64 protein-coding genes (1 of these 64 cut by a window edge) are annotated in these 53,545 nt (G+C 63.6%); 38 read left to right on the top strand and 26 right to left on the bottom strand.

All coding sequences use genetic code 11. The features are described 5' to 3' along the window. The 8 genes from AC3WWH_RS26585 to AC3WWH_RS26550 form a co-directional block, all read left to right on the top strand. Positions 1–30, top strand: partial view of a DMT family transporter gene (locus tag AC3WWH_RS26585; RefSeq protein WP_058322405.1) — the final stretch only. The gene continues 891 nt to the left of window position 1, outside the view; only the last 30 of its 921 coding nucleotides appear in the window; its start codon lies off the left edge, out of view; it ends in the stop codon at positions 28–30. 66 nt (positions 31–96) lie between these two features. Then, a complete protein-coding gene (locus AC3WWH_RS26580; RefSeq protein ID WP_058322404.1) occupies positions 97–828 on the top strand; it encodes a hypothetical protein in 732 nt (243 codons plus the stop codon). 31 nt (positions 829–859) lie between these two features. Next, entirely contained in the window at positions 860–1,156 is a 297-nt protein-coding gene (locus tag AC3WWH_RS26575; RefSeq protein ID WP_082640820.1) for a MafI2 family immunity protein, read from the top strand. 125 nt (positions 1,157–1,281) lie between these two features. Then, on the top strand, positions 1,282–1,716 hold the full coding sequence (locus AC3WWH_RS26570; RefSeq protein ID WP_058322403.1) for an Rrf2 family transcriptional regulator: 435 nt from the start codon (positions 1,282–1,284) through the stop codon (positions 1,714–1,716). 172 nt (positions 1,717–1,888) lie between these two features. Then, positions 1,889–2,773 (top strand): NAD(P)/FAD-dependent oxidoreductase, encoded by an 885-nt coding sequence (locus AC3WWH_RS26565; protein ID WP_058322402.1) that lies wholly within the window; start codon positions 1,889–1,891, stop codon positions 2,771–2,773. 129 nt (positions 2,774–2,902) lie between these two features. Further along, positions 2,903–3,721: an arginase family protein gene (locus AC3WWH_RS26560; protein ID WP_058322401.1), complete on the top strand. Its 819-nt coding sequence runs from the start codon at positions 2,903–2,905 to the stop codon at positions 3,719–3,721. A gap of 92 nt (positions 3,722–3,813) precedes the next feature. Further along, complete coding sequence (locus AC3WWH_RS26555; RefSeq protein ID WP_058322435.1) at positions 3,814–4,608, top strand: DUF1194 domain-containing protein; 795 nt, start codon at positions 3,814–3,816, stop codon at positions 4,606–4,608. Between the two features lie 381 nt (positions 4,609–4,989). Further along, positions 4,990–5,331, top strand: coding sequence for a DUF6616 family protein (locus AC3WWH_RS26550; RefSeq protein WP_065376314.1), 342 nt, complete (start codon positions 4,990–4,992; stop codon positions 5,329–5,331). A gap of 138 nt (positions 5,332–5,469) precedes the next feature. On the opposite strand, the gene AC3WWH_RS26545 is transcribed toward AC3WWH_RS26550, so the two are convergent. Then, the gene (locus tag AC3WWH_RS26545) at positions 5,470–5,901 is read right to left on the bottom strand and encodes a GNAT family N-acetyltransferase (protein WP_058322399.1); all 432 of its coding nucleotides are present in this window, start codon (positions 5,899–5,901) and stop codon (positions 5,470–5,472) included. 337 nt (positions 5,902–6,238) lie between these two features. Here AC3WWH_RS26545 and AC3WWH_RS26540 point away from each other — a divergent pair, with 337 nt between their 5' ends. Beyond that, positions 6,239–6,748, top strand: coding sequence for an NUDIX hydrolase (locus AC3WWH_RS26540; protein WP_058322398.1), 510 nt, complete (start codon positions 6,239–6,241; stop codon positions 6,746–6,748). A gap of 151 nt (positions 6,749–6,899) precedes the next feature. Then, a complete protein-coding gene (locus AC3WWH_RS26535) occupies positions 6,900–7,367 on the top strand; it encodes a group III truncated hemoglobin (protein WP_058322397.1) in 468 nt (155 codons plus the stop codon). Between the two features lie 21 nt (positions 7,368–7,388). On the opposite strand, the gene recX is transcribed toward AC3WWH_RS26535, so the two are convergent. From recX to AC3WWH_RS26520, 3 genes are all read right to left on the bottom strand, one after another. Continuing rightward, entirely contained in the window at positions 7,389–7,949 is a 561-nt protein-coding gene (recX, locus tag AC3WWH_RS26530; RefSeq protein WP_256436637.1) for a recombination regulator RecX, read from the bottom strand. Between the two features lie 263 nt (positions 7,950–8,212). Then, on the bottom strand, positions 8,213–8,983 hold the full coding sequence (locus tag AC3WWH_RS26525) for a siderophore-interacting protein (protein WP_058322396.1): 771 nt from the start codon (positions 8,981–8,983) through the stop codon (positions 8,213–8,215). Between the two features lie 270 nt (positions 8,984–9,253). Further along, complete coding sequence (locus AC3WWH_RS26520) at positions 9,254–10,483, bottom strand: aminotransferase-like domain-containing protein (RefSeq protein ID WP_058322395.1); 1,230 nt, start codon at positions 10,481–10,483, stop codon at positions 9,254–9,256. 552 nt (positions 10,484–11,035) lie between these two features. On the opposite strand from AC3WWH_RS26520, the gene AC3WWH_RS26515 reads away from it, so the two are divergent. From AC3WWH_RS26515 to AC3WWH_RS26505, 3 genes are all read left to right on the top strand, one after another. Then, positions 11,036–12,673, top strand: a complete 1,638-nt coding sequence (locus tag AC3WWH_RS26515) for an arylsulfatase (protein ID WP_082616045.1) — start codon at positions 11,036–11,038, stop codon at positions 12,671–12,673. A 162-nt stretch (positions 12,674–12,835) separates the two neighbouring features. Beyond that, on the top strand, positions 12,836–13,282 hold the full coding sequence (locus AC3WWH_RS26510) for a hypothetical protein (RefSeq protein ID WP_058322394.1): 447 nt from the start codon (positions 12,836–12,838) through the stop codon (positions 13,280–13,282). A gap of 291 nt (positions 13,283–13,573) precedes the next feature. Then, complete coding sequence (locus AC3WWH_RS26505; protein ID WP_058322434.1) at positions 13,574–14,170, top strand: class I SAM-dependent methyltransferase; 597 nt, start codon at positions 13,574–13,576, stop codon at positions 14,168–14,170. Between the two features lie 170 nt (positions 14,171–14,340). Here the strand turns inward: AC3WWH_RS26505 and AC3WWH_RS26500 are convergent, their stop codons facing one another. After that, on the bottom strand, positions 14,341–15,558 hold the full coding sequence (locus tag AC3WWH_RS26500; RefSeq protein WP_058322393.1) for an RDD family protein: 1,218 nt from the start codon (positions 15,556–15,558) through the stop codon (positions 14,341–14,343). Positions 15,559–15,626: 68 nt separating this feature from the next. Here AC3WWH_RS26500 and AC3WWH_RS26495 point away from each other — a divergent pair, with 68 nt between their 5' ends. Then, positions 15,627–15,764 (top strand): hypothetical protein, encoded by a 138-nt coding sequence (locus AC3WWH_RS26495; RefSeq protein ID WP_156433094.1) that lies wholly within the window; start codon positions 15,627–15,629, stop codon positions 15,762–15,764. A gap of 508 nt (positions 15,765–16,272) precedes the next feature. Further along, positions 16,273–17,787 carry an arylsulfatase B gene (locus AC3WWH_RS26490; protein WP_058322392.1) on the top strand — a complete coding sequence of 505 codons (1,515 nt, stop codon included), beginning with the start codon at positions 16,273–16,275 and terminating at the stop codon, positions 17,785–17,787. Between the two features lie 39 nt (positions 17,788–17,826). Here AC3WWH_RS26490 and AC3WWH_RS26485 read toward each other — a convergent pair whose 3' ends face one another. From AC3WWH_RS26485 to pdxR, 12 genes are all read right to left on the bottom strand, one after another. Further along, the gene (locus tag AC3WWH_RS26485; RefSeq protein ID WP_244495711.1) at positions 17,827–18,129 is read right to left on the bottom strand and encodes a hypothetical protein; all 303 of its coding nucleotides are present in this window, start codon (positions 18,127–18,129) and stop codon (positions 17,827–17,829) included. A 123-nt stretch (positions 18,130–18,252) separates the two neighbouring features. Beyond that, positions 18,253–18,960 carry a L,D-transpeptidase gene (locus AC3WWH_RS26480; RefSeq protein WP_058322391.1) on the bottom strand — a complete coding sequence of 236 codons (708 nt, stop codon included), beginning with the start codon at positions 18,958–18,960 and terminating at the stop codon, positions 18,253–18,255. Further along, positions 18,957–19,871 (bottom strand): ABC transporter substrate-binding protein, encoded by a 915-nt coding sequence (locus AC3WWH_RS26475; protein WP_112994469.1) that lies wholly within the window; start codon positions 19,869–19,871, stop codon positions 18,957–18,959. The genes AC3WWH_RS26480 and AC3WWH_RS26475 overlap by 4 nt, the downstream gene beginning before the upstream one ends. Positions 19,872–20,299: 428 nt before the next feature. Beyond that, complete coding sequence (locus tag AC3WWH_RS26470) at positions 20,300–20,851, bottom strand: metal-dependent hydrolase (RefSeq protein WP_063891479.1); 552 nt, start codon at positions 20,849–20,851, stop codon at positions 20,300–20,302. 137 nt (positions 20,852–20,988) lie between these two features. After that, the gene (locus tag AC3WWH_RS26465; protein ID WP_058322390.1) at positions 20,989–21,204 is read right to left on the bottom strand and encodes a hypothetical protein; all 216 of its coding nucleotides are present in this window, start codon (positions 21,202–21,204) and stop codon (positions 20,989–20,991) included. Between the two features lie 68 nt (positions 21,205–21,272). Beyond that, positions 21,273–22,322 (bottom strand): MBL fold metallo-hydrolase, encoded by a 1,050-nt coding sequence (locus AC3WWH_RS26460; protein ID WP_057253752.1) that lies wholly within the window; start codon positions 22,320–22,322, stop codon positions 21,273–21,275. A gap of 149 nt (positions 22,323–22,471) precedes the next feature. Beyond that, positions 22,472–23,134, bottom strand: coding sequence for a peroxiredoxin (locus tag AC3WWH_RS26455; RefSeq protein ID WP_057253750.1), 663 nt, complete (start codon positions 23,132–23,134; stop codon positions 22,472–22,474). Positions 23,135–23,652: 518 nt separating this feature from the next. After that, positions 23,653–24,123 carry a c-type cytochrome gene (locus tag AC3WWH_RS26450; protein WP_306341293.1) on the bottom strand — a complete coding sequence of 157 codons (471 nt, stop codon included), beginning with the start codon at positions 24,121–24,123 and terminating at the stop codon, positions 23,653–23,655. A gap of 139 nt (positions 24,124–24,262) precedes the next feature. After that, positions 24,263–25,246, bottom strand: a complete 984-nt coding sequence (locus AC3WWH_RS26445; protein WP_058322388.1) for a threo-3-hydroxy-L-aspartate ammonia-lyase — start codon at positions 25,244–25,246, stop codon at positions 24,263–24,265. 71 nt (positions 25,247–25,317) lie between these two features. Continuing rightward, the gene (locus tag AC3WWH_RS26440; RefSeq protein ID WP_058322387.1) at positions 25,318–25,878 is read right to left on the bottom strand and encodes a hypothetical protein; all 561 of its coding nucleotides are present in this window, start codon (positions 25,876–25,878) and stop codon (positions 25,318–25,320) included. Positions 25,879–26,021: 143 nt separating this feature from the next. Further along, the gene (locus AC3WWH_RS26435; RefSeq protein ID WP_058322386.1) at positions 26,022–26,705 is read right to left on the bottom strand and encodes a redoxin domain-containing protein; all 684 of its coding nucleotides are present in this window, start codon (positions 26,703–26,705) and stop codon (positions 26,022–26,024) included. Positions 26,706–26,875: 170 nt separating this feature from the next. Continuing rightward, the gene (gene pdxR / locus AC3WWH_RS26430) at positions 26,876–28,360 is read right to left on the bottom strand and encodes a MocR-like pyridoxine biosynthesis transcription factor PdxR (protein ID WP_245299137.1); all 1,485 of its coding nucleotides are present in this window, start codon (positions 28,358–28,360) and stop codon (positions 26,876–26,878) included. Positions 28,361–28,447: 87 nt separating this feature from the next. Here pdxR and AC3WWH_RS26425 point away from each other — a divergent pair, with 87 nt between their 5' ends. From AC3WWH_RS26425 to AC3WWH_RS26365, 13 genes are all read left to right on the top strand, one after another. Next, positions 28,448–29,071, top strand: coding sequence for an FMN-binding negative transcriptional regulator (locus AC3WWH_RS26425; RefSeq protein WP_058322384.1), 624 nt, complete (start codon positions 28,448–28,450; stop codon positions 29,069–29,071). Positions 29,072–29,187: 116 nt separating this feature from the next. Further along, positions 29,188–29,820, top strand: a complete 633-nt coding sequence (locus AC3WWH_RS26420) for a LysE family translocator (RefSeq protein ID WP_058322383.1) — start codon at positions 29,188–29,190, stop codon at positions 29,818–29,820. 96 nt (positions 29,821–29,916) lie between these two features. Then, positions 29,917–31,503, top strand: a complete 1,587-nt coding sequence (locus tag AC3WWH_RS26415) for an acetolactate synthase large subunit (protein WP_058322382.1) — start codon at positions 29,917–29,919, stop codon at positions 31,501–31,503. A 282-nt stretch (positions 31,504–31,785) separates the two neighbouring features. Beyond that, positions 31,786–32,028 (top strand): helix-turn-helix domain-containing protein, encoded by a 243-nt coding sequence (locus tag AC3WWH_RS26410; RefSeq protein WP_058322381.1) that lies wholly within the window; start codon positions 31,786–31,788, stop codon positions 32,026–32,028. A gap of 501 nt (positions 32,029–32,529) precedes the next feature. Continuing rightward, on the top strand, positions 32,530–32,739 hold the full coding sequence (locus AC3WWH_RS26405) for a cold-shock protein (protein WP_057253733.1): 210 nt from the start codon (positions 32,530–32,532) through the stop codon (positions 32,737–32,739). 119 nt (positions 32,740–32,858) lie between these two features. Beyond that, entirely contained in the window at positions 32,859–33,131 is a 273-nt protein-coding gene (locus tag AC3WWH_RS26400; protein ID WP_057253730.1) for a hypothetical protein, read from the top strand. A 45-nt stretch (positions 33,132–33,176) separates the two neighbouring features. Then, entirely contained in the window at positions 33,177–33,416 is a 240-nt protein-coding gene (gene rpsU, locus AC3WWH_RS26395) for a 30S ribosomal protein S21 (RefSeq protein WP_057253728.1), read from the top strand. 43 nt (positions 33,417–33,459) lie between these two features. Continuing rightward, on the top strand, positions 33,460–33,681 hold the full coding sequence (locus AC3WWH_RS26390; RefSeq protein ID WP_057253726.1) for a hypothetical protein: 222 nt from the start codon (positions 33,460–33,462) through the stop codon (positions 33,679–33,681). Positions 33,682–33,937: 256 nt separating this feature from the next. Continuing rightward, a complete protein-coding gene (locus tag AC3WWH_RS26385; protein ID WP_156433093.1) occupies positions 33,938–34,321 on the top strand; it encodes a hypothetical protein in 384 nt (127 codons plus the stop codon). Between the two features lie 359 nt (positions 34,322–34,680). Then, complete coding sequence (locus tag AC3WWH_RS26380; RefSeq protein WP_255571031.1) at positions 34,681–34,803, top strand: hypothetical protein; 123 nt, start codon at positions 34,681–34,683, stop codon at positions 34,801–34,803. Between the two features lie 168 nt (positions 34,804–34,971). Further along, a complete protein-coding gene (locus AC3WWH_RS26375) occupies positions 34,972–35,886 on the top strand; it encodes a pyridoxal-phosphate dependent enzyme (protein WP_058322379.1) in 915 nt (304 codons plus the stop codon). Positions 35,887–36,033: 147 nt separating this feature from the next. Then, the gene (locus AC3WWH_RS26370) at positions 36,034–36,807 is read left to right on the top strand and encodes a TIGR01458 family HAD-type hydrolase (RefSeq protein WP_058322378.1); all 774 of its coding nucleotides are present in this window, start codon (positions 36,034–36,036) and stop codon (positions 36,805–36,807) included. Positions 36,808–37,022: 215 nt separating this feature from the next. Beyond that, positions 37,023–37,247, top strand: a complete 225-nt coding sequence (locus tag AC3WWH_RS26365) for a hypothetical protein (RefSeq protein WP_058322377.1) — start codon at positions 37,023–37,025, stop codon at positions 37,245–37,247. A gap of 374 nt (positions 37,248–37,621) precedes the next feature. Here the strand turns inward: AC3WWH_RS26365 and ilvC are convergent, their stop codons facing one another. Together ilvC and AC3WWH_RS26355 are read right to left on the bottom strand one after the other, a co-directional pair. Continuing rightward, positions 37,622–38,641, bottom strand: coding sequence for a ketol-acid reductoisomerase (gene ilvC, locus AC3WWH_RS26360; RefSeq protein WP_058322376.1), 1,020 nt, complete (start codon positions 38,639–38,641; stop codon positions 37,622–37,624). Positions 38,642–38,698: 57 nt separating this feature from the next. Continuing rightward, positions 38,699–39,340, bottom strand: coding sequence for a TetR/AcrR family transcriptional regulator C-terminal domain-containing protein (locus AC3WWH_RS26355; RefSeq protein ID WP_373419870.1), 642 nt, complete (start codon positions 39,338–39,340; stop codon positions 38,699–38,701). Positions 39,341–39,568: 228 nt separating this feature from the next. On the opposite strand from AC3WWH_RS26355, the gene AC3WWH_RS26350 reads away from it, so the two are divergent. Next, positions 39,569–40,147, top strand: a complete 579-nt coding sequence (locus tag AC3WWH_RS26350; protein ID WP_058322374.1) for an AAA family ATPase — start codon at positions 39,569–39,571, stop codon at positions 40,145–40,147. Between the two features lie 146 nt (positions 40,148–40,293). Here the strand turns inward: AC3WWH_RS26350 and AC3WWH_RS26345 are convergent, their stop codons facing one another. Together AC3WWH_RS26345 and AC3WWH_RS26340 are read right to left on the bottom strand one after the other, a co-directional pair. Continuing rightward, positions 40,294–40,707: a hypothetical protein gene (locus AC3WWH_RS26345; protein WP_058322373.1), complete on the bottom strand. Its 414-nt coding sequence runs from the start codon at positions 40,705–40,707 to the stop codon at positions 40,294–40,296. A gap of 141 nt (positions 40,708–40,848) precedes the next feature. Then, complete coding sequence (locus AC3WWH_RS26340) at positions 40,849–41,697, bottom strand: LysR family transcriptional regulator (protein WP_058322372.1); 849 nt, start codon at positions 41,695–41,697, stop codon at positions 40,849–40,851. A gap of 127 nt (positions 41,698–41,824) precedes the next feature. Here AC3WWH_RS26340 and AC3WWH_RS26335 point away from each other — a divergent pair, with 127 nt between their 5' ends. The 6 genes from AC3WWH_RS26335 to AC3WWH_RS26310 all read left to right on the top strand — a co-directional run bounded on the left by AC3WWH_RS26335 (position 41,825) and on the right by AC3WWH_RS26310 (position 47,945). Further along, the gene (locus tag AC3WWH_RS26335; protein ID WP_058322371.1) at positions 41,825–42,448 is read left to right on the top strand and encodes a cysteine hydrolase family protein; all 624 of its coding nucleotides are present in this window, start codon (positions 41,825–41,827) and stop codon (positions 42,446–42,448) included. Between the two features lie 178 nt (positions 42,449–42,626). Beyond that, positions 42,627–43,976, top strand: a complete 1,350-nt coding sequence (locus AC3WWH_RS26330; protein WP_058322370.1) for an efflux RND transporter periplasmic adaptor subunit — start codon at positions 42,627–42,629, stop codon at positions 43,974–43,976. Positions 43,977–43,984: 8 nt separating this feature from the next. Then, complete coding sequence (locus tag AC3WWH_RS26325; protein WP_058322369.1) at positions 43,985–45,928, top strand: MacB family efflux pump subunit; 1,944 nt, start codon at positions 43,985–43,987, stop codon at positions 45,926–45,928. 481 nt (positions 45,929–46,409) lie between these two features. Then, the gene (locus AC3WWH_RS26320; protein ID WP_156433092.1) at positions 46,410–46,556 is read left to right on the top strand and encodes a hypothetical protein; all 147 of its coding nucleotides are present in this window, start codon (positions 46,410–46,412) and stop codon (positions 46,554–46,556) included. 77 nt (positions 46,557–46,633) lie between these two features. Next, on the top strand, positions 46,634–47,332 hold the full coding sequence (locus tag AC3WWH_RS26315; RefSeq protein ID WP_058322367.1) for a Type 1 glutamine amidotransferase-like domain-containing protein: 699 nt from the start codon (positions 46,634–46,636) through the stop codon (positions 47,330–47,332). Positions 47,333–47,375: 43 nt separating this feature from the next. Then, complete coding sequence (locus AC3WWH_RS26310) at positions 47,376–47,945, top strand: nucleotidyltransferase family protein (protein ID WP_058322366.1); 570 nt, start codon at positions 47,376–47,378, stop codon at positions 47,943–47,945. Positions 47,946–48,036: 91 nt separating this feature from the next. Here AC3WWH_RS26310 and AC3WWH_RS26305 read toward each other — a convergent pair whose 3' ends face one another. Continuing rightward, complete coding sequence (locus tag AC3WWH_RS26305) at positions 48,037–48,282, bottom strand: hypothetical protein (RefSeq protein WP_197417332.1); 246 nt, start codon at positions 48,280–48,282, stop codon at positions 48,037–48,039. Positions 48,283–48,356: 74 nt separating this feature from the next. Here AC3WWH_RS26305 and AC3WWH_RS26300 point away from each other — a divergent pair, with 74 nt between their 5' ends. Next, entirely contained in the window at positions 48,357–49,250 is an 894-nt protein-coding gene (locus AC3WWH_RS26300) for a LysR family transcriptional regulator (RefSeq protein ID WP_058322364.1), read from the top strand. On the opposite strand, the gene AC3WWH_RS26295 is transcribed toward AC3WWH_RS26300, so the two are convergent. Both AC3WWH_RS26295 and AC3WWH_RS26290 read right to left on the bottom strand, forming a co-directional pair. Continuing rightward, positions 49,247–49,855: a hypothetical protein gene (locus AC3WWH_RS26295; RefSeq protein ID WP_058322363.1), complete on the bottom strand. Its 609-nt coding sequence runs from the start codon at positions 49,853–49,855 to the stop codon at positions 49,247–49,249. The genes AC3WWH_RS26300 and AC3WWH_RS26295 overlap by 4 nt on opposite strands. 15 nt (positions 49,856–49,870) lie before the next feature. Beyond that, positions 49,871–50,278: a GFA family protein gene (locus AC3WWH_RS26290; RefSeq protein WP_058322362.1), complete on the bottom strand. Its 408-nt coding sequence runs from the start codon at positions 50,276–50,278 to the stop codon at positions 49,871–49,873. A gap of 169 nt (positions 50,279–50,447) precedes the next feature. On the opposite strand from AC3WWH_RS26290, the gene AC3WWH_RS26285 reads away from it, so the two are divergent. Then, positions 50,448–51,197: an SDR family oxidoreductase gene (locus tag AC3WWH_RS26285; RefSeq protein ID WP_058322361.1), complete on the top strand. Its 750-nt coding sequence runs from the start codon at positions 50,448–50,450 to the stop codon at positions 51,195–51,197. A gap of 83 nt (positions 51,198–51,280) precedes the next feature. Here AC3WWH_RS26285 and AC3WWH_RS26280 read toward each other — a convergent pair whose 3' ends face one another. Continuing rightward, the gene (locus tag AC3WWH_RS26280; RefSeq protein WP_058322360.1) at positions 51,281–51,736 is read right to left on the bottom strand and encodes an Lrp/AsnC family transcriptional regulator; all 456 of its coding nucleotides are present in this window, start codon (positions 51,734–51,736) and stop codon (positions 51,281–51,283) included. 116 nt (positions 51,737–51,852) lie between these two features. On the opposite strand from AC3WWH_RS26280, the gene AC3WWH_RS26275 reads away from it, so the two are divergent. Beyond that, complete coding sequence (locus tag AC3WWH_RS26275; protein WP_113399114.1) at positions 51,853–52,836, top strand: nucleoside recognition domain-containing protein; 984 nt, start codon at positions 51,853–51,855, stop codon at positions 52,834–52,836. Between the two features lie 21 nt (positions 52,837–52,857). Here the strand turns inward: AC3WWH_RS26275 and AC3WWH_RS26270 are convergent, their stop codons facing one another. Beyond that, positions 52,858–53,490: a helix-turn-helix domain-containing protein gene (locus AC3WWH_RS26270; protein ID WP_492377327.1), complete on the bottom strand. Its 633-nt coding sequence runs from the start codon at positions 53,488–53,490 to the stop codon at positions 52,858–52,860. Positions 53,491–53,545 lie beyond the last annotated feature (55 nt).

Genomic DNA, 53,545 nt, shown 5'->3' with positions numbered 1-53,545 from the left:
GCACGGGCGCAACGGCCGGTTCACGGCTGACGGCACGGCTTGCATCTTGCGGTGGTCCTTGCGAAAGCTCTCCACCAAACAATCAGGGCAGCGGCCATGAGCTTTTCCGAAGTCAAACCACGTCACGTGCTCTGCCTGCTCGGCGGAGAGCGGCCCTTCTCCGAGCTGTGCGGCATGATCCAGTCGGCGATCGACAGTTTCGCCCCCGGCTTCGAGATCGACTATACGTTTTCCGAGGACGCGCCGGATGACCGCATGCCGATGTCCTTCGAGGTCTGCTGGGATCGCGTGCAGAAGGGTGCGTGGACTAAAGACGACGAAGAGGCTGTCGGCGACCACCGCTCAGTGATCTATGTGCTCGGCCCTGCGATGACGGCCGAGGATGCCGTGGAGACCTCCGGCACGGCGCTTCGGCTGGTCGTCCATGCACTGGAAAATGGCATCGTTGCCGCCAAGGGCGAGAGCGCCGGCGTCGCACACGGCGTTGCCAGGTGGAAGCAGCTTGCCCGCGACGCGGAGGGCCAGACGGGCGCTTCCCTCGCCCGTCCCTGCCGCCTCGCCTTCGGCAAGCGGCCGATCGGCACGGCCGAATACCTCTACAGCATCGGCTTCCATCTGGTCGGAATACCCGACGTCTACGCGCCAAGAAGCCTTTCTGACGACGAACTGGCGCTGAGCGCGATCATCGACAGCGTTGCCGAGGAGGTCTTCGCCGAGGGTGTCGAAAAGGTCGTGGCGCGCCGCGGCGCCAAGTTGCTGCCCGTCGACGCCTACGACGAGGACGAGTTCAAGTACAATCCCTATGGCGCCATCCATCTTGCGCCTTAGGTACTAAGTCGCCCGAGGACCGGAGATTCTGATGCCAGCACCAGATCGCGAAAAAAGACTGCTCCTCAGTGTGCAACGCGCATTGCTGGAAACAGTCTCGCCGACGATAGCGGCCGTAACGTGTGGCTGGAGCGGCGACAATATCGTCCTCGAATTTCTGGTAGACACAGCTTTCAACGACGAAGATCGAGAATGTTGTGAAGTGGTCGCAACTGAGGTTGTCGCGGATTTCAGCCATGAAACGATAACGACGGTCTTCACGTCACCACCCTGCGATGGGCCGAAGGTCCCAGTCGCAAAGCGATGGTGGGCATACCGGCGATCTTAGCCGAATGCCCTCGCAACTGGAGTGGCCCCTCGTCAGGCAAATACCAGCCTCTGTCGATTGGCACTTTAGAAGTGAGTTAGCCGTAGCACTTGCATCGCACCTCGATTCGTAATAATTGAAGTTACATGAAAAAAGACAGCCGCCTTTCCTCCGTCCTGCACGCGCTCCTGCACATGGCCGAGCGCGGCGAACCTTTGACCTCGGACGAGCTTGCGCTCTGCATGCGCACCAATCCGGTCGTCGTCCGCCGCACCATGGGCTTCCTGCGCGATGCCGGCATCGTTTCCTCCGCCCGCGGGCACGCGGGCGGCTGGGCGATCACCGCCGATCTCAAGACCGTGACGCTCCGGCAATTGCACGAGACGCTTGGCGAGCCCGCGATCTTTGCCATCGGCAACCGGCAGGAAATGCCGGAATGCCTCGTCGAGCAAGCGGTCAATGCCGCCCTCGACACCGCCTTCGCGGAAGCGGAAGCGCTGCTGCTCGACCGCTTCGCCCATGTGACGCTCGCCGATCTCGCCGAGGATTTCGCAAGGCGGCACCGGCTTCGATCGCAATGAAACCAGCCGATCGATCCACGTCATGACGTGATCGATCCCGATACATCCGCCCATTACGGAACCGCTTAGAACGCGGTTTTCCGGCCGGAATTCTATTGCCCAAAGCTCGGGTCGAGACACTGGTTCCGTGAACCGGTGGGCTGACCTGTGCGCAACCGAAAGGACTTGAACGATGCAACAGGACGTCATCATCATCGGCGGCAGCTATGCCGGCATGGCCGCCGCCCTCCAGCTTCTGCGCGCCCGCCGGCGCGTGGCTATCATCGACGAGGGCATTCGCCGCAACCGGTTTGCCAGCCACTCCCATGGCTTCCTCGGCCAGGACGGCGTCGCGCCCGGCGAGATCGCCGCAACCGCGCGGGCGCAGCTCTCCGCCTATCCGACGCTCACCTGGATCGAGGGCCGCGCCGTGACCGCCAGCGGCAAGCAGGACGCCTTCGTCGTCACCACCGCCGACGGTGCGTCCTTCGAGGGCCGACGCCTGCTCTTTGCAACCGGCGTCAAGGACGGCCTGCCTGACATCGAGGGGCTGGCCGAGCGCTGGGGCAGAAGCGCCTTCCATTGCCCCTATTGCCACGGCTACGAGCTCAACGAGGGCGAGATCGCGGTCATCGCGGCAAGCCCGATGTCGATCCACCAGGCGCAGCTCATTCCCGAATGGGGCAAGGTGACCTTCTTCACCAATGGCGCCATCGCGCTCGACAAGGAGGGCCGCGCCGACCTCGTCAAACGCGGTGTCACCATCGACGAAACCCCGATCGTCAGGCTCGAAGGCCTCGCGGAAGTGGTGCTGACAGACGGCCGCCGCCTGCCCTTCTCCGGCCTCTTCGTCGCCACCCGCACGACGCCCGCCAGCGACATCGCCGAACGCTTCGGCTGCGAGATCGAGGAAACACCGATGGGGCTGCAAATCCGGGCCACGGCCGCCAAGGAAACGACCATTCCCGGCGCCTATGCCTGCGGCGACGTCGGCCGCGTTCCCCACTCCGTCTCGCTCGCCGTCGGCGACGGCGCCTGGGCAGGGGCGCAACTGCACCGCTCGCTGGTTTTCGGATAGAGAGCAGCCACCGCAGGGCCTGCGGTGGAAGCCGAACGGACACATCCGCCCTGCGTCGTTCGGCTTCCAGCCTTGTCAAATCGACTGCCCCTGTGCTTCGTTCGGTCCGAACGTAAGTTGGAGTGATCGATGGCAATAGCCCTCACCTGCTTCCAGGGTCGCGCCGGCGACCACAATGACCTGGCCATTCCGGGCGCCCGATCGATCGCCTCCCATCTCGCTCGAAGGCTCGGTCTTGAAACCGTCGTGATCGGAGAGCCGGAACCGGCGCTGAACGGCCATTGGACGGTCGAGCTCGAAGCCGCGATGCCGGCACTCCGGCGCATGCAGGATCGCTTCGACGCGGTTTACGCCGAAGGATCGTTCTCGCTGGCGGCGACGAGCCGTTGCGCGGTGTCGCTAGCAACCCTGCCTGCCGTCGCCAGGCACCATGACGATGCCGTCGTCGTCTGGTTCGACGCGCATGGCGATCTGAACACACCTGATACCAGCAGCACCGGCTATCTCGGCGGGCTGGCGCTTTCGGGGCCGTGCGGCCTCTGGAAATCCGGCCTTGGGCACGGTGTCTCCGTTCGCAATGTCGTCCTGGTCGGGCAGCGCGACCTCGATCTGTTCGAAGTTAGCCTCATCGCTGTGGGGCACATCCCGCATATCCGCCCCGGCGCCGACCTTGCGCAGAAGCTTGCCGAGGCCGTCGCCGGCAGGCCTGTCTATATCCATCTCGACTGCGACGTGCTGAACCCTGGCATCGTCCCGACCGATTATCAGCATGACGACGGGCTGTCGCTCGACGACTTGCGCGCGACCTGCGAAGTCCTTGCCAAGAGCAAAGTCGTCGGCTTGGAGATCGCAGAGTTTCAGAACGCCTGGTCGGAGGGCGGCGAACCGGTGACGCCTGAACCGTTGATCGAGGCACTGGAACCGCTTCTGCAAAAGCTGCGCCGCTGACCTCGCCCTCGGCAGGCTGCCAACGCTCCTCATTGCGAACAGCCGGTTTGGGCGTAGCATGATCCTCCTGCTTGCGTTCGGTGTCGGCTGCAATGACGCTCAGATCGGTCCTTCTTGCCTGCGCCTGCCTGCTCGGCGGAAGCATCTCCGCCAAGCCGCTATCGGTCGATCTCGAACTGGTGCTCGCCGTCGACGTCTCCTACTCCATGGACCTCGACGAGCAGCGGCTGCAGCGGCAGGGTTATGTCGCCGCCTTTCTCGAGCCCGAATTGATCGAGGCCATCGAGAACGGCCCGCTCGGCCGCATCGCCGTCACCTATGTCGAGTGGGGCGGCGCGGCGGTGCAGGTCACGCCCTGGACGCTGATCGACGGTCGTGGCACGGCGGCGCAATATTCCGAGCTCCTGCGTCGGCAACCGATCCGGCGGATCGCCTTCACCTCGATCTCCAACACCCTTGCCTTCACCCGACGGCTGTTCGATTACAACCCCTTCCAGGGCAGCCGCCGCGTCATCGATATCTCCGGCGACGGCCCCAACAATTCCGGCGTCCCGGCGCCGGTCGCGCGCAATTCCACCGTCGCCCGCGGCATCGTCATCGATGGCCTGCCGATCATGTTGAAAACGCACGCAGCCTCGGACTCCGCCTCCATCCCCGACCTCGACGCCTATTACCGCGAATGCGTGATCGGCGGCGACGGCGCGTTTCTGATGAAGGTGTCCGATAGCGGCGAGTTCGCCAGCGCCATCTTGCGCAAGCTGATCACCGAGATCTCCGGCCTGGAGGTAAGTCGCATGGAGCCGGCCACCGTGCGGCCGGTTCAGGCCGGCAGCGGCTACAATTGCTTCATCGGCGAGGAGATGCAGGAGCGGATGATCGGACGGTAGACACAATCTTGCTGCCCTGTTGCCGTGGAGCGTCCTTCTGCCCCCAAGTGATGCGGCTTGGAGGCAGGATGCTCTAGTCCGCCACATCCCCACCCGTCATCCTCGGGCTCGACCCGAGGATCCATGCGCGCAACGTAAAACACTCAGGCCACGGCTCTGGATGCTCGGGTCAAGCCCGAGCATGACGGAGGCAGAGGGACGCCAGAGGCACGCGGCGCTGCGCCGTCTCGGCCGCGTTGCAGACGCGCCGCTTCTGCCAATGACCTTGATCTTCATCCACAGCCATCGACAGGCAACGTGTTGACTTGGAGATTGCGGGGGCATGAAACGCTTCATCGCCCGGTGCGCAATAAACCAAAAACACGGACACGAAAGCAGACGATGCCTCACTACCTGACCGAACTTTACAGCGCCAAGCCGGCGTGGCTCGCCCTTTCAAGGCAGGGCCGCCAGCAGTTCTTCACCGCGATCGGCTCCGCCATGCCGGCGCTATCGGCGCTCGGCGTGGAACTGATCACCTTCGGCAAGGTCGACCAGTCCAAGCTGCACGCGGCCTCGCAGACCTTCTTCGCGGTGTGGCGCTGCCCGGATGCGACGGCGCTGGAAGCGCTCGTTTCAGGTATCGCGCAATCCGGCTGGCATGAGTATTTCGACACGATCAACGCCGGCGGCAAAGGCACCGATTTCGCCGGCCACCTTACGCAGCTCGGCGAAGCCGCATAGGTCTTGCCTGTGTCCCGCTTCTTTGCAGCGCCGCGCGTCATATCAGACGCGCAAAGGTCGCTGTAGCGCTTTGATTTTCTGCATGTCTTTGTCCTTAAATCGAGTCGATTTAAGGAGACATGCAGTAGCCCCTTCGCTTCAACTCGCGATCGGCTTGAGGGGGCTGTAGAACACGATCTCCGGGTCGTTCTCGTCCAGATTGTCGATATAGCCGCTCGGCCGAAACCCGGCCCTGACAAGCAGATCCTGCATGACGCGGTTGGACATGTTGGTCGAGGTAAAGAGTTTTGAGCCGGCGCACATCGCCTGGAAATGCCCGATCAACGCCGCGCCGAGACCACGCCGGCGATGGGAGGCTCCGACCATCAGCATCTCGATAAAGGCGTGGCCAAAGAAGTGCCGGGTCAGCACGCCATAAGCCGCAACCTCGCCATCGATCTGGACCAGATGGCAGCAGCCATTTTCCAGCCAGCCGGCGATATCAGCGCATCGTGTTGGGTCGCCCGCCGCAACGGTGTCGATCGCACAGAGCGCCGGATGGTCATCCTTGACCGCAGGTCGAATTCGCATGGCCCGGTTCCGCAATTTTCGCGGGAACCTACGGCGATTGATCGATCCACGCAATGACGATGGAATGCGGGCCCCAAAAGGGCGCCATCCCCGCCGCCAGCGGTCGCCGGCGGTGGGGATGGCGCCTTAGCGCGGCGACAGTTGTACGTAACGGTTACGAAGTGGGACGCTTGGCGCGCGCAGTTGCGCGCCTCGCGGCGGCAAATATTCGGTGGATGAAGCACGCCCGATCATCGGATTGCCATCCGCCACCGCTTCCGCGTAACAAGCGGTTGCCATTAATATCTCGCCGCGAAACTGCCGGCGCTTGCACAAGGGCGCGACAGAAAAGGGACGCATGAAATCGACCAAGAAGGACAGCGGGCAAAAGACCGGCAAGGCCGGAACGCTCTTGCAACAACTTGCAAGATCGCCCGAGAAGCTGTTTTCAGGGTCGTTTCGCCAGCAAATCGCCGCACTTTGCTTCCGCCCAGCGAAAGCTGGCAGCGGCATCGAAATCCTGGTGGTCACTTCGCGTGAGAGCGGTCGCTGGGTCATTCCCAAGGGATGGCCGATGAAGCGCAAGAAGCCATACGAGGCGGCGGAAATCGAGGCCTGGCAAGAAGCCGGCGTACGCGGCAAGGTCCGGAAAAAGCCGGTCGGCAGTTACACCTATCTGAAATCGCTCGATGACGGCGACGTCGTGCCCTGCGTGGTCGATATCTTCCAGATCGAAGTCGATGAAATGGCGGATGATTTCAAGGAACGCGGCGAGCGCGTTCTCGCCTGGGTCAGTCCCGACGAAGCAGCGCGCCGTGTCCGCGAAATCGAACTGAAGTCACTGCTGGTCGAATTCGTGCCGCGCTGAACGATAGCATCCTGCGGTCCCGTCCAAACCGCAAACACTCGCCCCCGCATTGACGACAGATTGCCGCAATCGGCGGTTCGGCCTTTGGCGCCGGCGCCAACAGCGCCTATATGAGGCCGGCAAAGCCGAGGGCCGAAGCCGGGGTAATAAGATGAACGATGAACTGCAGGGCCGCGCCGTCCATGTCGCGGCGATCCGCGAACGGGCGGAAACCGAGATGAAGGCGATCGACGTCGACGAGACTTTCATCGGTCATCTGGTCGATACGTTCTACGCGCGCGTGCTCGCCCATCCGGAGCTTGGGCCCGTCTTCGACGCCAGGCTTTCGGGCCGCTGGCCGGAGCATATGGAAAAGATGAAGAGCTTCTGGTCGGCCGTCGCCTTCCGCAACGGCGCCTATGGCGGCAAGCCGGTGCAGGCCCATGTCGGCGTCGCCAACATGACGCCGGATCTCTTCCCGAAATGGCTGGAACTTTTCTCCACCACCCTCGATGACATCGCGCCCAACCATGAAGCCAAGGCCTGGTTCATGGCAACGGCCGAGCGCATTGCCCGCAGCCTGACGCTCTCACTGTTCTACAATCCCGCCCTCGACGACCCCGCGCTGAAGCGCGGGTGACGACCGGGCCTTGCCCTGCCGTCAGAGCAAACGGCCCGCGATCAGGATTTCCTCGGCCTCGTCAAAGGACATTGCGAAAACCCTTTTGCCCAGCTCGAAGCTGAAACCGGCCCGGGCAAAGGCGGAAAGCTCCTTCGTCGTGCGCTTCTCGTCGAGATCGATCTTGCGGAACGGGCCGAAGGCGCGCTTTCGCGCCAGAACGACGGCGGCATAAAGGTCGTCGGCCTCCGCAACGGCCGCGGCAACATCGGTTTTCGCGATGCCCTTCTGCGACAGTTTCTGCGCGATCGCCCGCTTCGACTTGCCGCCGCGCATGCCCGAGCGAGTCTTGATCTCGGCATAGGCCTGATCGTCGAGCGCGCCATTGTCATAGGCGAAGGTCACGGCGGCAGCGGCCAGAAGTTCCACCTGGGTGGTGCCGATATCCTCGAACTTCTCCCGCGCCTTGCGCGCGATCGCATCGAAAAGCTGCTTCTCCGTCAGCATCTGGCGGTGAAGCCGATAGGCCGCGGAATTGCGCGCCCAGGCATACATGCGTGGCGTCGGCTGATCCGATTGCTCTGTCTCGTCGTTGAGGTCCAAGCCTGCCCTACCCTGGTAGTGACCACAGTCAGCAACAGCCGATCGCAATCCGACGGATCGGATCAGTGCCGCATTGAAATGCGAAATGACCTGACTCTCCCGGACAAGGCAATTGCGCCGCCAACCCGGCTCACAGTTTTCGCGGGCGTTGTTCCGTTGGAATGGTGGCGAGCGCACCGAAAGGCGGGCGCGGGCATGAGGGGCGCCGCGACGGAAGGGCCGCGCGGATCTTTCGAACCGGTGGCCCTCCGTTCCCGCGGTCGCTATTCGAATTTCTCGGTGCTGTCGGCCTTGCCCTTCACCCAGTAGCCGGAGGCCTTGAGCCAGGGCAGCGGCAGGCCACGCTCCTCGACGAAGTGGGTGCGGATCGCCCGTGTCACCGCGGCCTCGGCTGCGATCCAGACGAAGGTGCCGGGCTCGAGCTTCAGCGAACGCACGACCGAGAGCAACGCCGAAGGGTCGCTCGCCCTATCGAGCGGGCGATAGGCCCAATGGGTCGTGAGCGCCGCTTCGGTGCGGAAGGCCTGCCGTTCGTCCGGCCCGGTGACAGCCGCGATACTGGTGATCTCGTGGCCATCAGGCGTCTCTTCGATCCGCCGCCCGATGGCCGGCAGCGCCGTTTCGTCGCCGATCAGCAGCCAGCGCCGGAAATCTCCAGAGACGACCGCCGAACCGCGCGGGCCGCCGATTTCGAGGTGATCGCCGACCGCAGCGTTCATCGCCCAGGCGGTCACGGGTCCTGCCTCATGCAGCGCGAAATCGAGCGCCAGGATGCGTGCGTCGTTGTCGTAGCGCCGGGGCGTATAGTCCCGGTGCTCCACGGTGCCATCGGCGCCGGGCACGAAGATCTTGATGTGGTCGTCCGCCCCGAGGCTGACGAAGTCCGCGAGATCTTCACCGGAAAGCGTGATCCTCAGCATGCCGGGCGTAATACGCTCGATGCCGGAGACGACGAGAGACCGCCGCCTGAGCTCATGGCGAACACGCTCGATGCGCGGCGCAGCAAGGTTGGAATAGTTGAGAGGATTGTCCATTTGCATCCCTTAGGGGGCTCGAAAACCTCGATCCGCAGGACACAGTCGCGCAGATCGAAGCCGCTTCAAGCCGTTCGATCATACGCGTTGAGTGACGTTAACGCTTACGTGGCCGGGATACGCCCGGTCATGTCACGCCTTCTGTCTACCGGAAGGGCCTGCACCGATCAATGCGTCATCCTGATCACATCTTCGTGGTGGCGCCAGCCAAAAGAAAAACGCGCCCGCCGTAGCGGACGCGTTCTTTTTCTGAACCGGAAGCTTGGCGTCTCAGGCAGCCAGCGCCGCCGCTTCGCCGCGGACGAGATCGCCGAGGCGGCGAATGCCCTCGTCGATCATCTGGTCGTTGGCGCAGGAGAAGGAGACGCGCAGGGTGTTTTCGCCCGAGCCGTCGGCAAAGAAGGCGCGGCCGGGCACGAAGGCGACCTTCACCGTCTCGATCGATTTCGCCAGCAGTGCCGCACCATCCATGCCCTTCGGCAGCGTCACCCAGACGAACATGCCGCCTTCCGGCTTCGTCCAGGAAACGCCCTCGGGCATGTACTTTTCGAGCGCCGCCAGCATGGCGTTGCGACGCTGCTTGTAGACCCGGTGGATCTTGGCCACCTGCTGGTCGAAGCCGCGCTCGGCAACCGTGCAGATCGCCATCTGGTTGATCGTCGAGGAATGGAGATCGGCCGCCTGCTTCAGAAGCACCAGTTTGCGGATCACCTTTTCCGAGGCGCAGACCCAGCCGACGCGCAGGCCCGGGGCCAGCGTCTTCGAGAACGAGCCGCAATAGATGGTGCGGGTGTTGTTGATATCGCCCTTCTTGGCGATTTCGAGCGCCAGGATCGGCGGCACCGGCTCGCCGTCGTAGCGCAGCGACTGGTAGGCCGCGTCTTCGATGACGGCGATGTCGAGCTCTTCTGCAAGCGTCAGCACGCGCTCGCGGCCTGCCCGGTCGACGGTCTCGCCGGTCGGGTTGGCGAAATCGGCTGACAGATAGGCGAACTTGACGCGGCCGCCGGCTTCGGAAGCCGCCTGGCGATAGGCTTCCGGCGTACGGTTGCCGTTGGGATTCAGCTGGTCGTAGGTCGGCTCATAGGCGTTGAAGGCCTGCAGCGCGCCGAGATAGGTCGGCCAGGTGACGAGTGCGGTATCGTTCGGCGACAGGAACAGCTTCCCGAGATAATCGAGGCCCTGCTGCGAACCCGAAGTGATGAAGATGTTGTCGGCGCCTGCGGGAATGCCGATTTTTTCCATCTGCTTGGCGAGCCATTCGCGCAGTGGCTTGTAGCCTTCGCTGACCGAATACTGCAGCGCCGCGCCAACGGCCGGGCCTGCGAAGATCTCGGCATAGGCGTCCTTGAATTCCGCATCCGGAAACAGCGCGGGGTCGGGAATGCCGCCGGCAAACGAGATGATGTCAGGACGATCGAGCAGCTTCAAAAGTTCGCGGATTTCCGAGGCGCGCATCCGGCTCGAGCGCGTCGCGAAGATGTGTTCCCAATCCAGCATGGGGTGTTTCCTCAGAGATTATTGGTGCGGAAAGCGGTTCTCCGCTTCCTCCCGCGTCGTTGTCGAGCGCCGTGCGTTCAGGTGAACGCACAAAGGACGCTCGGGCATTTCGTTCTAGAGCATCTTTCCACTTCAAGCGATCCCACTTGAGAGCGGGATGCTCTGGACGGTGAAGCGACAGGACCACGACGGCTAATTTATGTCAATATTATTGACCTAATTCCGTGCATTTTTCGAGCTTTTCGGGCTCTTCGCACGTTGCGTCCAGGGCCTGACGTTACGTCAATCCAAGCCGAATGCCACGCGGCCCGGCGCAACGCAAGCCAGAGCGTAACTGTTACATCCTTGCCGCCTGCCTCTGCCGGGCGCACAGTCATGCGTCCACCGATTGTGTTTCATGGCAGCGCCGTCTGTCCGGACGGACGTCAACGGCCGCTGCAGCGCTTTCACGTGCCGCATGATTTGCCCTCGGCTCGATCCGATCGCAGGCCCGATCGCAGCAATGACGCGGCACAAAGGTCCCGATCCACTGGCGATATGGAGCGACATGCCATGAGCAAGCATCCAATATCCGATCAACCCGAACAGAACGGACAGCCTCAGAACGAACCGCTTTTGAGTGTCAGCCGCCGCGACCTGCTGCTTGGTGGCAGTGCATTGGCCGCAGCGGCGCTGACCGTCTCCGCCCCCGCGGCGCACGCGCAGCAATCAGCAGCGCCTGCCGCCGGCGGCGGCAAGCCGAACATCCTGATGATCATGGGCGACGATATCGGCTGGCTCAATCCGAGCATCTATCACCGCGGCATGATGGGCTATCGCACGCCCAACATCGACCGCATCGGCAATGAGGGTGCTCTCTTCACCGATTGGTATGGCGAGCAGAGCTGCACCGCCGGGCGCGCCGCCTTCATCACCGGCCAGTCGCCGATCCGCACCGGCCTGACGAAAGTCGGCCTGCCCGGCGCCGATCTCGGCCTGCAGCCGGAAGACCCGACCGTTGCCGAACTGCTCAAGGCGCAGGGCTATGCCACCGGCCAGTTCGGCAAGAACCACCTGGGCGACAAGGACGAGTTCCTGCCGACCGCCCACGGCTTCGACGAGTTCTTCGGCAACCTTTACCACCTCAATGCGGAGGAAGAGCCGGAAAACCCCGACTATCCGAAGAGCCCGGAATTTGCCAAGCGCTTCGGCCCGCGCGGCGTCATCCACTCCTATGCCGATGGCCGGATCGAGGATACCGGCGCGCTGACGAAGAAGCGCATGGAAACGGTCGACAGCGAGTTCCTGGCGGCCGCCCTCGATTTCATCGACCGCCAGCACAATGCCCAGAAGCCGTGGTTCTGCTATTTCAACTCGACCCGCATGCATATCTTCACGCACCTGAAGGCAGAGTCTCAAGGCAAGACCGGCAAGGGTCTCTACCCCGACGGCATGGTGGAGCATGACGGCCATGTCGGCGAGTTGCTCAAGAAGCTCGAGGATCTTGGCGTTCTCGAAAACACCATCGTCATCTACACGACCGACAACGGCGCCGAAGTGATGAGCTGGCCGGATGGCGGTACGACGCCGTTCCGCGGCGAGAAGGCCACCAACTGGGAAGGGGGATATCGCGTTCCGATGCTGATCCGCTGGCCGGGCGTCATCAAGCCGAACACGGTCTATAATGACATGTTCTCGCATTACGACCTGATCCCGACCTTCTGCGCCGCCGCGGGCGAGCCGGATATCGTGGCGAAGTGCCTCACCGGCTATGAGGCCGGCAGCAAGACCTTCAAGGTCCACCTCGACGGCTTCAACCTGATGCCCTTCTTCCGCGGCGAAGTGATGGATTCGCCCCGGCGCGAATTCCTCTACTGGAACGACGACGGCGAACTGGTGGCGATCCGGGTGCAGGACTGGAAGGTCAACTTCAAGATCCAGGAACACACCGGCATCGGCGTCTGGCAGCGCGAATTCACCAGCCTTCGCGTCCCCTGGATCATCAACATCCGCGCCGACCCCTTCGAGCGCGGCCCGGAATCCTTCGAATACGACCGCTGGATGGCAGAGCGCGCCTTCATCCTCGTGCCCTCGCAGGCGCTGGTCGCCAAGTGGCTGGAAAGCTTCAGGGAGTTCCCGATCCGCCAGAAGCCGGCAAGCTTCAATCTCGACGAGGTGATGGACAAGCTCTCGACCGGCGGCAAACAATAGGCATGATGCCCCTCGCCGCTTCCATCTCGCAGGGCAGCCTCTGCGGGATGGCGGCGGCGGAAGAAGCCGCACCCGTTGCCGGAGAGTTCAAAGGAACGAAATTGCGGACAGAGGAGCTGAAGAGTAGAATTTCGCCCTTCATTCGACCGGAGGGACTAGGCCATGAGACTGTTTATCCTGTCGGCTGGCGCCACCCTGGCGCTGGCATCCACCGCCTTTGCGGCACCCACGGCGCCCGCGACGCAACCCCTGAAGATCTCCAAGGAGTGCAGCCAGTTCACCGGCGACACGCCGAGCTTCTGTACTATCACGGAATCGAACCTTGAGGCGATCCCGGCGGGCACCAAGATCCTCTACTACGGACCGGTAATCACCAATCCGCTCTTCTCCAGCAGCAATGCGGTCATCGCCGTCGGAAACGGCGACTCGGCGCTCGGATACTGCATCGTCTACGAATCTGCCAGCCCGCCGCTTGGAACCTGTGCGTTCCATGCCGGCAGCGGCACGCTCGCCGGTTTCCAGGCGATCGTGAAGGTCACGGTCGACGACAAGCAGATCTGGCACTGGGACGGAGGCTACGTCCTCGGCGCCACCCAGGCCGCCAAGTGAGACGTTAAGGAGTTGCCGGTCTCGCCGGCTGTTTGACATGAGTTCAGGGCGTGACACCTGATCAGGTGACATTGGCGGCGAGGCTGACGTTCGCCACGGACGTCAGTCGCGGATCGATCGGATCGGATGGCTTCAAGCCTTCCGAAGAGGAATTCCAGTGTTTGCAATAGTGATCGGCGGCGCACCGACGAACCGGTCGTCGAGCGGCCTGCGCCGCGCAGGCCTTGACAGTGGCAGGCGACTACCATCCGCTACGCTCGCTCTCTCATGGACCGCAGCCAAGACGAACGCATGGCCGAACCCGACGACACCCTCGCCTTTTACCGCGACAACGCCGCCACCTATGCCGCACGCGACCGCAAGCCGCCGACGGCGCGGCTCGCCGCCTTCATGCGCGCGTTGCCGCCGGGCGCCGCCGTCCTCGACCTTGGTTGCGGCGGCGGGGACGACAGCCTCGTCATGCTCGAAGCCGCTCTCGACGTCACCGCCTGCGACGGCTCGGCGGAACTGGCCCGCGAGGCGGAAAAGCGCATCGGTCGCAAGGTCAAGGTGATGAGGTTTCAGGAGATCGACTGGCACGACCGCTTCCATGGGATCTGGGCCGAAGCGTCGCTCCTGCACGTGCCGCGCGCCGAGCTCGCCGACGTCCTCGAGCGCGTTCATCGGTCGCTGAGGCCGGGCGGTGTTCTCCACGCGAGCTTCAAGGCCGGCGAGGCGGAGGGGTACGACCGCCTGGGGCGCTACTACAACTATCCTTCGGCAGAATGGCTTCGCACTTGCCTCCAGCACAGCCGCTGGTCGAACATCGAGATCAGCGAGGCCGATGGCGGCGGCTACGACGGCGAGCCGACCCGCTGGCTGCATGTCGCGGCAATCCGATCGGCCTGACGCCCGCTCAGCGCCCGAGTCTCGCCAACCTGCGTGTCCCCAAGGCCTGTCGCATGAAAAGGTGTCACACGCCAGGCTTTAAGCTCTTGTTTTCATGAACGTCGTCGCCGCAAAACCGCTGCACACTTCTGCCCGACAGGCATTCGATCCCCCACCGATGCAAGCGACGCCTACTTCGGCGCCGTTGCGAACATGGCGTCGACAAACCGCTTCGCCTCCGCCTGCTGCTCCCCAGAACTTCCGCGGGTGTAGACCAACGTTCTCCACGCGTCGCGTCCGCTGACGGCCACCGTCACTTCAACACGCGTATCCTCGACACCCAAAGCCTTCCCCGTTGCCTGCAAGGCTGTCATGTCGAGGACCGTGACTGGCTGCCACGCAGAGGTGATCTCGATATCCGAGGCCAAGGCGAACGCAAGCGCCTCCGCATAAACGGCGGTTTCGACGCCTTCGGACGGGAGCTGTTCGTGACCGAACACCGCCTCCGACAGAAGTTCGGCGGAAAAGAAATAGAAGGCGCGACCATCCTCGACTTCGAGTTCCTCGGGCTGCCAGGACGCTCCGATAGTTGCCGCCCTCTGCGTCACCGGATTGGACCAGGATTGGGTTGTGCGGAGGTTCCTCTCCATCTGCCGATCCTCCATCCCGAGCACGGAGGTGCCGACAAACAGAGCGGCCGAAACGGCGAGCGCGACCCCGAAACGAACCTCTGAGGGATCGGCAAGAACTGCCGGATTGCCATCGTCGTAGCTCGCGGGCTGCCCCAGGCCAACGCGCCGGTGCTGCCGGATTTGCGTGAACAGGGAAACGAAGGGAATGCCGAACCCCAGGCCCGCCACCCAGACCATGAACTCCCTGACCAGGAAGAACGCGAAGCGGTCGCGACCGGGCGGCACGGGAACTCGCACACCGACGATTGCCTTGCCGGGCGTGGTCCCCGTGACGGCCATGCTGATGGCAAGCACCACCGCGACGAGGGGCAACAACATCAAGCCCAGCAGCACGCTGGGCATGGAAACCATTCGCAGGTAGGTGCTCGGCGCGTAGAAGACAGCCCACAGACCTATGCCCGCGCCAAGCAGCGGGACGAACAGGAAATTGTCGATGAAGCGCGCCCAAAACCGCGGCCAGGGCCGGTAGCTGACGGCCGGCTTTGGCAGGACCGCGACCGGTTCGGCGACAGGTTCCAGCGCGCCCGGTTGCTCCGGCAGCGTTGCGAAGACCTCGGCAAGTTCGGGATGGCTTGCGGCCACCCGCCGTTCTTCCGCCCCTTCCCGCCAGACGACGGTCTCGTCCGCAATCTTGCCGTCTCGAATGAGGGTACGAACCTCGTCGTCACCGACAGGCCCATGTTGTTCTGGTCCTGCCGAGTAGTACCAAGCTGCCATGCTGTTGCCCCTTGCCTTGCGGCACGAGTAGCAAAAGCCATCGCAGCGGTAAAGTTGCGGAAATCAAAATGAACATTCCAGGAGTTGTCGCCGCGCCGTCGTCACAACAACAGCTCTGGCGCGCCGAAGCGGCAGCAGCCGGCACCCGCGCATCGGCCGAAACCGGTACCCGATCCGCTTCGCCTCAGGCCTCGCTGCTAAAGTAACTCAGGATCAAAAGCGTGCAGATCGCTGCAACGATCAATGCGTCGAAAAGTGCAAAATGCTCGAAGAACGAGAGCATGGCATTCCCTCCCTCCAACTAAACCTATGAGAGCACATATTTCCACGGTTTGGAAGAAGAATACCGGGCTATACTGACGTTCAATTGATATTACTCGGCATTATTATTGCTCCGCAGCAAATTTATTTCGGCGCCGCACAATAGCGACTTCAACATCGAGACCCGGCACAACTTGAAGATTCGGCTCTCGATCGGAATGCCGAACGGCTTGATTTCCTTCAACCGCCCGGGACGCGCCGGCCCGCTTGGAGGTGACGCCAGTCCTGCCCGTGGCGGCCTTCAGTCGCCTTCGTCGACGAACGGCTCTGAGGAAAAAGCCCAGCGCCGGCGTCGCGGCAAACCGATTGACGGCGCTACCGGAAGATGTAGACATTAGTAATATCGAATAAAAAGATCCACCGGCCGGCGGGTCTATTTTCCAGGGGGTGCGCATGTCTGAACTGCAAGCGAACAACGCCCGCGCGGGCGGCGAAACGGCTGTCGCCGACAAGGACAAAAGCGGCTTGACGCGGCGCGAGGCGCTCATGAGCGGCGCGGCGTTTGCCGTTGCCGCCGGCATGCCGGCTGGCCTTGCCGCCTTCTCCCCAAACCCGGCCCTCGCCAATGGCACGACACCGCCGAACATCGTCTACATCATCGCCGACGATCTCGGCTGGGCCGATGTCGGCTTCCATGGCTCCGACATCAGGACGCCCAATCTCGACAAGCTCGCCGAAACCGGCGTGACCGTCGACGAATTCTACACCCAGCCCATGTGCACGCCGACGCGCGCCGCCTTCCTCACCGGCCGCTACCCCTTGCGCTACGGACTGCAGACCGGGGTCATCCCCTCGCCCGGCTCCTACGGGCTGGCGCTCGACGAATATCTGCTGCCTCAGGTGATGAAGGATGCCGGCTATAAAACCGCGCTTGTCGGCAAGTGGCATCTCGGCCACGCCAAGGTGGAATACTGGCCGAAGCAGCGCGGCTTCGATACGTTCTACGGTGCGCTGGTCGGCGAAATCGATCACTTCAAGCATTCCTCCCACGGGGTGAAGGACTGGTACCGGGACAACAAGCCGCTCGAGGAAAGCGGTTTCGACAACACGCTCTTCGGCGATGAGGCGGCGCGGGTCGTGGAAGGGCATGATGCCGCCGCTCCCCTGTTCCTCTACCTCGCCTTTACCGCGCCGCACACGCCGTTCCAGGCGCCTGAGGATTATCTCGACCGCTACAAGCACATCGCGGATGAAAACCGCCGCGCCTACGCGGCGATGATTTCCGTGCTTGACGATGGCATCGGCAAACTGGTGGCAGCGCTCGAAAAACGCGGCATGCGCGACAACACGCTGATTGTCTTTCACAGCGACAATGGCGGCGTGACAAGCTCGCTCTTTGCCGGCGACAACAAGGTCAGCGGCGGATTGCCGGCGAACAACGGCCCCTACCGCGACGGCAAGGGCACGCTCTACGAAGGCGGCACCCGCGTCGCAGCGCTTGCCAACTGGCCGGGAAGGATCAAGCCGGGCAAGGTCGGCGGCATGGTCCATGTCGTCGACATGTACCCGACGCTCGCAGCCATCGCCGGTGCGCCGCTCGGCAAGAACAAGCCGCTCGACGGCATGAACCTCTGGCCGGCCTTGAGTGAAGGCAAACCTTCGCCGCGCGGGGAGCTCGTCTACAATGTCGATCCGCTGGCAGGTGCTGTGCGCAAGGACAATTGGAAGCTCGTCTGGAAGGCAGCCCTGCCCTCCAGGCTGGAGCTTTTCGACATCGCCGCCGACCCGTCCGAGACGAAGGATCTCTCGGCAGAGAACGGCGACAAGCTGCGCGAACTTCAGGACTGGATCACCAGGCTCGCCGGCGAAATGGTCCAGCCGCTTCTTCTCATGGATGCCGCGCGGCTGACCTTCTATGCACCGCCGGTCGTCGCCGACCCTGCGACGCTGTTCAGCCTTGGAGATTGATTATCAGCGAAGGTCGCGCAAGCGCGGGCGCTTGCCCGCCTAAACCGGCGTCACGGATTTCACGCTGCCGGTACTATCGACGACGCAGTTGTATTTGCGGCCGCCTGCGTCGAGATCGACGCTGTAGCTTGTCGCGTCGAGCGCCCGGGAGCTCGTCGGTAGCACCTTGGTGCTTTCGAGCTTCGCCGTGCCCGCGACCGCGTTGGCGCAGATCAGCTGCAGGTCGGCCGGCGCCGTCTGCAGGCTCGTGCGCGCCATATCCTCAGGTTTGGGCGCTGACTGGCAGCCACCGATTATGGCCAGCGCCAAAGCCACGGGAACAAACCCCTTCGAACGCAACATCCCCTCGCTCACTATCTGTTCTCCCCTTTGAGTATTTGCCTGTCACTGGGTCCTGCGGGACGGATTGGCCACGCCTGACCCTGCGGCCAATTAAAAGCACTCGCCACCCCTGTTCGAGCGACGTCATACCCCCTTGTAGAGTGCTGCCCCCTGCATCAGCACGATCACCTTGGCGCCGATCTCGATGCGGGAATGCAGGTCGGTGACGTCGTCATTGTTCATGCGGATGCAGCCGGACGAAACGTCGAGCCCGATCGTCCAGGGCTCGACCGTGCCGTGGATGCGGTAGATCGTGTCCTGGTCGCCCTCGTAGAGATAAAGCGCGCGGGCGCCGAGCGGATTGTCCGGCCCGCCGGGCATGCCGGCCGCCCATTTGGCGGCGTTCGGGTCGCGGGCCACCATCTCGGCCGGCGGTGTCCAGGTCGGCCATTCCGCCGTGCGTCCGACGCGCACGATTCCGGCCCAGCCGAAGCCCTCGCGGCCGACGCCGATGCCGTAGCGGATCGCCTGGCCGCCCGGCTGCACCAGGTAGAGGAAATGCTGGTTGCCGTCGATGATGATGGTGCCGGGTTGCTCCGCCGTGCGGAACGGCACCACCTGGCGGCGGAAGGCTTCCGGCAGCTGGTTGTTGCGGGCGAAGTATTGCCGCGCTTTCTTCTTGTCGTAATTCACCCACTTCTTGGTGCGGGCATCATAGATCTGCGTCTGTGCCAGTGCGGCCAGCGGCCCGAGGCAGAGCGCGGCGGCAAGAACGGCAGCGCCGAACTTGCGCCGCGTCCATGCCGGCTGATCTTTGCTGACAGGACGGTTATGGTCGGATGTCGCGGTCATGGCTTGGCCCACCCGTCGATGCGCGCTGCGTTGTCCTCGGCCCATTTCTTGGCAAAGTCGGCCGGCGCCTGCCGCTCGACCTCCAGCGCGTAGCTCATCTTCGTCACTTCCTCCGGCGAGAAATCCACCTTCTCCAGGAACTTCGCGATGTCAGGGTGCTTCTTGCCGAAGGCGGTGGCATAGGCGATCTGGAAATGCGCCGCCTCCCAGGCGGTCGAGGCGCTGGATTTCGACACCCAGAGCGGGTCGCTCGGCGGCACGATCTTCCACTTGGCGGCATCGTGCGGCGGCTCTTCGAGCCTGGCAATCTGGTGCAGCTCGAACACATGGTGCGGCGCGTAGCAGTAAAACACCATCGGCCGCCCGGTCGCGACCGCCGCGTCCACCGCCGCCATCGCCACTTCCTCTTCCGCCTCGAACAGCGTCAGGGTTTCGCCATAGCCGTAGCCCGCCGCCCGCGCCCGTTCGATACCGGTCGAAAGCCAGGTCGCAGCACCGATCCACATCTCGCCCTTGCCGTCGCCGTCAGTGTCGAGGATCTTGGTTTTCTCGGGGTCGCTGAGATCGGCGACCGTCTTGATCGTCGCGGCGGCTTCCGGCGTGGCGCAAAGCCCCTGCCAGGCCGGCACGCTGCGTTCCGTCAGCTGACCGACACCCTTGTCGGTCACGTATTTGCGCACGACATCCTCGAAATTCGGCCGCCAGACTTCGGGCTGGATATCGACCGTGCCCGTCTCGAAGCCGACGAAGGCATTGAGCGTGCCGAGCTCCTTGACCTCGGCATCGAGGCCGAACTTCTTGGCGATGCCGACCTTCAGGATATTGGCCGTCGCCTGGCCCGACGGCCAGTTCGGCATGGCGATCACCAGGTCGGCGGCAGTGGCCGGCACGGTCACGGATGCGGCAAGCATGACAGCCAGCGCCGCTGGCAGATACCTCGACTTTCCCTTCACAGTCCCCTCCGGCCTCGATTAATCGATGCGAATGACGTCGTGAATGCGTATCAGGAATGCGTCCAAGTTCCGGGGCACGCGAGGCGCGCGCCACGGCTATGCGAATGCTAGGCTTGTCGATGGGCCCTCCGGCCCCCTGGAGCGTCCCGCTTTCAACTCGAAGCGGAAAGATGCGCTAGTGTCAAAGTGATACAGCGACCTTTGCGGGTCCGAAAAGACGCGGGGCGCTGCAGTGTTCCCTGTGCCGTCTGCCGGCATCTTCGTTTCTTGGCCGGCAGGATGCATAGAACGACGGCCTTCGTCAACGATCCGGCTACACCGCACGTTGCATGGGCGGGCCTCTTCATCGGCGTTCACGCCGCAACGCCGCGCGAGACCGCAAGCATTCATGCCGGAGTTCGTGGAGCCTGCGGCTCTGCCGCACGGGCAGCCTCTTTCCCGATGGCGCGCCGCGCCCTGAAATCGCGCAGGGCGAACTGGCCTGCAACCAACCAAATCGCCAGCTCAAGCGCAAAGGTCCAGTGCAGCAGGAAGTTCAGATACCAGGGCTTATAGACCGCCTGCACATGCACCAGGTTCACCCGGAGATCGGCGAAGGGAAAGAGCCAGCGGATATCTGCCGCGATCGAATCCATCACCAGATGCAGGAGCACGCTGATGAGCCCGACACCGACGAGGACGAGCTGATTGCGTCGCCCGGTGGCGATGAGGAGAAGCGCGATCGCCGCCGCCAGCACCAGCCAGAAGACCGGCGTATGCACCCAGTAGTCGTGATGCGGCGTGCGGCGCTGGTCGATCAGGTAGAAATAGGCGAGATCGAAATCCGGCAGAACGGAACAGAGCAGCCCGATGCCGAAGATGGCGCGGGCCTGCGAGGGATTGCGACGCGCAAAGGGGCGGCTCAGCAGATAGCCTGCCGGCAGATGGGCAATGAACAAGGCAGGTTTCCTCCTGAAGCGCAATCCCGCGGAACCGCGTCTTTCACACCCGCAGTCGAGACGTGAATGCTTGAGGATTTGCAACCGAAAATGTCGGATTCGTGGCTGTTGCCCACAGCCGCCGCTGCCAGCGGGTGCTACCAGTTGCCCGGATCAGCACTGTGATCGATGCTGGCGAATTCGTCGGCCTTTTCCCGGTCGAGCGTCAGGCTGGTGGCGTTCTTCGCCTCATCGGTGACGGCGTAGGTGAGCGGCGCCGGCTCGCGCGTCAGATACTGGTACATCAGAAGTGCTGCTTCCTCGGCGCTATCGGCCTCGAACTCTCTGACAACGCTGACGGAAAACTTGTGCATGGCCGGCCCCTGCTCTTTGAACGCACCTATGAGATGGCGCGCCCGCGCCCGGCGTCAATGCGTCGGCATCAATGTGTCACGGGCCCATCCGCCTTCTTCCAGGCGGCGATGCCGCCCTCGATATGGCAGGCGCTCGCGATGCCGGCTTGCTGTGCCGCCTCGACAGCCATCGCCGAACGCTCGCCATAGGCGCAGTAGAAGACGATGCGTTTGCCGGTCGCCTCCGCCAGTTCATGCAGCACGCCGCCGGTCGCGATGTTCTGCTCGAGATCCGGATAGGGCGCGTGCAGCGAGCCGGGAATGACCCCGTGCTTTTCCCGCTCGGCCTTCTCCCGGAGATCGACCAGCGCGATCTTCGCCCGGCCGCAGAGCGCCAGCGCCTCCTTGGCCGAAAGCGCCCAGCCACGCCGCGCGATCTCGTCCTGGTGCAGGCCGATATGGACGTTGGCCGGCACCGCCACATCCATCATCTTCGGGTTCGGCAGCTTGAGGTTGTTCATCAGGTCGACATATTCGTCGACGGATTTCACCCTGAGACGTGGATTGAAGTGCTTCTCTTCGCCGATGGTCGAAACCGTGTCGCCCTTGTAGTCGTGCGCCGGGTAGACGAGCGTCTCGTCCGGCAGCTTCAGGAGCTTGTTGAAGATCGAGTCATATTGCTGGCGCGGGTCGCCGTTCTGGAAATCCGTGCGCCCGGTGCCGCGGATCAAGAGCGTGTCGCCGGTAAAGACCCGCCGCCCCATGTCACCGCCCATCAGGAAGGAATAGGAATCGTCGGTATGGCCGGGCGTATAGAGCACGTCGAGGCTTAGACCCTCGATCGACACCCGGTCGCCCTCCGCAACCCGCATGGAAACGACGTCGGCCGCCGTCTGCTCGCCCATCACGGTGATGCAATGGGTCTGGTCGCGCAGCGCCCCGAGCCCGGTGATGTGATCGGCATGGAGATGGGTATCGACCGCCTTGACCAGCCGGAGGTCGAGTTCGCGGACGAGCTGCAGGTAACGCTCGACCTTTTCCAGTACCGGATCGATGATCAGCGCCTCGCCGCCCTGGCGGCTGGCGATCAGGTAGGTATAGGTGCCGGACACGCTGTCGAACAATTGACGGAAGATCATCGGCGGCTCCTTGGCTGACGATAACGCGGCTTCCAATCGGGGCGCGATGGCAAAGAGAGGTGGTCGCCTCTCATCCGCACAGGTGAGGAGGTTTGCCCCTCACTGCGCGGATGAGGGGCACTTCCCTCACCCTTTGCCGATGCGACGCCTCAGCCCTTCGGCTGCGGCACGATGCGGATATAGGGCTTCGGAGCCTTCCAGCCTTCCGGATAGACCTTGCGGGCGTCCTCGTCGCTGACCGAACCGGCGATGATGACGTCGTCGCCCTGCTTCCAGTTCACTGGCGTCGCCACCTTGTGCTTGGCGGTCAGCTGCAGCGAGTCGATGACGCGCAGCACCTCGTCGAAGTTGCGGCCGGTGGTCATCGGATAGATGAGGACGAGTTTGATCTTCTTGTCCGGACCGATGACGAAGACGTTGCGCACCGTCTGGTTGTCGGCTGGCGTGCGCTTGGTCGGGTCGCCGGAAACAGGCGCCGGCAGCATGCCGTAGAGCTTCGAGACGGTGTAGTCGACGTCGGCGATCATCGGGAAGTTCGGCGCATGGCCCTGCGTTTCCTCGATGTCGGCGGCCCAGCCGGCATGCCGGTCGAGCGGATCGACGGAGAGGCCGATGATCTTGACGCCGCGCCGGTCGAATTCCGGCTTGATGCGCGCCATGTAGCCGAGCTCGGTGGTGCAGACGGGCGTGTAGTCCTTGGGGTGCGAGAACAGGACCGCCCAGGAGTCGCCGATCCAGTCGTGAAACCGGATGGTGCCATCGGTCGTTCCGACCTCGAAGTCCGGTGCGAGGTCATTGATTGCAAGCGTCACGATACCCTCCAATGTGTGTGTGCGCCGCGCCCGCCGGGCGCGATGGGAGCACTCTATTTTCTTGACAGCGCCGCGTCCGGCAAGGCGCCAAACGGCCGCTGCAATCCTCTGCTTTCGTCCATTGTTTACGCTCCGACGACAACCGTCCGGAGGAAAAATTCCTTTAGAAAATCAAATCATTACGGCAGCCCTGGAGCACGCCGGGAAGCCCGGCGCCAAGGCGCGATGCCCAGTGTGCCACTTTTGCCGCTTAAGGCAACCGGAAAGACGCAGCCATTGCAACCGGCCGGATCGAGGCCTGCATCATCGATCGTCGGTCGCCGCGGCAGGCCAGCCACGCGTCGAAATGTTGTCGCAACGCCGGCCTCGCCGCTGCACGCGTGTGCAGACGCGCCAAGCGCCATTGATCTTATCCTTGGAAATTCGACACTGCGGACATCGCTCGCCGGTTTCATCCGCCAATCCCGGAAGGTTCGCATCCGACGGGCGAGTTGAGCAGGCTCGTATGCCTGTTGCTGCTACTCTTTCTTCATTCGGAATTTCTCGTGACAGCTGCCGCAATTCGTGGTTACCGCGTTGAACTGCGTCTTAAATGCTTCGAGATCCTGCGGATTGGCAGCGACGGCAGCGGCCACATCCACCCGGAATTTCTCGGCAGCCGCCTTGAACGCGGGCATGTCTTGCCAAATTGCCGGCAAGGCGGCCGTGTCTCCGGTTTCGCTGCCGGCGGGAAACAAGACGTCCACGTCGAATTTTTCTGCGTTCTCGCTGAGGCCCTTGAGGGCGGTCATGGCAACGGCAGCGTCAAACGGTTTTTCTCCCTTGACCATGGGAGCGACGGTGCCGACCAGTCTACCGCGCTCCTTCATGATAGCCTTGCGATCTGCAATTGGATCAGCGAAGGCGCTGGAGCCCGTAAGCGCGAGTGCTGCGATGGCAAGAATGAGCGTTCTCATGAGCAAACCCTCTGGATTGCGGTTGAGCGGCATGACGAAACCCAACTAAAATACACGCAAAAAATTCACCCCCCCAATTCACGCTTTCGTGTTGTTCTGGTTTGGAATTTCGCAATTCCGGATGGAAAACTGCTGCACACTTTTCCTGGAATTGCTCTGGGACCGCCGCTCTCTACTGCAGCAGAGCGCAGAACGTCGCGAGATCGACATTGCCGCCACTGATCAGGATGCCCACTCTTTGCCCGGCGCAGGGAAGCACGCCCTGCAGCACGGCGGCCGCCGCCAGGCAGCCGGTCGGCTCCACGATCATCTTCATGCGCTCGGCAAAGAAGCGCATGGTCTCCACGAGTTGGGCGTCGCTCACGGTGACGATCTCGCGGACATCGCGCTTGAGGATCGGGAAATTGTGTTCGCCGATATGATTGGTCAGCGCCCCGTCGGCGATCGATTTCGGCACCGGGATATGGACGATCTCGCCCTTCCTGAGCGACTGCTGGCCGTCATTGCCAGCCTCCGGCTCGACACCGACGACGACCGCGCGGGGCGAACGCTCCTTGGCGCTGAGAGCCGTACCGGCGAGCAGGCCCCCGCCGCCGAGCGGCGTGACGATCAGGTCGAGTTCGCCCACCTCCTCGATCAGTTCCAGCACCGCCGTCCCCTGCCCGGCGATCACATCAGGATGGTCGAAGGGCGGGATGAGGACGGCATCGCGCTCGGCCGCCAGCTTCGCGCTGATCGCCGACCGGTCCTCGGTGTAGCGGTCATAGAACACGACATCGGCGCCATAGCCGCGGGTCGCTGCCACCTTCATTTCGGGCGCATCCTTCGGCATCACGATCGTCGCGGCAACACCCTGCAGCCGTGCGGCATAGGCGATCGCCTGCGCATGGTTGCCGGAGGAGAAGGCGACGACGCCGCGCTTCTGGCCGCCTTCCTGCAAGGCGGCGATCGCATTGTAGGCACCACGGAATTTGAAGGCGCCGGCGCGCTGGAAATTTTCCGCCTTGAAGAAAAGCCGCGCGCCGGTGGCGGCATCGGCTGTACGCGAGGTCAGCACCGGCGTTCGATGCGCCATGCCGGCGATGCGGTCCCGTGCCGCCTGCACGTCGTCGAATGTCGGAAGGCGCAATGCCTCCTCTGCCGCTGAAACTGCCATGAGCCTCTCCCTGAGCTTGCCACTTCCGAGGCTATTGAATGCGGTCCTGCAAGGCAAGGATGCCGGCGCAGCTACCCACCGCTGGAAACGACCGTGCGGTAGTGATCGACCGCGAAGCTGAAAAGCACCTTCAGCATGAACAGGGCCGACACTGCCGCCATCGCCGGCGTCAAGCCCGGCAACAGCGGCAAGCCGGTAAGGCCGACCGCCAGCAGCAGCCCGCCGACAAAAGTCTGTGCGGCGCGTCCGGCAAGCAGATTGACGACCGCCGCGCCGGCGATCGTATAGGCCCAGACGGCGACCGCAGCACCGACCCCGGTGCCGACGAGCAGCGCGACGATGACCACATGGAAGTGGATCGCGATGAAGATCCAGCGATTGCGCGGCCGTGCCGCGTAAAAATCATTGGTCGACGGCGTGAAGTTGGCGACACAGCCGGCGGCAATATCGAGCACGAGGACAAGCGCCAGTGCCGCCCGCCACCAGCCAAGGCCTGCCAGCAATGGGCCCGCCGACAGGGCAAAGGTGGCCGCGACACCAACGCCGAAGAGGAGGATCGCCAGCAGATAGGCCGGCGGCTGCTCTTCACCGAACATGTCGTGAAGTTGGGGATGGATGCGAAGAGATCTCATGAAGGCCACACCGCCACACCGAAGAGTTGGCCACTATGAGCAGACCCGGCCAGGGCGCAAGCAGCTAACCGTAACGCGCGGCCGGTTGCGACCTTGGCCTGCACCCTGTTTGCAGGCCCCGGCTTGCAAGCCGGTTGCCCGTACTAGCTTGCGACCCTCTTGACGGCCATCATGATCTCCGCGGCGCTCGGGAACACGCCGAGTTCGTCGGGGCCGAAGCGCGCCTCGATCTCGCTCCAGCTGATGATGCCGGCTGCATCGACCAGGAAGTGGCCGACCAGCTGCGTGCCGTGTTCGGCGAAGATGCGCAGATCGGTCTCGTCTGGCTCGAAACCTTCGCGTGCATTGAGCAGCTCATTGGCCTGCATCGGATGCATCGGTTCGGCGAGCTCGCCTGTCGGGTTGATGCGCGCTGCGGCGAAATCGGCGGGCCGCGTGCGATAGGGCCATTCCGGCGTCTCCGTACTTTCGGGCGGAAGCAGTGCCGCCTGTGGCGCGCCGAAATCCCTGTGCGTCTGGCAGTCCGGATCCGCAAGGACCGTGACCGGCGTCGGCTGGAAGCGGAAATAGAGGCGCGCCCGCTCGACCGGGGTGTTGACCACCGCCAGCGTTTCCACACCGACGGCCCGCAATGCCGGCTCGACGGAGGAAAACTGCCGCATCTGGCGCCGGCAGAACGGGCAGTGCAGGCCGCGGAACAGACCGATCAGAAACGGCCGGCCGCGAAGGCTCGCAAGCGAAACCGGATCGTCCCGATTGGCGCTTGCAAGCTCGAAGGCGGGTGCGGGTTGTCCCGGCTGCAACGGCTGCACTCTCCGGTCTGCCATCTGCTCCCCCAGTCGACGCCCCTGCGCCGCTCCGTCCCTGCCCGTGATTTTCGCTCCCATTGCCGCCCGCCCCGAGGCCGGGCCATGGCGGAAGATAGCCCCACCCTATCACAGGTGGACGCACGGCCCACGCCGAATGGTGATCTGCATGGCGTTTTGTGCCGCCGGTGCTAATCGAGCCAATCACCCAGCAGCTTCGCGAGCGCCGCGACACCCTGACCGATCTGCGGCACTTCGAGGCTTGCGTAGCCCATGACGATGCCGGCGCGGTCCGGCCGGTGACCGGCTTCATCGGCGCCGTAGAGGGGCGAGATCGGATAAAGGCCGATGCCCGCTGCCCGCGCCCGCGCGATCAGTTCGCCTTCCTGCGTCCGGTCCAGCCGCTCGAACCAGACGACGACGTGCAATCCGGCATCGGCGCCCGTTATCGTCACCTCGTCGCCGAGTTCCGCCTTGAGCGCCGCGAGCAGCGCCTCGCGGCGGCGGCCATTGCTGCGCCGGCTCCGGCGGATGTGGCGCTCATAGGCCCCGCTTGCAATCATCGCCGCCAGCGCCTCCTGCTCGAGAACAGGCGAATGCCGGTCGACGAGCTGCTTGGCGGCGGCGAAGACGGCGCGAAGCGGCGGCGGCACGACGAGATAGCCGAGCCGGAGCATCGGCGACAGGCTCTTCGAGATCGTGCCGAGATAGAGGACGTTCTCCGCATGGGCCATGGTCTGCAGCGGCGGGATCGGCCGGATGTCATAGCGATATTCGCCGTCGTAATCGTCTTCGATCACGTAGGCGCCGCTGCGTTCCGACCAGGCGAGAAGCTCCTGCCGGCGCCGGGCCGAGAGCACGCCGCCGAGCGGAAACTGATGCGAGGGCGTGACATAGGCGAGCCTGACGGCGTCGAGCCCTGCGAGCGCATCGGTGCGCAACCCCTCCTCGTCGACGGCAATCGGAACCACTTCAGCGCCGGCGGCCGCAAACACCCGGCGCGCCATGACGTAGCCGGGATCCTCGATCGCTACGCGGTCGCCGGGATCGACGAGCACGCGGGCGGCAAGATCCAGTCCCTGCTGCGAACCGTTGACGATGATGATCTGATTGGGCTCGCAGCGCAGCCCGCGCGCCCGCCAGAGATAGGCCTGCAGGGCTACCCGCAGCTCCGCCGAGCCGCCGGGGTCGTCATAGGCGAGCCGCGGCTGGCGCCGCCGAAGTGCGGCGTTGACCGACCGGCGCCAGGCTTCCGCCGGGAAATCGGCCGCCGACAGGTCGCCATAGCGAAAATCGGCGATCAACCCACCGGACTGCGGCGGCACCCAGGTCGGCCCGTCGCCAAGGGCCGCTCCAAAGCGCGACAGACGGACGGGGGCTGCCGGTCTCGGCGCAGACCGGGAAGCCGTCCCTGCGGGAAGCGGCTTGACACCCTCATGCGCATGCAGCAGCGCCACCCTTGAAGGCGCGCCCTGCCGGCTCTCCAGAAACCCCTCGGAAAGAAGCTGCTCATAGGCCGCAGTCACGGTGGTGCGCGAGACGCCGAGTTCGGCCGCCAGCGCCCGCGTCGATGGCAGCCGATCCTCAGGGCCATAGGTGCCGCCGAGGATCTGCGCCTTCAGCGCCTCGTAGATCCGCCGGGTGGTCCCGCCCCACGCCTCGTCCTTCTCCGTCACCAACTGGCCCACTCATTTATGCGGAAACTGGATATTCGTTCCGGTCCAGTTTGCATCTATGACAGGACAAGCACAAGGAGCGAGATCATGTACACACCCCCGGCCTTCAAGGAGGAAACACTGAGCGTGCTGCACGCGATCATCGAGGCCGCATCGCTTTCCACTTTCGTCACCGCAACGGCCGATGGCCTGCTGGCCACGCCGCTGCCACTGCTGCTCGATCGCGACGAAGGTCCTTATGGCACGCTCTATGGCCACCTCGCCCGCGCCAACCCGCAAGGGACGACCGCGCCGATCGGCGCGGCCATGGCGACCTTCATGGGGCCGGACGCCTATGTCACCCCCTCCTGGTACGCCTCCAAGCGCGAGCACGGAAAAGTGGTGCCGACCTGGAACTATTCGGCCGTGCACGCCTATGGCGAGGTCGAGTTCTTCACCGACGAGGATCGGCTTCTCGATGTCGTCACCCGCCTGACCAATCGTCACGAGGCGGCGGGTGCCGAACCCTGGCAGGTGAGCGACGCACCACCCGCCTTCGTCAAGGCCCAGCTTCGCGGCATCATCGGTCTGCGGCTGCCGATCGACCGCCTCGACGGCAAGCGCAAGTTCAGTCAGAACCGCAGCATTGAAGATCGTCAGGGCGTGGCCGCAGGGCTCGCAGCCAGCGCGCGGCCCGAGGATCGCCTCGTCTCCGGGGAGATACCGGTCTGACGCTCAACGGGCGCCTCGTCTAGCATCTCACCCGATGGATGAGACGTTCCGATTTCCTTCAACTTTCCCGCGCAAGCCCTTACAACGACTCCGCGCATCAGCAGACGAGGTATCCCATGCCGTCGCTCGACATTCTCCTCACCTTCTTCGTCACCACGGCGATCTTCGCCTATATTCCGGGACCGGCGATGCTCTACGCCGCTGCGCAGACGATGGCGCGCGGCCGCTTTGCCGGGCTGATGGCCTCGCTCGGCATCCATCTCGGTGGTTACGTGCATGTCCTTGCGGCCGCCGCCGGTCTCTCGATCCTGTTCCATGCGGTGCCGACACTCTATCTCGCGGTGAAGCTAGCCGGTGCCGCCTATCTCGTCTGGCTGGGCTTCACGCTGATGCGCGCCAAGGCGAGCGGCGGCGGTCACCTGCCCGCGGTTGAAGCGAAATCGGCGCGCCGCGCCTTCTTCGAAAGCATCACCGTCGAGGTTCTGAACCCGAAGACCGCGATCTTCTTCGTCGCCTTCCTGCCGCAGTTCACCGATGCCTCTGCCGCCTTCCCGGTGTGGGTGCAGTTTCTGCTGCTCGGCACCGTCGTCAACCTGATGTTCTCCTCCGCCGATCTCGTCTGCGTGTTTCTCGCCGATGCCGTCGTCGTCAAGATGCGCCGCTCCACCCGGGCACAGCGCCTGCTGCAGCGCGCCGGCGGCACGGTGCTGATCGGGCTCGGCGCCCATCTCGCCTGGCAGCGGACGTAACCCCACTTGGGCGGCGCATCGAGCGCCGCCGCAAGCCTACCTTGCACCCGCATCACTTGCAGCTATCATGCGTGAACGCCATCGGGGGACACGCGCATGGGAGAAGGCGGCCAACCTATTCGCACCACAGGTGCGGACATCCTCGTCGATACACTTCTGGCAAACGATGTGAATGTCTGTTTTGCCAATCCCGGCACGTCGGAAATGCACTTCGTCGCCGCCCTTGATCGCAAGCCGGAGATGCGCTGTATCCTCGGCCTCTCCGAAGGCGTCGTCACCGGTGCGGCCGATGGCTATGCGCGCATGACGGGTCGCCCGGCCTCGACCCTGCTCCACACCGGTCCCGGTCTCGCCAACAGCCTTGCCAACCTGCACAACGCGCGGCGCGCTCGCACGCCTGTCATCAACGTCGTCGGCGACCATGCCTCCTACCACCTTGCGCTCGATGCACCGCTGACCAGCGATATCGAGGGACTGGCACGCCCGATGTCGAACTGGGTGCGGCGGGTGAACGACCCCTCCGACGTGGGGCCGACGGCGGCCGCCGCCTATCGCGCGTCGTTGACGCCACCGGGCGTTGCCACCATGATCCTGCCGGCAGACGCGTCCTGGGGCGCGTTTTCCACCGACGCGCCAGTGCAACAAGTCCTGATCGAAGCCCCGCGGCCGGCAAGTGCGGAAACGGTTCGCGAGGTTGCCCGCCTCGTCCGTGCGAATCCTGCAGGGGTCGCCATGGTCTTAAGCGGCGCCGCCGCAAGGGCCGAGAGCCTCGCCATCGCCGGGCGGATCGCGGCCGCCTGCAACGTCCAGCTTTTCAACGAGGTGCTAGTCGCCCACACCCAGCGCGGCCGCGGGCGGGTGGCGCCGCGGCGCATCCCCTACCCGATCGACATGGCGCTCGAAACGCTCCGCGACGTCAAGGTTCTGATCCTCGTCGGCGCACCGGAACCGGTGGCTTTCTTCGCCTATCCGGGAAAGCCCGGCCGGTTGGTGCCGGAAGGCTGCGCGGTGGTCACGCTTGCCCGCCACGGTGAAGACCTGAAAGGAACGCTCGAAGCGCTGCGCGACGAACTCGGTATCAGCGCCACGCTGCCCCTGCCGATGCCAAGCGCCCCCACAGACGAGGGCGAGCCTTCGGGCGCGCTGACCGAAGACGCAATCGCCGTCATCGTCGCCCATAAGGTGCCGGAGAATGCGATCGTCTGCGACGAGGCGGCCACTTCGGCCCGGCGTTACTTCGCACTTTCGGCCTTCTCTGCGCCGCACGATTTCATCATGCAGACCGGCGGCGCGATCGGCGAAGGCATCCCGCTTTCCACCGGTGCCGCGATCGCCTGTCCCGACCGCAAGGTGATTTGCCTGCAGGCCGATGGCTGCGCCATGTACAATATTCAGGGCCTGTGGACGCAGGCGCGCGAAAACCTCGACATCGTCACCGTCATCTTTTCCAACCGTACCTACGCCATCCTGCATGCCGAAATGCGCAATGTCGGCGTCGAAGAGATCGGCACCAACGCGCGCCGCATGCTGAACCTCGACAACCCCGCGCTCGACTGGGTTTCGCTCGCCCGCGGCTTCGGCGTCGAGGCGGCCGTCGCGACCTCCTGCGAAGCCTTCGCCGCGCTCTTCGATGCCGCGCTGTCGCGGCGTGGACCCTTTCTGATCGAGGCTCGCCTTGTGTGAAATTCCCTGCCGTTTTTGCACTGCGTCGAGCACCGGCGCGTCGTAGAGATGATGCTCCTGACCGATGGGATTTACCGGCCTCCGGGCGCGGAAATCACAGGATAAACAATTGATTTAAATAGGCATTTCACAAAACTTCGACCGCAAACTTGCGCCCGGAAACTTCTCGCTTATATTAGCGGCGCCCTAGGTTCGCGCTCATCTGTCCGAGTCGCATTTCAGTTTTGGGCCCCCTTCAACCGACAATGTTCTTTGTCGGTGGACCAACGAAGGAGACACTTCATGTCCTTTAAGAAAGACCTAACCAAGGCCCCCGGCGCATCTCTGTCCCGCGTCAATATCGGAGCCGCCATCAAGCATTCGCGTGAAACCGCCGGCTATACGGTCGACGATCTCTCGGTCACGACTGGCCTGACGGAAATTGAAATCTCAAAGATCGAGCTTGGCGCCGATACCGATCCCGCCAAGCTGCAGCGCATCGCCGCCGCATTGCAGGTCTCGCCGCAGACCTTTACAAGCGCCTGACAAGCGGGGGCGGTGCGCCGAAGACAGCGCGCCGCCGCCTTCTACCTTCGCGCCTCCTGTGGCGACCGGCCGCTTTGGTCGAAATGGCCAGCGACAGCCCGCTTGCCGAAACATCCAAGAATCCGCTCGCCCGCCCTCAAAGCAGCGCCTGCCTTTTCATTCAGCAGCTATGCGTCCGGAGCACCGCGCAACGACGGGTCGCGGCGTGGCTCACGCGCACAGCGTCTGGCTCTCGAGAAGCCGTATCAGCTTGAATAACAAGAAAAATAAATGGACGAAAAACCCGCCATTTCAGGCCTTTGCAGATGTTTTCGCGATCGCTCAAAATCAAATAATTTAATATTTTCATTGAGTTTCAAAAAGTATCGTCTATATATCACCTCATCGAATATTGCTTGTGACCTTTGACACGGCGCTTCCGCGCGGCCAGATCTCCTCTCAAATATCGATCACCGCCAGAGAAATATTTCTGGTAAATTCAGCGATTGAAAGGAAATCGTCATGGCTTCAGGCACGGTAAAGTGGTTCAACGGCACCAAGGGCTTCGGCTTCATTCAGCCCGACGACGGCAGCACGGATGTGTTTGTTCACATCTCCGCAGTCGAACGCGCTGGCATGCGCTCGCTCAACGAAGGTCAGAAAGTGACCTTTGACGTTGTTGCCGACCGCAGAACGGGCAAGAGCTCGGCCGACAATCTCAGGGCCGAATAATTTGTCATTCGCCCTCCTCTGACCACGGATGTACTGGCAGGGAGGCGCTTGAATGACGGGAAGAGGTCGGGGAACAACCCGGCCTTTTTGCGTCTCAGGGCCCTTTTCAGGAGACCACCATGAGCCGCAAAACCTATGAGATTGGCGACAAGGTCACGCTGAGGGCGAGTGCCGCTCAGTCGACCTTGAACAGCCGTCTTGGTCTGATCGTCGGCCTTTTGCCCAATGATCGTGGCGAGGCGCGCTTTCGCGTAAGGGTCGAAGGCGAGACGTTCGAACGCTGCGTGCTGGAGACTGACATCGAGCATGCCGAGACTTCGAAAGAGGACGCCCCCCAGGCGGCCATCACCGGGCCCTGGCTCAAAAAATTGAGCACCAAACCCGGCAGATAACCGCGGCTACAGGGAAAGCCGCGACCGACAACAGGAGAACATCTTTTGCAGGTACTCGTTAGGGACAATAACATCGACCAGGCCTTGCGCATCTTGAAGAAGAAGATGCAGCGAGAGGGTCTGTTCCGTGAATTCAAGGCGCGCAGCAGCTACGAGAAACCTTCGGAAAAGCGCGTCCGCGAAAAGGCAGAAGCGGTACGGCGCCAGCGCAAGCTGCAGCGCAAGAAGCTCCAGCGCGAAGGCCTGCTGCCGGGACCCAAGAAGGCAGCGCGACCTTCGCGCTGAGGCTTGGGGTCGGCAAAAATCCGCCCGTTTCAGGAGACAGGTCATGACGCCACACCCCAACACGGCATTTAAACCGGCCAAGACCTCCGCGAGCGAGAAGGCCTCCGCCACCGATCACACGGCGAGAGCAATCGTTGCTGCCGAAAAGATCGCCCGCGACAAGAAGACCGAGAAGCTCAAGGCCCAGCGCCTTGAGCGCGCCGCCGCCGAACCGCCTGCGGAGGTGCCCGCAAGCAAACCATCCCGAAAATCGCGCCGGCCGTAATATCGACTGAAACCGAACGCGCAAGCCCGGACATGGGCATAAGGCCTTGCGGAAGCACCGACAGCGCCGCGCGTCTTATCAGACGCGCAAAGGTCGCTGTAGATTTTGATTTTCTGCATGTCTCCTTAAATCGAGGTCGATTGAAGGAGACATGCAGTAGGAGAGAATTGTCGGAGCGTCCTTTGTGCGTTCAGATGAACGTACGGCGCCCTGGACGCGCCGAAAACGACGTTTCCCGTCAACAGGAGGTGGCTTCATGTCACCCGCTCAGCGGCATCCATTGGCTCCCTCCGACCTGGCAATGCTCGATGGCGTGTTGCGGCGCGCGGGCTTTCATCAGCGCGTCGACCTTGACGATCAAGACAGCCTTCGCCTTGCCGCCGTCTTCCTTGTCAGAAGGTTCCAGGCGGGCGTTACCACCGCGGATATCCTGCTTGCTGAACTGCAGAACCGGGATGGGCAGCGCACCCCGCGGCAGATTGAAACCGCAAATCTCGAACAGTGGGAAAACGACGGCGGCGCGCCGCAAAGACCCAGCGCGATTACCCGCTACACCGGTGCCCGACGCCTCCCCTGGCCGGGCGTGATATCGCCCCTGAACCCGACACCCCGTCCCGGCAAGGGCCCGAAATCCTCATAGGCCCGTAATCCGGACAGGCCATCAGTGCCGGAACGTCGAAGGGATACCCTTCGAACGGGATCTCCCTTGTGCTGGACACATTTGAGGCGCATCGTTCGACGATCGACACTGGCCGACTTGGCATATCGCGGTGGGGGGGCTCCCGACCGCCAATTTCCTCCTTTATCGACAGCAGTACGTCCGCGACGTTGCGCGGAGGCGAGAGGCAACCGTGAGCCGAACGGGTGTGTAACGGGTGTGTTCGGGGCTGAGCAGATATTCTCGCCACAGCCAATTTACGGGCGCTACATTCTACGGGCGCCGCATTGCGCTTGAACGAACGGCGAGGAGCCGCAGATCCCTTACGATTGGACGAACACATGTTCCAGACGCTCACACACAGACTTCGCCGATACGACTATACTCTGGCAGCCATCAAGGCATCGCTCGTCCTGTCCCTGCTCTTCATCACGCTCATGACATTGAGCGGCCTTCTCTGGTGACGGGCGCCGTAGACCCATAGTATCCCACGACAGGACACGGCCATCCGCGACTGTACCCCTCCCGTGTTGCGTTGAACTAGCGATCAGGGGCAAATTGTTTCAAGATTCTCCCGCAGGAGCCATTGCAACAAACCGGCCTCCAGCACCGCGCGCTCAACGGAACATCCCATGGCACTTCACCTCGAAACTCCCCTCCTTGAATCCCGCCCGCTAAGCCTCGCGTCCGATTGCTCCATCTGGCTGAAGATGGAGGCGCTGCAGCCGCCCGGTTCGTTCAAGATCCGCGGCGTTGGTGCTGCCTGCGAGCACCATGCGCGAAACGGCAAGCGGCGTTTCGTCTCCTCCTCCGGCGGCAATGCCGGCATGGCGGTTGCCTATGCCGGCCGCCAGCTCTCAATCCCCGTCTCCGTCTTCGTTCCCGAAACGACCACCGAACGGGCAAAGGCGCTTATCCGCCAGGAAGGCGCCGAGGTGATCGTCCACGGCGCCGCTTGGGATGAAGCGAATGCCCGCGCGCTCGCATCCGCCGATGCCGAGACCGCTTTCATCCATCCCTTCGACGATCCGCTGCTGTGGGCCGGGCACGCGACGATGATCGACGAGGTGGTCAAGGCCGACCTCGCCTTCGATGCGGTCGTGCTCTCTGTCGGCGGCGGCGGGCTGCTGTCGGGCGTCGCCGAGGGACTGGAGCGCAACGGGCTCCGGGATATTCCTATTGTCACCGCGGAGACCGAAGGCACCGCGTCCTACCTCGCCTCCGTCAAGGCGGGAGAGCTGGTGGAGCTTCCCTCGATCAGCGGCGTCGCCACTTCGCTCGGCGCCCGAAAGGTCTGCAAGCGTGCCTTCGAGATCAGCCAGATCCGGCCGGTCGAATGCGTCGTCGTCAGCGACCAGTCGGCGGTCGACGCCTGCACCCGCTTCCTCGACGACCACCGCGTGCTGGTGGAACCCGCCTGCGGCGCCGCCCTGGCCATCGCCTACGAGCACGCCGATCAACTCCTGCGCTTCGAGCGCGTGCTGATGATCGTCTGCGGCGGCGCGACGACGACGGTGGAACGGCTGCAGGCCTGGCAGGCAGTCTGACCTTTGGGCGGCACCGCCGCCCCTTCCCGCGTGCAGTGGGAAGACAGCAGCCAGTCCCCAAGGTGCAGGCGCGATAGGCGCGGACCGATTGGGAGGCGTCCGCCGCCCAACGTTGACCATGGTCTGGCGCTCAGGCAGTCTCTTGCCATGGCAAGAGGCGTGCTGCTCGATCTCTCCGGCGTGCTCTATGACGGCAACACGGTGTTGCCGGGTGCCATCGCGGCGGTGCTGCGGCTGCGCGCAGCTCGCCTCCCCGTCCGCTTCCTGACCAACACCACCCGCCAGTCGAAGCGCCAGATCGTCGCTCACCTCCAGCGCCTTGGCTTCGATTGCGCTGCCGACGAGGTGTTCACGCCGGTTGCCGCCGCGCGCGCCTGGCTCGAGACGAACAGCCACCAGCCGCACCTGCTCATTCATCCCGCACTTGAGGAAGACTTCGCCGATTGCCGTATGGACGGCCCCGTCGCCGTCGTGCTTGGCGATGCCGCGGAGCGCTTCAGCTATGAGGGCCTCAACGCCGCGTTTCGCGCCCTGATGGCTGGCTCGCCGCTGCTGGCGCTCGCCCGCAACCGGTTCTTCCGTGATCGCGACGGCGAGCTGAGCCTCGATGCCGGCCCCTTTGTCGAGGCGCTGGAACATGCGAGCGGCATCAAGGCGAAGCTCTTCGGCAAACCCTCTGACGATTTCTTTCTGGCAGCAGCAGCGAGCATGGACCTTGACCCGGCCGATTTGGCCATGATCGGCGACGATGCCGAAAGCGATACCGCCGGTGCGCTTGCCGCCGGGATCGGCACCGCGATCCTCGTGCGCACCGGCAAGTACCGCGAGGGCGATGAGCAGCGTTTCCAGCCGGCGCCTTCGGCGGTTGTCGACGACATTACGGCCGCCTGCGATCTCATCCTGGCGGCGCAGCGGGACTGACACCCGAGGTACAGCGTCGCGCGCCTTATCAGACGCGCAAAGGTCGCTGTAGCACTTTGATTCGCTGAAGCCGATTAAAGGAGACATGCGGTAGCCGAAACGGAACGGCCCTCTCTTCGGACCTCCTCGCTCCTGGCCCCTGGCGATCACGCATACGCGAACTTATATGCTGAAGTGAACCATAGATTGTTCTGCTCTCAGCCAGGAAGGCAAGCATGCGCGAGACGTTCCTGTTTATCGTTCGGGTCACAGTCGTCTGTGCGGCGACCGCCTTCGGCGCCCTGCTCGGCTGGCAAGGTCACGGCTGGGACGGAGCGCTCGGATTCGGCCTGGTCGGCTTCGGCGCCGGTTCGGCCTTTGTCGCCTTCCCTGGCTTTTGGCTGGACCTGCTTGGGAGTCTCTGTTTGGATCTGCTTCGGTTTCTCTGGGAAGTCGTCTAGGGCGCCGATCGTTCATATGAACGCACCAAGCACGCTCTGACGCTTTGGTTCTACAGCGCCGCGCGTCTTATCAGACGCGCAAAGGTCGCTGTAGCACTTTGAATTGCTGCATGTTTTTGTCCTTTAACCGGCCACGATTAAAGGAAACATGCAGTAGCCCATCTTTCTGTCTCAACTGGTTTCACTTCAGGCACGATGTTCCAGGCCGACTGCTCGCATCTTGCCGTCGCACGTCGTCAGGCCGCCACCCGTCTGCCTCGACCAATCTCGCGCCGATCCGGCAGCAATGACGCGGTTTTGCAAATGGCCTGCCCACGTCACGAAAAAAGCCGGGGCACTGCCCCGGCTTCCTTCATTCAATCGTTCGATAGGGTTTAGTTCTTCGCCTTGTCGACCAGCTTGTTCTTGCCGATCCAGGGCATCATGCCGCGAAGCTTGGCGCCGACTTCCTCGATCTGGTGGCTGTCGTTGACGCGGCGGATGCCCTTGAAGCGGGCTGCACCCGACTTGTACTCCTGCATCCACTCGGAGGTGAACTTGCCGGTCTGGATGTCCTTGAGGACGCGCTTCATTTCGGCCTTGGTTTCTTCGGTGATGATGCGCGGGCCGGTGACGTATTCGCCCCACTCTGCGGTGTTGGAGATCGAGTAGTTCATGTTGGCGATGCCGCCTTCATAGATCAGGTCGACGATCAGCTTCACTTCGTGCAGGCACTCGAAATAGGCCATTTCCGGAGCGTAGCCGCCTTCCACCAGCGTTTCGAAGCCGGCGCGGATCAGTTCGACGAGACCGCCGCACAGAACGACCTGTTCGCCGAAGAGGTCGGTTTCGCACTCTTCCTTGAAGTTGGTTTCGATGATGCCCGAACGGCCGCCGCCGACGCCGCAGGCGTAGGAGAGCGCGAGGTCAAGAGCGTTGCCCGAAGCGTCCTGGTGAACGGCAACGAGGCAGGGAACGCCGCCGCCCTTCTGGTATTCGCCGCGAACCGTGTGGCCCGGGCCCTTCGGCGCGATCATGACGACGTCGAGCGAAGCCTTCGGCTCGATCAGGCCGAAGTGAACGTTGAGGCCGTGGGCGAAAGCGATCGCAGCGCCGTCACGGATGTTGCCGGCAATGTCGGCCTTGTAGATTTCGGCCTGCAGTTCGTCAGGCGTTGCCATCATGATGAGGTCGGCCCACTTGGCGGCTTCCGCAACCGACAGAACCGAGAGACCGTCGGCCTCGACCTTGGCAGCCGTTGCCGAACCCGGCTTCAGCGCGATGCGGATTTCCTTGGCGCCAGAATCTTTCAGGTTCAGCGCATGGGCGCGGCCCTGGCTGCCGTAGCCGACGATGGCGACCTTCTTCGACTTGATCAGGTTGATATCGGCATCACGATCGTAATAGACGCGCATTTTCGTGGTCCTTCCCGTTTGCTTGTCAGTTTGTCGATGGCGAGGTTCCCCCCGCCGTTACCCTTTCGTGCCGTAAAGCGCGAGGAAGGCTGAAACCGCCTGCTCCGCCTTGCGACTGAAACTCTTCTTCATCTCGCCGGCCTCTTCGCCGAGCAGCATCTTCAGGTGCCAGTCGGAAACGACAAGCCCATAAAGTGCACCATAGGCCTCGTCGGCGTCGTCGAACCTGAGCAGCCCGGCTTTGCGCCCGGCCTCCAGCAGTGCGGCCGCACGGCGGCCGATCTGCCGGCGTCCGCGTTCCTGCAGCATGTGGCCAAGTTTGGAGCCATCGCGGCTCGCCTGGCCGATCGCCAGCCGGTTCAGCGCCAGCGACACGTCGCCCGAGAGAACCTCGAGCAGATCTTTGGCGAAGACGATCAGGTGTCGCTCCAGGCTCTCGGCATCGAGCGCCTTGGCGGCGACGTCCTGGGTGCGCACCTTGCTCGCCTGGAAACCGATCATTGCCGAGATCAGCCCGTCGCGATCGCCGAACCACTTGTAGAGGCTTTCCTTGGAGCAATTGGCCGCGCGCGCGATGCCGGCCGTCGTCAGCGCCTTTTCGCCGCCGTCGACCAGAAGACGCAATGCCTGTTCGAGAACGGCGCCCTGACGTTCCGTCAGCCCCTCCCCGGCATTCGCCTCCCTTATCGCCGCAGTCATCTGCACGTCGCCTCGCTCCCGATCAGTACCGTACGGTACGGTTCGCATTCTTCTAGTGAAGCGCCCCGGAGGCGTCAAGACGATTCTCACAACGGGGCGAAATTTCGGCGGTGACGGCGAAAGGCGGAGCCCATAGGTTTCGAGCCGACTGAACGAGATCGACCTGCCACCGCCCAAATGGGCTGATCACGGCAAGATCGATCACTCGATATCGATGGAGTTCAACGCATGCAGCAACCGCCCCTGGGTCTTCTGATTGGAGGAAGTTCGCACGTCGGCAAGTCGACATTGGCTAGCGCTCTGGCAAGCTCTCTCGGTCGCGAGCTGATCTCGACGGACAATCTGGGCCGCCATCCCGGCAGGCCGTGGCCATCGGTCCGCCCGCAAGTCGCCGAATATTATGCCAGCCTGTCCGACGAGACCATTCATTGGTTCCTGAAGGTTCACCATGAGAATATGTGGCCGCGCATCCGCCAGATCATCGAAAGCCATCGGCAACTGGCAAAGCCGTTCGTGCTGGAGGGCGCCGCGCTTAGACCGGAATATGTGGCTCAACTCGAACCGGGGAGCGTTGCCGCCGTGTTCCTCTACGCGGATGAGGATTTCCTGCGTCGACGGATGATGGAAGAAGCTGGACACTCAGATGCGGACGAGGCGACAGCCGCGATTATCGCGAAATTCATCGAGCGCTCGATCCGAGAAAATAGAGACATGCTTGAGGCTGCCCAAGCGGCCAACATCCGGTGTGTCGATGTCGCAACACCCGGAACGCTTGACGCGTTGACGAAAGCGTTTTCGGCGGCTTGATCGCCGAAGAGTGATGGCCGCTTGGGCCGTCGGCGGTCACTGGGGCACGGTGCCGCTCAGAGCTGAAGGCCCCTCATCTGCCTGCCGGCATCTTCTCCCCGCCCGCGGGGACAAGGGCGGCCACAAGTCCGTGCCCAAAAGCGGAACTATGTAGCAATCGCCGCCAAATCGGTCATTTGAACGCGCTGAGACGGCAATGGGACTTGGATCTGAGATGGCCGTTTCAACTTCGCCTCATGCAGATTCCACATCGTCAAAAACAATGTCGTCACGGCAAAAAAGGCCAGCGCTGCCAGGTGGATCTTGCCGATGCGGCGCGCGAAATAGGAGCTGGCTCTCGCCTCGATGGCTCGACCTGCGGCTCCAGCCTGCCGGGCATTTTCATTCATATAGCGGGTTATTCGTCCGCCGGAACGGTCCCGCGCGCGGGCCAGATCATCGTCGCTGGGCCCCGCACCGAGTCCAGCACGCACAGCGCTAAAGAGCAGGATCGCGAACAGCACCCAGAACACCAGAAAAGACAGTGCAGCAAGCTGGCCGCTGGGGGTGTTGGTATCCATTGCCGTGTCCGGGCTGTGCAGCAATTATCGCCTGTACCGTCCAGGCGCTTCCTTTGCCGCGTACTGAAGACATTGTCCCATTTGGCATAGAACTTTCAAGCCTAGCTCGGAAGAGTTGCAGAGGGTGGCAAAGCCGAACGCCTACTTCCACCCCCTCATCGTCTCCTCGATGAAAGCCGCCACCGCGGCTACACTCGGCACACGCGCCCGCTCCGGATGCATCATCAGATAGACCGGGCGCTCGGCGGCCGCCCCCGGCTCGTCCACCGCCTCGAAGCGAGGGTCGCGCATCGCGGAGACCTCCGGCAGCATCAGTTCGGCGCCGAGCGAAAGCGCCGCCTCCATCAGGATTTCCAGCTTGTCGGCGGTCAGCGCCACACGCGCATCCGGCCGCAGCCGGTTAAGCGCCTGCATCTCCGGCACATGGGCAAGCCCCGGACCGTAGCGCACGACCGGGCAAGGCCCCGTCCCCTGCCCCTTTGGCCGGAACAGCCGGAAGCGAAGCGTGCCGAGGCTTTTCACCCGCACCGAATCCTCGCCCGTGCGCGCCATGCGGATGGCGATATCGGCCTCGCGCCGTTCGATGCTCAGCATCTGGTTGTCGGCAACGAGATCAAGCGTCAGGCCCGGATGGCGCTGCTCGAGGCGGGCAAGCGACGGCGCCAGGATGGCGCTCAGCACGAAGCCGATGCTCGTCACCCGTACCTGGCCCTTCAATTCCGCCGTCCGCCGCAAAAGGGTCGCGAGCGACAGCGACGCTTCTTCGGAGATCGTCCGCAACCGCTCGACGACCGGGGCAAGCACCGGCGTCGGCGTCAGCCGGCCGTCGATGCGGTCGAAGAGTGCCGCCCCCACCCGCCGCTCCAGCGCCGCGAGCCTGCGCGAAACCGTCGTCTGGTCGACGCCGAGCGAGCGGGCGGCCTGGCTGAGCGTTGCGCCGCGCACCAGATGATCCAGCAGCTCGAGGTCTGCCCACGTCCCTGCATTCATGCAGATCATCCTCCGAAAACTTCGGATCACTCTGCATCAACGCAGTCGCTAAGATCAAGCCTATCGATAGACCGCTTTGACGACCCGGTTCACAACGGCCACTTCGACCAAACCAAGGAGCCTTCCCATGTCCGATTCCGCCACCCTTTCGCCCGCCGCCCCGGCAACCCTCTTCACGCTCGCCGGCGTCACGCTCACCCCGCCGCCGCTGGGTGATGCGACGCTGATCCTGATCGACTATCAGAACGAATACCTGGCCGGCCCCTTGCGGCTTTTCGAACCGGAAGCCGCCGTCGAGAAGGCGCGCGAGCTCTTGCTCGCAGCCCGTGCCGCGGGCGCCAAGATCATCCATGTTGCCCATCGCGGTTCGGCCGGCGGCGTGTTCGACCGGGCGCAGCACCGCGGCGCGATCGTCGATGCGCTGGCGCCGCTGCCAAGCGAAACCGTCGTCGAGAAGCCGCGGCCCAACGCCTTTTCGGGCACCGACCTTGCCGAGATCGTCGGCCCGGCCGGCACGCCTGTGATCATCGCCGGTTTCATGACCCACAATTGCGTGTCCTCCACCGCCCGCGCCGCCAAGGACCTGGGCTACGGCATCACCATTGCCGCCGACGCCTGCACCACCCGCGACCTGCCCTCCGCAAGCGGTACCGTTCCGGCGCGCACCCTGCATGCCGCCGAGCTCGCCGGCCTTGCCGATCACCACGGCGTCGTCGTCGACGTCGCCGCATTGATTGCCCCGCGCGGCTGACAAACCCGCCCTTCGCAATCGAAACCCGAGGGCGTCCATCTCTCATGGGCGCCTTTGCCGCACGGCTGATCGGGAAGATTACGAAAATATAATGATCTCAATGCTTTTCGCCGCGTCCATTCGCTTCTATTTTTGACCTATCCATTTTGGCATCGACGATGCCGGTTAGGCGCAAGCGATGAACAAGACAGCAAAGACGGCGCGAGCCGACACCACGCCCCGCGACGACGCGGCTCCCAACGTCACCTTCATTCCCGGTGCGGTACAGAAGCTGAAGCGCAGGCGTCGCAGCCGCTCCTGGCTTTGGCTGCCGGTCGTTCTCGCAGTTGCCGGTGCCGGCTATTACGGCTGGACGCGCTACGGCGAGGAACCGGCAACGGCTGCCATGGTGACCGATGTGGTGACGCGCGGCGATATCGAAAACAGCGTCACCGCCGTCGGCACGCTCGATGCGGTCAAATCCGTCGATGCCGGCGCGCAGGTCTCCGGCCAGTTGAAGGCGCTGCATGTCGAGATCGGCGACAAGGTCACTCAGGATCAGCTGGTCGCCGAGATCGACCCGGCAACGATCGAGAACCGCATCGAGATCGACCAGGCGGAGCTCGCCAATCTCCAGGCGCAACTCATCTCCAAGAAGGCGCAACTGGTTCTGAAACAGGCCAATATCGACCGCCAGCGCAATCTCGTCGAAACCAAGAGCGTGGCGCAATCGACGCTCGACCAGGCGATCGCCGATCTCGCTGCGGCTGAAGCCGACGTCAACGCCATCGAAGCGCAGATCCGCAAGCAGCAGGCGACGCTTGCCGGCGACAAGGTCGATCTCGGCTACACCAAGATCTATGCGCCGATGACCGGCACCATTGTCGCCAACCCGGCGAAAGAAGGCCAGACGCTGAACGCCAACCAGACGACGCCGACCATCGTCACCATTGCCGACCTCTCGACCATGACGGTGAAGGCACAGGTTTCGGAAGCCGACGTTACCCGGTTGAAGGTCGGCATGGAGGCCTATTTCACGCTGCTCGGCCAGCCGGGCAAACGCTTCGTCGGCAAGCTCCGGCAGATCCAGCCGATGCCCGACACCGCCAATAACGTCGTGCTCTATTACGCGCTCTTCGACGTCCCCAATCCCGACGGCGAGCTGATGATGTCGATGAGCGCGCAGGTGTTCTTCGTGCAGGCTGCCGCCAAGGACGTGCTGATCGTGCCGAGCGCCGCACTGAGCCACCCCGCCAAGGGTACCGGCGAAGCGGCCGGCCAGGGCAGCGGCCGACGCGACGGCCAGGGCAATGGCCAGGCGGGCGGCGCACGGGGCGAAGGCCGCAAGGCTCAGGTCACCGTCGTCACCGCCTCCGGCGCGCTCGAAACGCGAGACGTCGAAGTGGGTATCCGCAACCGCGTCAGCGCCGAGATCAGGAGCGGCCTTAAAGAGGGCGAGAAGATCGTGGTCAGCACCGGTGCCGGCAACAACGGCAACGCCCGGGACGGCCGCAGCCAGCGCGGCATGCGCATGCCGCCGATGTTCTGAGGTTGGCCATGTCCCCGCTCATCTCGCTCAAGCACGTCAGCAAGACCTATTTCAACGGCGATCTCGCCGTCGAGGTCCTGCACGGCCTCTCGCTCGACATCGAGGCGGGCGAGTTCGTGGCGATCGTCGGCCAGTCCGGCTCCGGCAAATCGACGCTGATGAACATTCTCGGCTGCCTCGACCAGCCGACCGGCGGCGACTATCTGATCGACGGCGAAAGCGTTGCCGACCTCGATACCGATGAGCTGGCGGCACTGCGCCGCCGCACCTTCGGCTTCGTCTTCCAGAGCTACAACCTCATCCCGACGGCAAGCGCGAAGGAGAATGTCGAGGTGCCGGCGGTCTATGCCGGCATGTCGGCGCGCGATCGGCACGACCGCGCCGAGGCGCTGCTTGAAGCGCTGAAGCTCGGCGAGCGGCTCGACCATCGCCCGAACCAGCTCTCCGGCGGCCAGCAGCAGCGCGTCTCCATTGCGCGCGCCCTGATGAACGGCGGCCGGGTGATCCTCGCCGACGAGCCGACCGGCGCGCTCGACAGCCAGAGCGGCTCGGACGTCATGGCGCTCTTGCGCGACATGAACAACCAGGGCCACACGATCATCGTCATCACCCACTCGCGCGAGGTCGCCGAGCAGGCCGACCGGCTGATCGAGATCCATGACGGCCGCATTGTCGCCGACCGGGCCAAGAAGAGCCGCAGCAATGCCGAGGGCGCGGCAGCGCTTGCCCACCATGTCAGCGAAGGTTCAGCGGCGATCGCCGATGTCACCGAAGCGGTGAAGATGGCGTTCCGGGCGCTGAAGGCCAATCTCTTCCGCACCATCCTGACGCTGCTCGGCATCGTCATCGGCGTCGGTTCTGTCGTCGCAATGCTGGCGATCGGCACCGGCGCGCAGGATTCGGTGCTGAGCCGCATCTCTTCCATGGGCTCGGACCTGCTGGTGGTACGCCCCAGCATGGCGAATTTTCGCGGCAGCGCCGGCGGCAGCAACGTGACGCTGGTCCCGGCCGATGCCGATGCGATCCTCGAAGTGCCGAACGTCGCCTTCGCCGTGCCCGAGATGACGAGCTCCGTCACGCTTCGCCACGGTAACATCGACTACCAGACGACCGCCAACGGCACCGTGCCCCAGTTCACGACGGCAAAATCCTGGAAAATGGCGAGCGGCGAGTTCATCAACCAGAACGACATGGACACTTACGCACCTGTCGCCGTCCTCGGCCAGACGGTGGTGAAAACCCTCTTCCCCGATGGCGACAATCCGATCGGCCAATATGTGCTCGTCAACAAGATCCCCTTCCAGGTGATCGGCGTGATGGCGGAAATGGGCGCGACGTCTTTCGGCAACGACCAGGACGACGTGGTGCTGGTGCCGCTGACGACGGGCAGCATCCGCCTCTTCGGCCAGCGCAACATCAGAACCATCACCGTGCAGGTGAAGGACGGCTCGGCGATCGACATAACTCAGCAGACGATCCAGGCGCTGCTCGACCAGCGCCACAAGCGCCAGGACACGCAGATCACCAACATGTCCTCGGTGCGCGAGGCCTTCACCGAGACCTCCAACACGCTGAAGCTGTTCCTGGGTTCCGTCGCCGCGATCTCGCTCTTGGTCGGAGGCATCGGCGTCATGAACATCATGCTCGTCTCGGTCAGCGAGCGCACCCGCGAGATCGGCGTGCGCATGGCGACCGGCGCCCGCCAGCGCGACATCCTGCTGCAGTTCATCATCGAGGCGCTCGTCGTCTCGGCGATCGGCGGCGCGCTCGGCGTGCTGCTCGGGCTCGGCACCGGCGCGCTTGCCGGCCAGTTCGGCATGCCGGTTTCCTTCACCCTCGGCCCGGTGGCGCTCGCGTTTACCTGCGCCTTCCTCACCGGCCTCGCCTTCGGCTTCCTGCCCGCCCGCAACGCCTCGCGCCTGCAGCCGGCGGTGGCGCTGAGCGCCGACTAAAGCGCGGCGCGCAGCCCTCAGCGGGCCGCGGACAAATCGAGTACCACCACGGAAGATAGCATCCGGGCGAAGAAGGGCGACCTCAGACACGCCGGATCTCGTTGTGACACGCATCTCGCTGGACGATGGACAGCCCGCCTGTCACCACCCAGGATAGAACCAGCGTAAACCGGGGATGATTCGCGATGTGGAAGGCGTTTGCGGTTCTTTCTATGCTTGGCTTGGTTTTCGGCCTGGTAATCGCCGCCAACCTGCTGCTGAGTTCATGGGGGCAGATGGCGTTGGCCATTGTGATCCTGGGCGGCGTGAGCACGGCCATCGCAACGCTCGCGGCAATCGGCCTCGTCGCCTATGCCTTCAACCTGCAACTCCCGCCCTTCGGTCTCTGGCGACCGTACAGCTGGCTTCTCGGCATCCTGCTCGGCGGCCTGTCGTTGATCAACTGGGGTTTTCGCTGCTCAGCGTCACGAGGACCCTATCGATGGTCTCCGCACTGCCGATTGGGAGCCACGGCGGCGTCTCCACTTTCCTTTGGCTCGCGCTGTCGCTTCTGCTCAACTATTTCAGCTGGCTCGGCGTCTGGCGCTATGGGCGGCGTGTATCGCAGCAGCCTGCACGGGCAAGCTAGAAAACGGAACGTTCGGGAACGGTGTGAAGACTGGACAATCCCGTGCGGTCGCAGGCGCGGGAAAGCAGGAGGTCAAGATGGTCAACCTCGTCCTCTACAGCGATCAGCTTTTCCCGAAATGTTCGGCGATCGATCGAAGGCTCGTGGAAATGCTTGAGGCGCTTGGGCCGGGACGCCGCATCGCCTATGTCGCATCCGGCCCGGAGCCGGACCGCAGCTTCTTCCTTGCTGCCCGGTCCTATTACGGCCGATACGGCCTCGATCTCGCGCTGTTCTACGATCTCGACGAGCCCCATTCGGCAGAAGACATCGCAGCACTCTTCGCCTCAGATGCCATTCACCTTTCGGGCGGACATACCGGCGGATTTCTCGAACGGCTGAAGCAAAGCCGCATGCTCGGCCCGATCCGAGACTGGGCGCTCGCCGGCGGCATCCTCATCGGCGTCAGCGCCGGCGCCATTCTCATGGCCCCGACGATCGCGACCGATGCGCTGTTTATCGGCCTGAGGCCCGAGGACATGGCGGACGGCGACGCGCTCGATCTCGTGCCGTTCGAGTTCTTTCCGCATCTCAGCGACGACGACACCTACCTGCCCGCGCTCTTGCGCTACAGCACGCATACGGCACGGCCGATCGTCGCCTGCAACGACGGCGACGGCATCGTCGTCACAGGCAGGCGGGTCGAATGTTTCGGAGATCCCGTGTGGATCGCCGCTGGAACCGTGCAGACAGCGGGCGATATCACGCTCGACGGATTCTCGATATCCACGCCGTGACATGGCAGATCCTGAGATGCTCTCATATCGAAGGCAAATTCCGATGCGCGAGCGCGAGGAACTGCGGGCCATCGTCCTCAAGAGCCCGCTACTTTCTCCGATCCTCGCAAACTGGGAGAGGATTGCCTTGCCGGATGGCTGGCTGGTGGCCGGGGCAATCGCGCAAACCGTCTGGAACCACGCTTTCGGATTGCCGCCCACGCACGGCATCAGCGATATCGACGTCGTCTATTTCGACCGTGACGACCTTTCCGAAGAGGCGGAGGCCGCGCACGCCGCCCGGATCGCAAGCCTGTTTGCCGGCTTGCCGGTCCGCATCGATGTCAAGAACGAGGCGCGTGTCCATCTCTGGTACCGGGAGAAATTCGGCAGCCCGATCAAGCCCTATAGCTCGATGGAAGAGGCCATCGCGACATTCCCGACCACGGCAACCGCCGTCGGCATTCGCCCGTCATCGCGCGGTCTGGACGTATGTGCGCCCTTCGGCCTTGGCGACCTGTTGGCCCCCATCGTGCGGGCCAACAGGAGCCAGATCACGCGCGAGATATACGAGCGGAAAGTCGATCGCTGGCGCGCCCTTTGGCCGGGCCTCACCATCGAAAGCTGGGATTAGCGTCGGATTGAGTCAAGGCTTTCACGCGTTTGGCCGGCGCCCCTCGCCCCACCGCCTCAAGAGGCGAAATCGTCGCCCATACCTGCAGCGCCTACATCGCCCCTGCCCGCACAGCTTCGGCATGCCGTGTGGGCATTGCGCTTTCTCGCGCTCGCACCGGGGCTGCCTTGCGCCTTCCAAGCTGCGCCTCGGCCTGTGTGATGCCGATGTCGGCAAGGCGCTCCGCGTCCAGTTCGCGCAACTGCTGCAACTGCCAGTACCGCGACTGCGGCGAGGCGACGAGATAAAGGCCGATTTCCCGGAACATGTCGAACACCCATGTTTTGTTTCTCACCATGGGCACAGTCTGCGCCTCGACATTCCATAAAAGAAGCTTAGCTTTCATATCCAACGCATAAGAGAAACTTTGATATGAGCGCCCTCAATCTCGATTATCTCAAAACCTTCGCGCTGGTCGCCGAGCTCGGCAGTTTTTCTGCCGCCGCAGAGCGCCTGGGGCTGACCCAGCCGGCGATCAGCCTGCAGGTGCGTGCGCTGGAAAAACAGCTCGGCGTGCGCCTGGTCGAGCGCGTCGGCCGCACGGCAAGGCCAAGTGCCGCCGGCGAGGAACTGCTTGCCCATGCCGGCCGCATCGAGGCTGCAACCAGCCAGGCCATCGAAGCGGTGGCGCGCCATGCCAAGGGCGTTCTTGGCCGGGTGCGGCTCGGCACCGGCGCCACCCCTTGCGCCTTCCTGCTGCCGCCGCTGCTTGCCGATCTGAAGCGCCGCTTCCCCGACCTCGACATCACGGTAACGACCGGCAACAGCGCCGACATCGTCCGGGCGGTCGATGAAAACCTGCTCGATATCGGGCTGGTCACCCTGCCGGTCACCGGCCGCATCTTCGATGTCGCGCCGCTCTTCGACGAACGCTTCGTCGCAATCGCCCCTCTGGGAACCGATCTCCCCGAGAGCGTGACCGCAAAAACCCTGGCGAAGTACCCGATGATCCTCTACGAACCCGGCGCCAACACCCGCCGGATCACCGATGAATGGCTGGCGTCGGGCGGCACCGACGTCAAACCGCTGATGTCGTTCGGCAGCGTCGATGCGATCAAGGAAATGGTCGCCGCCGGCCTGGGTGCTGCCCTCGTTCCGGAGATCGCGCTGCGCGCCGGGGATCGCGAACGGCTGGAGGTGCGGCAGGTTACGCCGCCCTTCTCACGCCGCTCCGCCCTCGTGCTTCGCCGCGACAAGCGGCTCGACCGGGCGCTGCGCGAAACGCTCAATGCCCTGAGGACGCTGGAGAACCTGGACGAGGACTAGTGGGAGTTGGACAGGTCACGGAGACCGCCAGTCCCTATCGACGCCGCCTCTCGGGGACGGCACTGTTCGAGATCACGCATTGCGTCCAGTTCCTGCAAGAGTTTGAAGCCGACGTAGTCACGGCGCGAGAACTGCCAGCGGTAGTAGCAGTCCCAATAGCTGGTAACTCGGTCACAGGTGAGCTTATAAAACACCGGGTTCGCCCTGATAAATGTCGAGACGACGTCCCCGTCCAGGTCGGGCAGAGCCGCTTGGATATCCCGGACGATTTCGACGACGTATTCGCCGATCAGCGCGATGACGAAGGGAATGGACCAGGGCTGATTGATGCGAAGGACTTCTTGCAGAGCGGCCTGGCGTTGGAAGCCGTCCGTGCTGCGCGTGAGCAAGCAAAGGGCCATCTGCCGCTCGAACAGGCTCAGTCCCGGGAACTCCGGCCTTGCCGATAGATGAACTCGGTTGGGTATGCGCAAGGTCTCGCCGAGAACGTTGACCGAAAACTGGCCGGATACATAGTCGGAATTCAACCTGAGTGCCGAAACAGCATTCACGGACTGACAGCGAAGTGCGATCGGGAAAGCCTCAGGAAACGTCTTTTCCACCATCAATCAATTCCAGCCCTACAAATGCCGCACCTCGGCCGGCATCGAACCCCAGTTGTTGTTGAGCCCATCGCAATAGGTCACGGGGGCTGAGACTAACTCGTCGATATCGACGCCATCGAGGCAGGCGACGTTGATGTTGTAGTAGGTCTCGTCGGTCATGTTCGGCGCGTCGATCCGCTCGAATGGCCTGACGCCGCACTGGCTGCAGAAGAAATGATGGGCGACCGGGTTGCGCCCGCGATAGTCCGTCAACGCCTCTTCGCCGGCGATCAGGCGGAAAGCCTCGGGCTTCACCACCACCGACCAGAGCCGCATCTTCACGCAGATCGTGCAATTGCATTTCCCGGTGCCGGCGCTGATGTCCATGTCCGCCTCGATGCGCACCGCGCCGCAATGGCAGCTCCCCCGATAGGTCTTCAGCATCCCGTTCCTCCCTGCCCCTCTTGGCGGCTCGGACTATGCCACCGGCCCCGCCGATTGAAAATCGTCGTCCCTCAACCGTCTTCCGAATTGAGTGGACGGAAATCGGGTGGGCGCTGCCATCCGCCGGCAGTAGTCAGGGCGCACTTCAACCAAGAGAAGGGATAAGTCCATGACCATGCTGCAAGACAAGATCGTTATCGTCACCGGTGCCTCCTCGGGCATCGGCCGGGCGGTCGCCAAGCTCTTCGCCGCCGAGGGTGCGAAGATCGTCGCCAATGCCCGCGGCGAAGCGCAGCTTATGGCGGTTGTCGAAGCGATCCGCGAGGATGGCGGCGAAGCGATCGCCGTCAGCGGCGACGTCACCGAGGAAGCCACCCATATCCGGCTGGTGGAAGCGGCGCTGAAACATTTCGGCGGTCTCGATATCGCCGTCAACAATGCCGGCGCCGTCAACGTCATGAAGCCGGTCGCCGAGATCACCGCTTCGGAATGGCAGCAATCGCTTGCCACCAACCTCACCTCCGCCTTCCTCGGCGCCCGCCACCAGATCCCGGCCATGCTGAAGCGTGGCGGCGGATCGCTGGTCTTCACCTCCACCTTCGTCGGCACCAGCGTCGGCATCCCCGGCATGGCCGCCTATGGTGCGGCGAAGGCCGGGCTGATGGGACTCGTCAAGGGCATCACTGCCGACTATGGCGCAAAGGGCATCCGCGCCAATGCCCTGCTCCCGGGCGGTGTCGATACGCCAGCAGGCGGCAGCAAGGAACAGAAGGAATGGGCCGCCGGCCTGCACGCGATGAAGCGCATCGCCCAGCCGGAAGAAATTGCCCAGGCCGCCCTCTTCCTCTCCGGCCCGATGGCAAGCTTCGTCTCCGGTGCGGCGCTCTTTGCCGATGGCGGCAATGCTGCGGTGAAGTGACGGTCGCGACAGTCTTGTGCGCCGGGGCACGTTGCCCCGGCGCGAACCAAGCGCGCGGCGATACCGAGCGTCCCGATGCGACCCTACCCCAGCGGAATCTCCGTCGTCTCCTTGCCGGTGCGGATCACGAACGCCGTGTAATAGCGCGCAACGTTGCTCTCTTCCTTGAAAAGCCGCTCGGTCAGCGCGTCGAGCTCGTCCATGTCTTTCAGTCGCAGCATCAAGAGCGCATCGGTCTCGCCGCTGACGCTATAGGCCTGGATCACCGCCGGCTCCTTGGCGGCCATGTCGAGGAAGCGGCGGACGAATTGTTCGCCGTGACGCTCGAGCTCCACGGTAATGATCGCCTTCATCGTTCGCCCGGCCTTTGCCGGATTGAGGACAGCGACAATCCGGTCGATGACGCCGGTCTGGTGAAGGCGCCTTATGCGGCGCAGGCAGCTTGACGGCGACAGGCCGACTTCAGCCGCGAGATCGGCATTGGTGCGCGACGCATCCTCCTGCAGCAGCCTCAGAAGCTTGCTGTCGATCTTGTCCATCTCCGTCCCCCTGTTGTAGCCATTTGCAATTTTATTGCACGAAAGTGCATATTTTGACCACAACTGCGAAGGGCCTCGCGCTAGTCCTTGGACAACACATTCAAGGAGACACCGTCATGGCCGTTCACATCATTTTCTACCGCAAGACGCTCGCCACACTCGAAGTCTACCTTGACCTGGTGCGCATCATCGTGCCGGTCACGATCGTTACCCATGTGCTGCAGGAACTCGGCGTCATCCGCGCGGTCGCACCCGCCTTCGAGCCGCTGATGACACTCGTCGGGCTGCCGCCAGAGCTTGCCTTCGCCTGGCTGACCGGCCTGCTTGTCGGCATCTGGGGGGCGGTCGTCGTCGTCTTCGCGCTGGTCCCGGTCTCGGAGCTGACGACTGCCGACATGACCGTCTTTTCGGCATTGATGCTGGTGGCGCATGCCATCCCGATCGAGCAGCGCATCATCCAAAAGGCCGGGCCGAGCTTCCTCGTCACCGGCGCACTCAGGATCGGCGGCGGGCTCGTCTTCGCGGCACTGCTGCATCAGACCTTCGCGGCGACCGGCTGGCTCGCCACGCCGCTGAATCCCACATGGATCCCGGTCAACGAGGGCTCCGGCTGGCTCGCCTTCGGCTTGAGCACGCTGAAGACGCTCGCCACCATGCTCGTCGTGCTGCTCGCCTTAAGCTGGACGATCGAGATTCTGAAGATCATCGGCATCCTCGGCTGGCTGAACCGGGGCATGGCGCCACTCTTCCGTCTCGCCGGCATAAAGCCTGAAACGGTGCCGTTTGCCGCCGTCGGCGTGCTCCTCGGGATCTCCTATGGTGGTGCGCTGCTAATCCGCGAGGCACGTGAGGCCAAGGTGGAGCCACGCCAGGTCTTCCTCGCCTGCGTCTTCATGGGTTTCGGCCACAGCCTCATCGAGGACACGCTGGTCGTCGTCGCGCTGGGCGCCGATTTCACCAGCGTCTTCGTCGGGCGTCTCGTCTTTGCCATTGCGGCAACAGCCATCGTCGCCCGGGTCATCGTCTCGGCCCCGGACGCCGTGTTCTTCCGGTCCTTCTTCCGCAAGGACGGTACCGAACCTGCCCTATCGGAAGCGTAGCGGCCAGGGAAGGCGTCCGGTTCACTCCGCGGCGACCTCGGCAGGCACGCCCGCCTGCCCCGCCATCCGCCCAAACGCCGCGCGGTAGGCGGCAGGTGTCGTCGAAAGCTGCTGGCGGAAGTGGTGTCGCAGCGTCTGGGTCGAGCCGAAGCCGGAGGCTTCGGCCACCTGCTCCATGCCAAGTGCGGTTTCCTCCAGCAATTGCCGGGCGCGGGAAAGCCGCTCGGTCAAGAGCCAGCGCGCCGGCGTCGTGCCGGTCGCGGCCTCGAAGCGGCGAAGGAATGTGCGCTCGCTCATGCCCGCCGCCTTTGCCAGCACGGCGATCGAGAAGTCTTCACCCAGCCGTTCGCGCATACGGTCGAGCAAGGGCCCGAGCCGGGCGCTCTCGTGCACATCAGGCACCGCCCGCTCGATGAACTGCGCCTGCCCGCCGTCGCGGTGCGGCGGCACGACCAGGCGGCGGGCCACGCGGTTGGCCGCCTCGCTGCCGAAATCGCGGCGGATCAGATGCAGGCAGAGGTCGATGCCGGCGGCACTGCCGGCAGACGTCAGCACCTGCCCGCTATCGACATAGAGCACATCGGGCACCACCTCGATGTCAGGATAAAACGCCCCAAGCTTGTCGGTATAGCGTATGCGACGTCCACGCCCCATGGCTTTTTCAGTTGCAGCGATCTGAGGTTGATCTACGGGCCGTCAAATGAGCTCA

The organism is Ensifer sp. EB106-03-01-XG145 (assembly GCF_058792075.1).
Note: the sequence above shows the minus strand (reverse complement) of the source record. Positions and strands in the feature narration are given on the sequence as shown.

Coding starts and splice junctions, on each gene's coding strand:
- AC3WWH_RS26405 (WP_057253733.1), top strand. CDS start 32,530: ATGGCTTCAGGCACGGTAAAGTGGTTCAACGGCACCAAGGGCTTCGGC.
- AC3WWH_RS26475 (WP_112994469.1), bottom strand. CDS start 19,871: ATGCTTGCCGCATCCGTGACCGTGCCGGCCACTGCCGCCGACCTGGTG.
- AC3WWH_RS26460 (WP_057253752.1), bottom strand. CDS start 22,322: ATGATCTTCCGTCAATTGTTCGACAGCGTGTCCGGCACCTATACCTAC.
- AC3WWH_RS26535 (WP_058322397.1), top strand. CDS start 6,900: ATGAACGATGAACTGCAGGGCCGCGCCGTCCATGTCGCGGCGATCCGC.
- AC3WWH_RS26415 (WP_058322382.1), top strand. CDS start 29,917: ATGGGAGAAGGCGGCCAACCTATTCGCACCACAGGTGCGGACATCCTC.
- AC3WWH_RS26485 (WP_244495711.1), bottom strand. CDS start 18,129: ATGTTGCGTTCGAAGGGGTTTGTTCCCGTGGCTTTGGCGCTGGCCATA.
- AC3WWH_RS26440 (WP_058322387.1), bottom strand. CDS start 25,878: ATGAGATCTCTTCGCATCCATCCCCAACTTCACGACATGTTCGGTGAA.
- AC3WWH_RS26345 (WP_058322373.1), bottom strand. CDS start 40,707: ATGGATACCAACACCCCCAGCGGCCAGCTTGCTGCACTGTCTTTTCTG.
- AC3WWH_RS26580 (WP_058322404.1), top strand. CDS start 97: ATGAGCTTTTCCGAAGTCAAACCACGTCACGTGCTCTGCCTGCTCGGC.
- ilvC (WP_058322376.1), bottom strand. CDS start 38,641: ATGCGCGTCTATTACGATCGTGATGCCGATATCAACCTGATCAAGTCG.
- AC3WWH_RS26505 (WP_058322434.1), top strand. CDS start 13,574: ATGGCCGAACCCGACGACACCCTCGCCTTTTACCGCGACAACGCCGCC.
- AC3WWH_RS26510 (WP_058322394.1), top strand. CDS start 12,836: ATGAGACTGTTTATCCTGTCGGCTGGCGCCACCCTGGCGCTGGCATCC.
- AC3WWH_RS26480 (WP_058322391.1), bottom strand. CDS start 18,960: ATGACCGCGACATCCGACCATAACCGTCCTGTCAGCAAAGATCAGCCG.
- AC3WWH_RS26295 (WP_058322363.1), bottom strand. CDS start 49,855: ATGGTGGAAAAGACGTTTCCTGAGGCTTTCCCGATCGCACTTCGCTGT.
- AC3WWH_RS26400 (WP_057253730.1), top strand. CDS start 32,859: ATGAGCCGCAAAACCTATGAGATTGGCGACAAGGTCACGCTGAGGGCG.
- AC3WWH_RS26465 (WP_058322390.1), bottom strand. CDS start 21,204: ATGCACAAGTTTTCCGTCAGCGTTGTCAGAGAGTTCGAGGCCGATAGC.
- AC3WWH_RS26380 (WP_255571031.1), top strand. CDS start 34,681: ATGTTCCAGACGCTCACACACAGACTTCGCCGATACGACTATACTCTG.
- AC3WWH_RS26275 (WP_113399114.1), top strand. CDS start 51,853: ATGGCCGTTCACATCATTTTCTACCGCAAGACGCTCGCCACACTCGAA.
- AC3WWH_RS26435 (WP_058322386.1), bottom strand. CDS start 26,705: ATGGCAGACCGGAGAGTGCAGCCGTTGCAGCCGGGACAACCCGCACCC.
- AC3WWH_RS26290 (WP_058322362.1), bottom strand. CDS start 50,278: ATGCTGAAGACCTATCGGGGGAGCTGCCATTGCGGCGCGGTGCGCATC.
- AC3WWH_RS26280 (WP_058322360.1), bottom strand. CDS start 51,736: ATGGACAAGATCGACAGCAAGCTTCTGAGGCTGCTGCAGGAGGATGCG.
- AC3WWH_RS26370 (WP_058322378.1), top strand. CDS start 36,034: ATGGCAAGAGGCGTGCTGCTCGATCTCTCCGGCGTGCTCTATGACGGC.
- AC3WWH_RS26325 (WP_058322369.1), top strand. CDS start 43,985: ATGTCCCCGCTCATCTCGCTCAAGCACGTCAGCAAGACCTATTTCAAC.
- AC3WWH_RS26355 (WP_373419870.1), bottom strand. CDS start 39,340: ATGACTGCGGCGATAAGGGAGGCGAATGCCGGGGAGGGGCTGACGGAA.
- AC3WWH_RS26350 (WP_058322374.1), top strand. CDS start 39,569: ATGCAGCAACCGCCCCTGGGTCTTCTGATTGGAGGAAGTTCGCACGTC.
- AC3WWH_RS26525 (WP_058322396.1), bottom strand. CDS start 8,983: ATGGACAATCCTCTCAACTATTCCAACCTTGCTGCGCCGCGCATCGAG.
- AC3WWH_RS26520 (WP_058322395.1), bottom strand. CDS start 10,483: ATGCTGGATTGGGAACACATCTTCGCGACGCGCTCGAGCCGGATGCGC.
- AC3WWH_RS26570 (WP_058322403.1), top strand. CDS start 1,282: ATGAAAAAAGACAGCCGCCTTTCCTCCGTCCTGCACGCGCTCCTGCAC.
- AC3WWH_RS26575 (WP_082640820.1), top strand. CDS start 860: ATGCCAGCACCAGATCGCGAAAAAAGACTGCTCCTCAGTGTGCAACGC.
- AC3WWH_RS26270 (WP_492377327.1), bottom strand. CDS start 53,490: ATGGGGCGTGGACGTCGCATACGCTATACCGACAAGCTTGGGGCGTTT.
- AC3WWH_RS26410 (WP_058322381.1), top strand. CDS start 31,786: ATGTCCTTTAAGAAAGACCTAACCAAGGCCCCCGGCGCATCTCTGTCC.
- AC3WWH_RS26500 (WP_058322393.1), bottom strand. CDS start 15,558: ATGGCAGCTTGGTACTACTCGGCAGGACCAGAACAACATGGGCCTGTC.
- AC3WWH_RS26545 (WP_058322399.1), bottom strand. CDS start 5,901: ATGCGAATTCGACCTGCGGTCAAGGATGACCATCCGGCGCTCTGTGCG.
- AC3WWH_RS26365 (WP_058322377.1), top strand. CDS start 37,023: ATGCGCGAGACGTTCCTGTTTATCGTTCGGGTCACAGTCGTCTGTGCG.
- AC3WWH_RS26310 (WP_058322366.1), top strand. CDS start 47,376: ATGCGCGAGCGCGAGGAACTGCGGGCCATCGTCCTCAAGAGCCCGCTA.
- AC3WWH_RS26330 (WP_058322370.1), top strand. CDS start 42,627: ATGAACAAGACAGCAAAGACGGCGCGAGCCGACACCACGCCCCGCGAC.
- AC3WWH_RS26565 (WP_058322402.1), top strand. CDS start 1,889: ATGCAACAGGACGTCATCATCATCGGCGGCAGCTATGCCGGCATGGCC.
- AC3WWH_RS26450 (WP_306341293.1), bottom strand. CDS start 24,123: ATGCCGCTCAACCGCAATCCAGAGGGTTTGCTCATGAGAACGCTCATT.
- AC3WWH_RS26305 (WP_197417332.1), bottom strand. CDS start 48,282: ATGGTGAGAAACAAAACATGGGTGTTCGACATGTTCCGGGAAATCGGC.
- AC3WWH_RS26300 (WP_058322364.1), top strand. CDS start 48,357: ATGAGCGCCCTCAATCTCGATTATCTCAAAACCTTCGCGCTGGTCGCC.
- AC3WWH_RS26420 (WP_058322383.1), top strand. CDS start 29,188: ATGCCGTCGCTCGACATTCTCCTCACCTTCTTCGTCACCACGGCGATC.
- AC3WWH_RS26340 (WP_058322372.1), bottom strand. CDS start 41,697: ATGAATGCAGGGACGTGGGCAGACCTCGAGCTGCTGGATCATCTGGTG.
- AC3WWH_RS26315 (WP_058322367.1), top strand. CDS start 46,634: ATGGTCAACCTCGTCCTCTACAGCGATCAGCTTTTCCCGAAATGTTCG.
- AC3WWH_RS26550 (WP_065376314.1), top strand. CDS start 4,990: ATGCCTCACTACCTGACCGAACTTTACAGCGCCAAGCCGGCGTGGCTC.
- AC3WWH_RS26285 (WP_058322361.1), top strand. CDS start 50,448: ATGACCATGCTGCAAGACAAGATCGTTATCGTCACCGGTGCCTCCTCG.
- AC3WWH_RS26495 (WP_156433094.1), top strand. CDS start 15,627: ATGAACATTCCAGGAGTTGTCGCCGCGCCGTCGTCACAACAACAGCTC.
- AC3WWH_RS26490 (WP_058322392.1), top strand. CDS start 16,273: ATGTCTGAACTGCAAGCGAACAACGCCCGCGCGGGCGGCGAAACGGCT.
- AC3WWH_RS26335 (WP_058322371.1), top strand. CDS start 41,825: ATGTCCGATTCCGCCACCCTTTCGCCCGCCGCCCCGGCAACCCTCTTC.
- AC3WWH_RS26540 (WP_058322398.1), top strand. CDS start 6,239: ATGAAATCGACCAAGAAGGACAGCGGGCAAAAGACCGGCAAGGCCGGA.
- AC3WWH_RS26515 (WP_082616045.1), top strand. CDS start 11,036: ATGAGCAAGCATCCAATATCCGATCAACCCGAACAGAACGGACAGCCT.
- AC3WWH_RS26445 (WP_058322388.1), bottom strand. CDS start 25,246: ATGGCAGTTTCAGCGGCAGAGGAGGCATTGCGCCTTCCGACATTCGAC.
- AC3WWH_RS26555 (WP_058322435.1), top strand. CDS start 3,814: ATGACGCTCAGATCGGTCCTTCTTGCCTGCGCCTGCCTGCTCGGCGGA.
- AC3WWH_RS26385 (WP_156433093.1), top strand. CDS start 33,938: ATGTCACCCGCTCAGCGGCATCCATTGGCTCCCTCCGACCTGGCAATG.
- AC3WWH_RS26390 (WP_057253726.1), top strand. CDS start 33,460: ATGACGCCACACCCCAACACGGCATTTAAACCGGCCAAGACCTCCGCG.
- AC3WWH_RS26375 (WP_058322379.1), top strand. CDS start 34,972: ATGGCACTTCACCTCGAAACTCCCCTCCTTGAATCCCGCCCGCTAAGC.
- AC3WWH_RS26425 (WP_058322384.1), top strand. CDS start 28,448: ATGTACACACCCCCGGCCTTCAAGGAGGAAACACTGAGCGTGCTGCAC.
- AC3WWH_RS26560 (WP_058322401.1), top strand. CDS start 2,903: ATGGCAATAGCCCTCACCTGCTTCCAGGGTCGCGCCGGCGACCACAAT.
- AC3WWH_RS26320 (WP_156433092.1), top strand. CDS start 46,410: ATGGTCTCCGCACTGCCGATTGGGAGCCACGGCGGCGTCTCCACTTTC.